Annotated in this window: 52 protein-coding genes and 1 riboswitch (2 of these 53 running past the window's edge); of the genes, 25 read left to right on the top strand and 27 right to left on the bottom strand. The window is 71.8% G+C overall.

Features of this window, described 5'->3' with window-relative positions:
* The 5 genes in view from ACZ5WC_RS11740 to ACZ5WC_RS11720 are tightly spaced (at most 46 nt apart) and all read left to right on the top strand, a layout consistent with a single transcriptional unit that may run on beyond the window.
* A protein-coding gene (locus tag ACZ5WC_RS11740) for a hypothetical protein (protein ID WP_468540634.1) crosses the window boundary here: on the top strand, positions 1–342 show its 3' portion. 1,683 nt of this gene lie to the left of the window's left edge; 342 of the gene's 2,025 nt are visible here — the last part of the coding sequence; the start codon falls outside the window, past its left edge; its stop codon occupies positions 340–342.
* The gene (locus ACZ5WC_RS11735) at positions 335–2,371 is read left to right on the top strand and encodes a TOMM precursor leader peptide-binding protein (RefSeq protein ID WP_468540633.1); all 2,037 of its coding nucleotides are present in this window, start codon (positions 335–337) and stop codon (positions 2,369–2,371) included. Before ACZ5WC_RS11740 ends, ACZ5WC_RS11735 begins: the two co-directional genes overlap by 8 nt.
* Positions 2,372–2,382: 11 nt before the next feature.
* Entirely contained in the window at positions 2,383–4,014 is a 1,632-nt protein-coding gene (locus ACZ5WC_RS11730; protein ID WP_468540632.1) for a SagB family peptide dehydrogenase, read from the top strand.
* Positions 4,011–5,573: a SagB family peptide dehydrogenase gene (locus tag ACZ5WC_RS11725; RefSeq protein WP_468540631.1), complete on the top strand. Its 1,563-nt coding sequence runs from the start codon at positions 4,011–4,013 to the stop codon at positions 5,571–5,573. The genes ACZ5WC_RS11730 and ACZ5WC_RS11725 overlap by 4 nt, the downstream gene beginning before the upstream one ends.
* Before the next feature lie 46 nt (positions 5,574–5,619).
* Positions 5,620–6,795, top strand: coding sequence for an NAD(P)/FAD-dependent oxidoreductase (locus ACZ5WC_RS11720; protein ID WP_468540630.1), 1,176 nt, complete (start codon positions 5,620–5,622; stop codon positions 6,793–6,795).
* A gap of 43 nt (positions 6,796–6,838) precedes the next feature.
* Here the strand turns inward: ACZ5WC_RS11720 and ACZ5WC_RS11715 are convergent, their stop codons facing one another.
* The gene (locus ACZ5WC_RS11715; RefSeq protein ID WP_468540629.1) at positions 6,839–7,531 is read right to left on the bottom strand and encodes a LuxR C-terminal-related transcriptional regulator; all 693 of its coding nucleotides are present in this window, start codon (positions 7,529–7,531) and stop codon (positions 6,839–6,841) included.
* A gap of 298 nt (positions 7,532–7,829) precedes the next feature.
* Between ACZ5WC_RS11715 and ACZ5WC_RS11710 the strand changes: the two genes are divergently transcribed.
* From ACZ5WC_RS11710 to ACZ5WC_RS11665, 10 genes are all read left to right on the top strand, one after another.
* Positions 7,830–9,044, top strand: a complete 1,215-nt coding sequence (locus ACZ5WC_RS11710; RefSeq protein ID WP_468540628.1) for a cytochrome P450 family protein — start codon at positions 7,830–7,832, stop codon at positions 9,042–9,044.
* Positions 9,041–10,093, top strand: coding sequence for a methyltransferase (locus tag ACZ5WC_RS11705; RefSeq protein WP_468540627.1), 1,053 nt, complete (start codon positions 9,041–9,043; stop codon positions 10,091–10,093). The genes ACZ5WC_RS11710 and ACZ5WC_RS11705 overlap by 4 nt, the downstream gene beginning before the upstream one ends.
* Entirely contained in the window at positions 10,090–11,100 is a 1,011-nt protein-coding gene (locus ACZ5WC_RS11700; protein ID WP_468540626.1) for a diiron oxygenase, read from the top strand. Before ACZ5WC_RS11705 ends, ACZ5WC_RS11700 begins: the two co-directional genes overlap by 4 nt.
* Entirely contained in the window at positions 11,097–11,627 is a 531-nt protein-coding gene (gene dcd / locus ACZ5WC_RS11695; RefSeq protein WP_096630374.1) for a dCTP deaminase, read from the top strand. The genes ACZ5WC_RS11700 and dcd overlap by 4 nt, the downstream gene beginning before the upstream one ends.
* Positions 11,624–12,151: a dCTP deaminase gene (locus ACZ5WC_RS11690; protein WP_096630372.1), complete on the top strand. Its 528-nt coding sequence runs from the start codon at positions 11,624–11,626 to the stop codon at positions 12,149–12,151. The genes dcd and ACZ5WC_RS11690 overlap by 4 nt, the downstream gene beginning before the upstream one ends.
* Entirely contained in the window at positions 12,148–13,242 is a 1,095-nt protein-coding gene (locus ACZ5WC_RS11685; RefSeq protein WP_468540625.1) for a glycosyltransferase family 4 protein, read from the top strand. The genes ACZ5WC_RS11690 and ACZ5WC_RS11685 overlap by 4 nt, the downstream gene beginning before the upstream one ends.
* Before the next feature lie 75 nt (positions 13,243–13,317).
* Positions 13,318–13,986 (top strand): HAD family hydrolase, encoded by a 669-nt coding sequence (locus ACZ5WC_RS11680; RefSeq protein ID WP_096630368.1) that lies wholly within the window; start codon positions 13,318–13,320, stop codon positions 13,984–13,986.
* Between the two features lie 2 nt (positions 13,987–13,988).
* Complete coding sequence (locus ACZ5WC_RS11675) at positions 13,989–14,708, top strand: copper homeostasis protein CutC (protein WP_373558808.1); 720 nt, start codon at positions 13,989–13,991, stop codon at positions 14,706–14,708.
* Complete coding sequence (locus ACZ5WC_RS11670) at positions 14,698–15,135, top strand: HIT family protein (protein ID WP_468540624.1); 438 nt, start codon at positions 14,698–14,700, stop codon at positions 15,133–15,135. Before ACZ5WC_RS11675 ends, ACZ5WC_RS11670 begins: the two co-directional genes overlap by 11 nt.
* Before the next feature lie 34 nt (positions 15,136–15,169).
* The gene (locus ACZ5WC_RS11665; protein ID WP_468540623.1) at positions 15,170–15,628 is read left to right on the top strand and encodes a hypothetical protein; all 459 of its coding nucleotides are present in this window, start codon (positions 15,170–15,172) and stop codon (positions 15,626–15,628) included.
* 264 nt (positions 15,629–15,892) lie between these two features.
* Here the strand turns inward: ACZ5WC_RS11665 and ACZ5WC_RS11660 are convergent, their stop codons facing one another.
* Together ACZ5WC_RS11660 and ACZ5WC_RS11655 are read right to left on the bottom strand one after the other, a co-directional pair.
* Positions 15,893–17,221, bottom strand: coding sequence for a class I SAM-dependent RNA methyltransferase (locus ACZ5WC_RS11660; protein ID WP_468540622.1), 1,329 nt, complete (start codon positions 17,219–17,221; stop codon positions 15,893–15,895).
* A gap of 171 nt (positions 17,222–17,392) precedes the next feature.
* The gene (locus tag ACZ5WC_RS11655; RefSeq protein WP_468540621.1) at positions 17,393–19,450 is read right to left on the bottom strand and encodes an APC family permease; all 2,058 of its coding nucleotides are present in this window, start codon (positions 19,448–19,450) and stop codon (positions 17,393–17,395) included.
* Positions 19,451–19,771: 321 nt separating this feature from the next.
* Here ACZ5WC_RS11655 and ACZ5WC_RS11650 point away from each other — a divergent pair, with 321 nt between their 5' ends.
* Both ACZ5WC_RS11650 and ACZ5WC_RS11645 read left to right on the top strand, forming a co-directional pair.
* Positions 19,772–20,440, top strand: a complete 669-nt coding sequence (locus ACZ5WC_RS11650) for a potassium channel family protein (RefSeq protein ID WP_468540620.1) — start codon at positions 19,772–19,774, stop codon at positions 20,438–20,440.
* The gene (locus tag ACZ5WC_RS11645) at positions 20,440–21,117 is read left to right on the top strand and encodes a potassium channel family protein (protein ID WP_468540619.1); all 678 of its coding nucleotides are present in this window, start codon (positions 20,440–20,442) and stop codon (positions 21,115–21,117) included. Before ACZ5WC_RS11650 ends, ACZ5WC_RS11645 begins: the two co-directional genes overlap by 1 nt.
* 98 nt (positions 21,118–21,215) lie before the next feature.
* Here the strand turns inward: ACZ5WC_RS11645 and ACZ5WC_RS11640 are convergent, their stop codons facing one another.
* The 8 genes from ACZ5WC_RS11640 to ACZ5WC_RS11605 form a co-directional block, all read right to left on the bottom strand.
* Entirely contained in the window at positions 21,216–22,007 is a 792-nt protein-coding gene (locus ACZ5WC_RS11640) for a DUF3159 domain-containing protein (RefSeq protein ID WP_468540618.1), read from the bottom strand.
* A 3-nt stretch (positions 22,008–22,010) separates the two neighbouring features.
* Positions 22,011–22,436, bottom strand: a complete 426-nt coding sequence (locus ACZ5WC_RS11635; RefSeq protein ID WP_179500253.1) for an OB-fold nucleic acid binding domain-containing protein — start codon at positions 22,434–22,436, stop codon at positions 22,011–22,013.
* A gap of 97 nt (positions 22,437–22,533) precedes the next feature.
* Positions 22,534–23,229 carry a response regulator gene (locus ACZ5WC_RS11630; RefSeq protein ID WP_468540617.1) on the bottom strand — a complete coding sequence of 232 codons (696 nt, stop codon included), beginning with the start codon at positions 23,227–23,229 and terminating at the stop codon, positions 22,534–22,536.
* Positions 23,230–23,302: 73 nt separating this feature from the next.
* Positions 23,303–25,846, bottom strand: coding sequence for a DUF4118 domain-containing protein (locus ACZ5WC_RS11625; RefSeq protein ID WP_468540616.1), 2,544 nt, complete (start codon positions 25,844–25,846; stop codon positions 23,303–23,305).
* Between the two features lie 75 nt (positions 25,847–25,921).
* Positions 25,922–26,659, bottom strand: a complete 738-nt coding sequence (locus ACZ5WC_RS11620) for an ABC transporter ATP-binding protein (protein ID WP_468540615.1) — start codon at positions 26,657–26,659, stop codon at positions 25,922–25,924.
* Positions 26,660–26,817: 158 nt separating this feature from the next.
* Positions 26,818–27,585, bottom strand: coding sequence for a DUF3710 domain-containing protein (locus tag ACZ5WC_RS11615; protein ID WP_468540614.1), 768 nt, complete (start codon positions 27,583–27,585; stop codon positions 26,818–26,820).
* 1 nt (position 27,586) lies between these two features.
* The gene (gene dut, locus ACZ5WC_RS11610; protein WP_468540613.1) at positions 27,587–28,114 is read right to left on the bottom strand and encodes a dUTP diphosphatase; all 528 of its coding nucleotides are present in this window, start codon (positions 28,112–28,114) and stop codon (positions 27,587–27,589) included.
* Complete coding sequence (locus ACZ5WC_RS11605) at positions 28,114–28,698, bottom strand: PaaI family thioesterase (RefSeq protein ID WP_468540612.1); 585 nt, start codon at positions 28,696–28,698, stop codon at positions 28,114–28,116. The genes dut and ACZ5WC_RS11605 overlap by 1 nt, the downstream gene beginning before the upstream one ends.
* Positions 28,699–28,756: 58 nt before the next feature.
* Here ACZ5WC_RS11605 and ACZ5WC_RS11600 point away from each other — a divergent pair, with 58 nt between their 5' ends.
* Positions 28,757–29,215: a DUF3093 domain-containing protein gene (locus tag ACZ5WC_RS11600; protein ID WP_468540611.1), complete on the top strand. Its 459-nt coding sequence runs from the start codon at positions 28,757–28,759 to the stop codon at positions 29,213–29,215.
* A 19-nt stretch (positions 29,216–29,234) separates the two neighbouring features.
* On the opposite strand, the gene ACZ5WC_RS11595 is transcribed toward ACZ5WC_RS11600, so the two are convergent.
* The 4 genes from ACZ5WC_RS11595 to ACZ5WC_RS11580 all read right to left on the bottom strand — a co-directional run bounded on the left by ACZ5WC_RS11595 (position 29,235) and on the right by ACZ5WC_RS11580 (position 32,807).
* A complete protein-coding gene (locus ACZ5WC_RS11595; protein WP_468540610.1) occupies positions 29,235–30,200 on the bottom strand; it encodes a hypothetical protein in 966 nt (321 codons plus the stop codon).
* Positions 30,201–30,213: 13 nt separating this feature from the next.
* Positions 30,214–30,510: a DUF4193 domain-containing protein gene (locus ACZ5WC_RS11590; protein ID WP_003965732.1), complete on the bottom strand. Its 297-nt coding sequence runs from the start codon at positions 30,508–30,510 to the stop codon at positions 30,214–30,216.
* A gap of 405 nt (positions 30,511–30,915) precedes the next feature.
* Positions 30,916–32,148 carry a sensor histidine kinase gene (locus tag ACZ5WC_RS11585; RefSeq protein ID WP_468540609.1) on the bottom strand — a complete coding sequence of 411 codons (1,233 nt, stop codon included), beginning with the start codon at positions 32,146–32,148 and terminating at the stop codon, positions 30,916–30,918.
* A gap of 5 nt (positions 32,149–32,153) precedes the next feature.
* Positions 32,154–32,807: a response regulator transcription factor gene (locus tag ACZ5WC_RS11580; RefSeq protein WP_003965735.1), complete on the bottom strand. Its 654-nt coding sequence runs from the start codon at positions 32,805–32,807 to the stop codon at positions 32,154–32,156.
* 359 nt (positions 32,808–33,166) lie between these two features.
* Between ACZ5WC_RS11580 and ACZ5WC_RS11575 the strand changes: the two genes are divergently transcribed.
* Entirely contained in the window at positions 33,167–33,340 is a 174-nt protein-coding gene (locus ACZ5WC_RS11575) for a hypothetical protein (protein WP_468540608.1), read from the top strand.
* A gap of 93 nt (positions 33,341–33,433) precedes the next feature.
* On the opposite strand, the gene ACZ5WC_RS11570 is transcribed toward ACZ5WC_RS11575, so the two are convergent.
* Together ACZ5WC_RS11570 and ACZ5WC_RS11565 are read right to left on the bottom strand one after the other, a co-directional pair.
* Positions 33,434–34,234, bottom strand: a complete 801-nt coding sequence (locus ACZ5WC_RS11570) for an inositol monophosphatase family protein (RefSeq protein ID WP_468540607.1) — start codon at positions 34,232–34,234, stop codon at positions 33,434–33,436.
* Between the two features lie 61 nt (positions 34,235–34,295).
* Positions 34,296–35,423 (bottom strand): ferrochelatase, encoded by a 1,128-nt coding sequence (locus ACZ5WC_RS11565; RefSeq protein WP_468540606.1) that lies wholly within the window; start codon positions 35,421–35,423, stop codon positions 34,296–34,298.
* Positions 35,424–35,654: 231 nt separating this feature from the next.
* On the opposite strand from ACZ5WC_RS11565, the gene ACZ5WC_RS11560 reads away from it, so the two are divergent.
* Both ACZ5WC_RS11560 and ACZ5WC_RS11555 read left to right on the top strand, forming a co-directional pair.
* Positions 35,655–36,902, top strand: coding sequence for an MFS transporter (locus ACZ5WC_RS11560; RefSeq protein WP_468540605.1), 1,248 nt, complete (start codon positions 35,655–35,657; stop codon positions 36,900–36,902).
* Positions 36,859–38,181 carry a D-arabinono-1,4-lactone oxidase gene (locus tag ACZ5WC_RS11555; protein WP_468540604.1) on the top strand — a complete coding sequence of 441 codons (1,323 nt, stop codon included), beginning with the start codon at positions 36,859–36,861 and terminating at the stop codon, positions 38,179–38,181. Before ACZ5WC_RS11560 ends, ACZ5WC_RS11555 begins: the two co-directional genes overlap by 44 nt.
* Before the next feature lie 22 nt (positions 38,182–38,203).
* Here ACZ5WC_RS11555 and ACZ5WC_RS11550 read toward each other — a convergent pair whose 3' ends face one another.
* Positions 38,204–39,199: a hypothetical protein gene (locus tag ACZ5WC_RS11550; protein ID WP_468540603.1), complete on the bottom strand. Its 996-nt coding sequence runs from the start codon at positions 39,197–39,199 to the stop codon at positions 38,204–38,206.
* A gap of 495 nt (positions 39,200–39,694) precedes the next feature.
* Here ACZ5WC_RS11550 and sepH point away from each other — a divergent pair, with 495 nt between their 5' ends.
* Positions 39,695–40,753, top strand: coding sequence for a septation protein SepH (sepH, locus tag ACZ5WC_RS11545; protein WP_096630724.1), 1,059 nt, complete (start codon positions 39,695–39,697; stop codon positions 40,751–40,753).
* Between the two features lie 91 nt (positions 40,754–40,844).
* Here the strand turns inward: sepH and ACZ5WC_RS11540 are convergent, their stop codons facing one another.
* Positions 40,845–41,675 carry a sulfurtransferase gene (locus tag ACZ5WC_RS11540; protein WP_468540602.1) on the bottom strand — a complete coding sequence of 277 codons (831 nt, stop codon included), beginning with the start codon at positions 41,673–41,675 and terminating at the stop codon, positions 40,845–40,847.
* Between the two features lie 245 nt (positions 41,676–41,920).
* On the opposite strand from ACZ5WC_RS11540, the gene ACZ5WC_RS11535 reads away from it, so the two are divergent.
* Entirely contained in the window at positions 41,921–42,706 is a 786-nt protein-coding gene (locus ACZ5WC_RS11535; protein WP_468540601.1) for a VOC family protein, read from the top strand.
* Between the two features lie 46 nt (positions 42,707–42,752).
* Here the strand turns inward: ACZ5WC_RS11535 and ACZ5WC_RS11530 are convergent, their stop codons facing one another.
* From ACZ5WC_RS11530 to ACZ5WC_RS11515, 4 genes are read right to left on the bottom strand one after another with little or no spacing between them, the layout of a single operon-like run.
* Positions 42,753–43,406 carry a thymidine kinase gene (locus ACZ5WC_RS11530; RefSeq protein WP_096630719.1) on the bottom strand — a complete coding sequence of 218 codons (654 nt, stop codon included), beginning with the start codon at positions 43,404–43,406 and terminating at the stop codon, positions 42,753–42,755.
* A gap of 46 nt (positions 43,407–43,452) precedes the next feature.
* The gene (locus tag ACZ5WC_RS11525; RefSeq protein WP_468540600.1) at positions 43,453–44,640 is read right to left on the bottom strand and encodes an alkaline phosphatase family protein; all 1,188 of its coding nucleotides are present in this window, start codon (positions 44,638–44,640) and stop codon (positions 43,453–43,455) included.
* Positions 44,640–45,236 (bottom strand): DUF5998 family protein, encoded by a 597-nt coding sequence (locus ACZ5WC_RS11520; protein ID WP_096630716.1) that lies wholly within the window; start codon positions 45,234–45,236, stop codon positions 44,640–44,642. Before ACZ5WC_RS11520 ends, ACZ5WC_RS11525 begins: the two co-directional genes overlap by 1 nt.
* A gap of 60 nt (positions 45,237–45,296) precedes the next feature.
* Positions 45,297–48,344 carry a bifunctional acetate--CoA ligase family protein/GNAT family N-acetyltransferase gene (locus ACZ5WC_RS11515; protein ID WP_468540599.1) on the bottom strand — a complete coding sequence of 1,016 codons (3,048 nt, stop codon included), beginning with the start codon at positions 48,342–48,344 and terminating at the stop codon, positions 45,297–45,299.
* A 173-nt stretch (positions 48,345–48,517) separates the two neighbouring features.
* On the opposite strand from ACZ5WC_RS11515, the gene ACZ5WC_RS11510 reads away from it, so the two are divergent.
* Positions 48,518–48,799: an HPr family phosphocarrier protein gene (locus tag ACZ5WC_RS11510; protein WP_096630713.1), complete on the top strand. Its 282-nt coding sequence runs from the start codon at positions 48,518–48,520 to the stop codon at positions 48,797–48,799.
* 181 nt (positions 48,800–48,980) lie between these two features.
* On the opposite strand, the gene ACZ5WC_RS11505 is transcribed toward ACZ5WC_RS11510, so the two are convergent.
* From ACZ5WC_RS11505 to ACZ5WC_RS11490, 4 genes are all read right to left on the bottom strand, one after another.
* On the bottom strand, positions 48,981–49,688 hold the full coding sequence (locus tag ACZ5WC_RS11505; protein WP_468540598.1) for a GntR family transcriptional regulator: 708 nt from the start codon (positions 49,686–49,688) through the stop codon (positions 48,981–48,983).
* Positions 49,689–49,909: 221 nt separating this feature from the next.
* Entirely contained in the window at positions 49,910–50,710 is an 801-nt protein-coding gene (locus ACZ5WC_RS11500) for a M23 family metallopeptidase (protein ID WP_468540597.1), read from the bottom strand.
* A 12-nt stretch (positions 50,711–50,722) separates the two neighbouring features.
* Positions 50,723–50,889: riboswitch (cyclic di-AMP (ydaO/yuaA leader) on the bottom strand.
* Positions 50,890–51,111: 222 nt separating this feature from the next.
* Positions 51,112–52,482, bottom strand: a complete 1,371-nt coding sequence (locus ACZ5WC_RS11495) for a M16 family metallopeptidase (protein ID WP_468540969.1) — start codon at positions 52,480–52,482, stop codon at positions 51,112–51,114.
* 26 nt (positions 52,483–52,508) lie between these two features.
* Positions 52,509–53,873 carry a M16 family metallopeptidase gene (locus tag ACZ5WC_RS11490; RefSeq protein WP_468540968.1) on the bottom strand — a complete coding sequence of 455 codons (1,365 nt, stop codon included), beginning with the start codon at positions 53,871–53,873 and terminating at the stop codon, positions 52,509–52,511.
* Positions 53,874–54,139: 266 nt separating this feature from the next.
* On the opposite strand from ACZ5WC_RS11490, the gene ACZ5WC_RS11485 reads away from it, so the two are divergent.
* On the top strand, positions 54,140–56,241 hold the 5' portion of the coding sequence (locus tag ACZ5WC_RS11485; RefSeq protein WP_468540596.1) for a DNA gyrase/topoisomerase IV subunit A. It continues 352 nt past the right edge of the window; the window shows 2,102 of its 2,454 coding nt (coding positions 1–2,102); it begins with the start codon at positions 54,140–54,142; the stop codon falls past the right edge of the window.

Genomic DNA, 56,241 nt, shown 5'->3' with positions numbered 1-56,241 from the left:
GGGGTCCACCTGTACGCCTTCCGGCTCGGCGCCGACCAGGCGGGCCTCGTCGAGCACGGCGCGGGGTTCACGGCGGCCGAGGCCGTCGAGGCGGGGCTCGGCCGGCTCCTGCTGGCCTGGCAGGCCCGTAACTCGGGGCAGTCCGAGTACGCGCCCTCCCCCGCCGTGAACCTGCGCACTTCCTCCGTGGCCGACACGCGTGCGGACGAACCGCGCTACCGCGCCTTGGTCGAGGCTCTGCACCTCGCCGGATCCGCGGCGGTCGCGGTACCCCTCGACGACGACCCGGCCGTCCGTGAGGTACTCCCCTACCTGGTCAGGGTGGTGCTCCTCGATGTCTGAGCCGATCTCGAACCCCGTTCCCCCGCGCACGGTCGCCGTCATCGGTGACGGCGGCCTGCTCGACGCGGCCGTCGCCCGGGTCGCGTCACGCGGGTTCCGTGTGCTGCGCCCGGGCGACGCGCCGATCACCGACGAACTCCGCTCGTGCGCGGCCGTCCTGCTCCCGAGCGACAGCGCGAGCACCGCCCGGTACTCCGATGTGCGCGCGGCCGCCGAGGCCGTCGGCATCCCCTGGATCCCGGTCGGCACCGACGCGGACGCCATCCATGTGGGGCCGGTGGCCGCGGGCACCGGGCAGGCCTGTCCGACCTGCGCGGACTGGCGCCGCCGTCTCGCGCGGGACCAGGCGGGGCACCACGAGACCCTCCGCGCCCGCCACGGCTCCGCGTTGGCGGCCCTGCCCTCCCGGCTCCGTACCCGGCCGGCCGCGGCCGTGGCCGCGGAACTCGCGGTCTCCCTGCTGGAATCCGCCCTGTCCGGCGTCCCGCGCCGGGACAGCGACGCCGGTACGGAGGGCGCGGAGGTCCGCCGTCCGGGAGACGTGTTCCTGCGGGTCGAGTTGGGCTCGCTCGCCATCACCTCCCACCGCTACCTGCCCTACTCCCTCTGTGAGGACTGCGGAGGCCTGCCCGACGACGACGCCGGGCCGGCGCGCATCGTCCCGGTCTCCCGCCCCAAGCCCGCGCCCGATGTATTCCGCGTACAGAACGTGGTGGCCCGCGAGCAGGAGCTGTACGACCTGTACGTCGACGGAACCGCCGGTGTGGTCCCCTCGGTGGAGGACGAACGGGGAGGCCCCCTGCCGCGCGCCATGGCCCCGCTGAGCTCGCTGCGCGGCAACAACTCCCAGAATGGCTGGGGCCGTACGACCGACTACCGGTCCTCCCGCATCACCGCCGTCCTGGAGGCCCTGGAGCGCTTCGGCGGCGAGGAGCCCCGCGGCCGTCGTACATCGGTCACGGCCAGCCGCCGCGAGCTGGGCGAGCGCGCCGTCGACCCGCGCGCCTTCGGCCTCTATCCGGACGAGCGCCACGAACTGCCGGACTTCCCCTACACCCGGTACGACGAGGACCTGGTGATGCCCTGGGTGTGGGGGTACTCCTTCGCCCGGGGCGAAGCGGTACTGGTGCCGGAGCGGTACGCCTACTACGCCGCGCACAGCCACGAGGAACCCCGGTTCGTGTACGAGATCTCCAACGGCTGCGCCATGGGCGGCTGTCTGGAGGAGGCCGTCCTGTGCGGTCTGCTGGAAGTCGCCGAACGGGACGCCTTCCTGATGACCTGGTACGGACGGATGCCCATCCCCCGGGTCGACCCCGCCAGCGCGCGGGACCGCTCCATCCCGATGATGATCGAGCACCTGCGTCACCGGACGGGGTACGAGATCCAGCTCTACTCGGCCACGCTGGAGCAGGGCGTCCCGTGCTTCTGGGCGGTGGGGCTCGATACCCTCGGCGACCCGGGCAGGCCCCGGATCCTGTGCGCGGGCGGCTCCGCGCTCCAGCCCGAGAAGGCCGTGGTCAACGTCCTGCACGAGATGGGGCACCTGCTGGAACACGCGAAGCTCTACGACTCCGCGGAACGGGACCGCGCCGCCCGCATGGTGGCGGACCCGTCGCTGGTCAAGGTGATGGGCGACCACTCGGTGCTCTACAGCCACCGGGACGCGTTCGACCGGTTCGACTTCCTGTTGTCGGAGCGCAAGGCGCGGCCGTTCGCCGACTTCGAGGAACAGTGGCGGTGGCCCGTCCACACCGATCTGCGGTCCGACCTGGACGAGATGGTGCGCCGCTACCTGGACCGCGGCCTGGACGTCCTCGTCGTCGACCAGACGACACCGGAACACCGGGCAGGCGGATTCGCCTGCGTGAAGGTGATGGTGCCCGGCACCCTGCCGATGACCTTCGGACACCGGAACAGGCGTGTCGACGGGCTGCCGCGGCTCTTGAACGTTCCGTACGAACTGGGTTACCGCGACCGGGTCCTGACTCCCGGGGACATCAATCCCCATCCCCACCCCTTCCCCTGAGGACTGCACGGATGACGGCCATCGAACGGCGGGACGGGCACACCGCGTCGCCAGGTGCCCGGTACTGGCACCGGTCCCTGCACGACTACGCCGCTATGACGGCGGGAGCTCCGCGGGGCCGCGAGGGCGGTCCCGCGGAGCCCGCGCGGTTCACCCGGTTCGGCGCGCTGCCGCGGTACCCGCTGCCCGCGCCCGTAGGGGAACTCGCCCCGCTCCCTGTGACCGCCCCGGACGCCACCTTCCACTCGGCGCTGCTCCACTACTCCTGCGGTGTGCTGCGGACCGAGTTCGGTCCGACGGCCCGCTGGCCCTATCACCGGGCAACGCCCTCCGCCCGGTGCTTCGCCCCCGTCGAGACGTACCTCTGGACCCCCGGGCACGAGGGGCTCCAGGCGGGTGTCTACGCCTACGATCCGGCGCATCACACGCTCGTGCTGGTGCGTGCCGGGGACCACCGGGCCTTCCTGAGTGCGGCGTTGGGCGCGGACCTCGACGACGCGGTGGGGGCGCTGCTGCTCTCCACGGTCTTCTGGCGGACGGCCTTCCGCTACGGCGACTACGCCTACCGGCTGTGCGCGCAGGAGACGGGACTGGTCGCGGGGAACGTGATGATGGTCGCGGACGCCCTCGGCATGCAGGCGCACCTGCACCACCAGTTCCTCGACGGCCCCCTGGAGCGGCTCGTCGGAGCCCCGGGCCCGCAGGAGAGCGTGGCCGCCGTCCTCCCCTTGTACTCCCGGCGGGACTCGGGGCACAGACCGGTCCTGCGGAGCGAGGCCACGTACACCGGGGAGGCCCTGGCCGCTCTCCTCGGGGCCGCGCACGGCCGGCCCGCGCCGCCGACGACCGGAATCGATGCGCTGGCGGAACTGACCGGGATGGACGCGGCTGCCCGGCTCACGGAAACGGCGTCCTTCTCCCGGCTGCCCGCCGGTCCGGCTCCCGCACGGCGGACGGGCGACGCGGGGGCCCGGACCCCCGATCTGGCACACTGCCTGCGGCTTCGCACCTCGGGCAGTCCCGCCTTCAACCCGGCCCGTCAGCCCGTCCCCTTGGACGGGATCCGCCGCGTGCTCGGTCCGCTGTTCGACCCCTGGCCGTCCGATGCGGTGCCTGACGGCGCGGCGCCGCCCGTCACCGCCCATCTCTGGGCGGTCAACGTCAGCGGGCTCGCCGACGGAGTGCACCGGGTGGCACCGGACGGACTCCACCGGCTCGGGTCCGCCGCCCCCCTCCGCGCCCGGGACATCGGCATGGAGGCGGCCAACATCAACTACCGGGCCGTCGCGGCCGTGGTGTTCCTCTCGGCCCCGCGCGCGGTCGCCCAGGAGGTCTTCGGTGACCGGGCGTTCCGCGTCCTGCACCACGAGGCCGGAGCCGTCGCGCAGCGGCTTTGCGTACGGAGCGCCGCCGAGGGGCTCGCCGCCAGGATCCACAACGGCTACGCGGCGCGGACGTTGTCCGGGGTACTGGAGCTGCCTCCGGGGCACGAGCCACTGTTCCAGATCGCGCTCGGCGTGCCTGGGCCCGACGAACGCTATCTGATGCCGGTCACCCGGCTCTCGACGACCGCTCAGCGGCCCGGACACCCCGGCGGGCCCACCGCTGCCGCACCGACACGGAACGAGGTACACACCGCATGACCGCATACGCTCCGTCCGTCGGCGCGACAGCACTGGGATTCCTGCGCTCCGGCCATCAGCCGCCGGACGCCCTGCCCGCGGCGGACCCTGCCCGCCTCCCGCCGGTCCACAAGCGCTACCCGTCGGCCCCCTCGGTGCCCCTCCCGTCCGGCGGCGAGCCGTCGGTGGACGCCTCGCTCCCCCGCCTGTCCTGGCTGCTGCGGCAGACCGCCGGGCTCACCAGGATGCGCTGGATGAGCGGTCTCATGCCGCTCGGTCTGAGCGGCTCCGGTGAGCCGCGGGACCGGCGGGTGCTCCTCTCCCCCGGCCGGATAGGGGCGGCCTCCGGCTCGCGCTACCCCGTGGAGGTCTACGTCGCGCACGGCGCGTCGGACGGTCTCCCGGCCGGGCTCGCCCACTACGACCCCGTGCACCACGTACTGGAACGCCTGCGGGACGGTGACGGCCGGGCCCGGCTGCTCGGCCTGCTGAGCACGCCGCCGGAGCGGGAGCCCGAGTTGGTACTGCTCCTGACGAGCGTGCTGTGGCGCAACGCGGCCAAGTACGGCGTGTTCGGCTACCGGCTGCAGAGCCTGGACGTCGGGGTCGTGGCTGCCCAGGCAGTGGCCGCCGCGGAGGCGACAGGGCTGACGGCCACCATCCACCTGCACTACGACGACACGGCCCTGGACGAGGTCCTCGGCTTGTCCCCCTTCGCCGAGAGCGTCTTCGCGGTGGTCACCCTGCACCGGGCGGAGGACCGGCCCGCGCCCCCCGCGGAGCGGAACGCCCCGTGGTACGGCCCCGTGCCCGAGGCCGTACCCGGACCGGCTTCGATCTCCGCAGTCCCCGAGATGGCGGAGGCGGCCGCCCTGCACTCCGCGATCCGCGCCGCGGCGCCCGGTTCCCGGGGGTGGCTCCCGGCGTGGTCACCTGATGCCGGTGCGCTCCCGCACGCACTGCCGACGGCGGACCTGAACCTTGCCGACGGCTTCGCCGGACGGCGTACCGTCTACGGCTACCGGCCCGCTCCGGTGCCGGAGCACACGCTCGCGGCTCTGCTCGCCGCGGCCGCCGCGCCTCTCCCCACGGACACGCCGGACAGGGCGGACGCACCTGCCCTGCGGCTCGCCGGGGTGGTGCAGCGCGTCCACGCGGTGGCGACGGGCGCCCATGTGTACGACCCCGTCGGGCACGCGCTGATCCCCACCCGGCCCGCGGAGGCCGTGCGGGCGATGATCGGCGCGGCCAAGAGCCCCATGCTGGCCGACGAGTGCCGCACCGCCACCGCGACCCTGGCGCCCTGCGGTGATCTGCGGGCGGGCATCGAGCGGTTCGGCGACCGCTGGTACCGGACGCAGAACATCGCTGCAGGAGCCCTCGCCCAGCGCGTCGCACTGGCCGCGGCCGCGGTCGGGCTGGAAAGCCACGTGCACTGCGACTTCGACCCGGACCGCGCCGCCTCGGCCCTCGGCCTCGGCCCTGGTCCCGGAGCGCTCCAGCCGCTGGTGGTGGTGACCGTGGGGCCCCCGTCCCCGCAGCACTCGGACCCGCAGCTGCCGCTTCGGAGCCAGGCATGAGAACCCCACCCGCACCCCTGCCCGGCAGACGGAAGGACACCAACTGATGGCTCTCTACGATGTCGTGGTCGTAGGCGCCCGGAGCGCGGGAGCCTCCACCGCGATGCTCTTCGCACGCGCCGGCTACCGGGTCCTCCTCCTGGACCGGATGCGCTTCCCCAGCGACACGCTCTCCACGCAGCACGTCCACCGGCCCGGGCTGCGGCTGCTCAACCGGTGGGGCCTGCTGGGGCGGCTGGCGGACACCGGCTGCCCGCCGGTGCGCCGGATCTCCTACACCCTGGGAGACCTCCGGCTGGAGGGGGCCGTACCGGTGGAGGAAGGCATCGACGCGGTCTATGCGCCGCGCCGGTTCGTCCTTGACAGCCTCCTGATCGACGGCGCGGTCGAGTCCGGCGTGGAGTTCCGCGAGGGGTGCACCGTGACCGGCGTGCTGTCCGACGCCGGCAGGGTGTCCGGTGTGGAGTGGCGTACGGCCGCGGGGTCCACGGGCCGGGCGCACGCCCGGCTGGTGGTCGGCGCGGACGGGATGCGCTCGACCATGGCCCAGCACGTCGGCGCCCGTACGGTGCGGGAGAACGCTCCGCGCACCTGCGTCTACTACGGCTACTGGGAAGGCCTGCCCGCGGAGTTCGATGTGTACGAGCGGACCGGCCGACTGATCGGCGTCGTCGGCACCCATGACGAACTCACCTTGGTGGCCGCCTACTTCCCGCAGGAGGAGTTCCCCCGAATACGGAAGGACCCGCAAGGGGCCTACCTGGAGGCGCTCCGCACAACCGCCCCGGAACTGGCCGAGCGCGCCGCGTCGGCGCGCCGGGTGGAGCACCTGCGGGGCACGGGGAGCCAGCTCAACTTCTTCCGCGAGACCACCGGACCGGGCTGGGCCCTGGTCGGCGATGCCGCGTGCCACAAGGATTCGATCACCGGAACCGGTATCAGTGACGCCTTCGAGCAGGCATCACTGCTCGCCGGATCCGTAGGCGGGTCGCTGCACGACGAGCACGCGACGGCCGCCGCGCTGGAGCGGTACGCGGCCGGCCACCAGCGCCTCCTGGAACCGCGCTACGAGACGGCGCTCCAGAGCGCACGACTCGAAGTGAGCGCGGAGCGACTGGAGTTCACCCGCTGGATCTCCGGCGACCAGGCGTCCACCGAAGCGTTCCTGTCGGTGGCGGTGAGCCACATCGATCCCTCTCTGCTGGTCCCCACCACGGGGTGAGGGGTCCCCGACGGCCGCAGCCGACCGGGAACCCCCTCACCGGTCACGCCGCGGAGGCCCTCACCAGCCCCGTCTCGTAGGCGAGGATCACCGCTTGGGTCCGGTCGCGCAGCCCGAGCTTCTGGCACAGGTGATAGAGGTGCGATTTGACCGTGGCCTCGCTGAGCGACAGCATCTTGGCGATCACCAGGTTGGAGTGACCGTTGGCGACGAGCGCGAGGACATCACGCTCACGACCGGTGAGCAGCGAGAGCTGCGAGGCGGTCGCGGGGGCCATCTCCGGCGCCCGGTTGAGCAGCAGCCGGATCAGCTGGACCGCGGGCGGCGACTTCAGCACCATCGCCCCGTCAGCGATGTCACGGATGGCCGCGGGGAGCGACTGCGGGTCACAGTTCCCGGGCAGCAGCCCCCGGACCCCGCCCCGTAGCGCCGCGAGCATTTCGTCGTCCTCGGTGGCGGAGCTGAGCATGAGGACCCCGGGCGCGGCAGCCCAGCCCACCCTCCTCAGAATCATTGCAATCGCGATGCCATCCATGGCATCCGGATCATGGCTGACCAACGCGACATGAGGTCGCAGTTCCCGTACGGCCGCCTCCACCTCACGCGTGTGCAGCGCCTCACCGACCACTGCCATGTCGGGCTCGCGTTCCAGAACGCTGGCCAGGCCCACGCGCATCAGATGGTTCGGGTCACACAGAAGGACCCGGATACAGTCAGCCCCAACATCATTCGCCACAGTGCGACTTACCCCCGTAAATGCATGAACTCCTGCCGAGATCGCCTAAGAATTGGCGATTCGACTGGTCTGGACCACTGAAGAGACTACCGACATGTCGGTATGAGGGCCAGCAGGTTGCACTCCGGTTTGCGTCACACGCGAGCCCAAAGGGTGAGACGGGCTCCGGACTCAACCCGCAGGCGGGGGAACAAGACTGGCCGACGGGCGGACGACATCGTTCCACGCCGGTGTCAGGGTGGTCCCCGTCAGTCAGTTCAGGGGGGTACAGGTGCAAATACCGGCGGAAGCAGCTCCGTTGCTCGACTTCAGCCCCTACCGGCTGCTCACGGAACCGGAGGCCGTCCACCGCAGTATGCGTGCGGAGCCGCCGGTGCGCTACGTACGCGAGGAGAGCGGGTTCTCGTACTGGCTGATCTCCCGCTACGCCGAGGCCCGTGAGGCACTCGGCGCGCCGGGGCTCTCGAACGACCCGCGCCGCCTGGGGCACGCGGTCGACGCCCACAACGCCTACTCCCCCATGGCGAACAACGACCCGCCGGACCACACCCGGCTGCGCAGGCTCGTCTCCCACGGGTTCACCCGGCGCCGGGTGGCCGCTCTGGAGCCCGAGGTCGACCGCATCGTCGACGAACTGCTCGGCGACGTCGGACCGTCCGGCCGCACCGACGTGATCGCGGACCTCGCGTTCCCCTTGCCCGTCCTGGTCATCTGCGCGCTGCTCGGGGTACCGGGCCGGGACCGCGCGGCCCTGCGCACCTGGGCGGAGCACACCCTCTCGACGGCGGTGGGCCCGCGGACCCGGGAGGAACGTTCCCGCAGGCTGCGCACGTACTTCACCCGGCTGATCGCGGCCAAGCGCGACACCGTGCGGACCGCCGTGCCGCCCGACGAACAGCCGGACCTGCTCAGCGCCCTCATCGCGGCACAGGAACAGGACAACAGCCTCACGGACGACGAACTCGTCGGTCTGGCCGTTCTGTTGCTGGTCGCCGGGCACGAGACGACGACCAACCTGATCGGCAACGGGCTGCTGACCCTGCTGCTCCACCCGGAGCAGCTGCGGCTCCTCCAGGAGGAGCCGCAGCTGCTGCCCACCGCGGTGGAGGAACTACTCAGATACGAAGGCTCCGCCGGGCAATCCTCCTTGCGCGTGGCGGTCGAGGACACCCTCATCGGGGGAACCCTGATTCCCCGGGGGTCCGTCGTCAACATCGGCCTGTCCCTCGCCAACCGGGACCCCGGCGTCTTCCCGGACTCCGGCACCCTCGACGTCCGGCGGGAGCCCAATCCCCACCTGGCGTTCGGGCACGGCGTCCACTTCTGCCTCGGCGCGCCCCTGGCCCGCATGCTGGCGACCGCGGCCCTCGGCGCCCTGCTGGAGCGGTTCCGCGGCCTCGCACTGACCGTGTCGCCCGACGAGCTGCGCTGGCGACAGATCAGCATCCTGTGCGGCCTCACCGCACTTCCCCTCTCCTTTGATCCCGTTTTTCGTGAAACGAGTCGTACGTGACGATCCCCGATCCGATGGCGGCGGCCCATCTCTACCGCCTCACCTTCGGTTTCATTCCCGCCCAGATGATCCATGCCGCTGCCAGGTTCCGCCTCCCCGATCTGCTGGCCGAGCGGAGCCTGACCACCGAGGAGTTGGCGGACCTGACCGGTACCCACGCCCCCTCGCTGCGCCGGCTGCTGCGCGGCCTCGCCTCGATCGGCCTGGTCGAGGAGGCCGAGGGGGGTGCCTTCGGGCTGACCCCGGCCGGTGTACCTCTTCGGTCCGACGTGCCCGGCTCCGTCCGCCCCATGCTGATGCCGTACTTCGACGAGGGCATCTGGGCTTCGTGGGGACGGTTCCTGGAGTCCGTGCGCACAGGCCGGCCCCCGGTCGAGTCGGTCACCGGAGGTTCGGTGTTCGCCCACTTCGCGGCCGACCCGGAGCTGGCCGCCGAGTTCAACGCCGCCATGGCGGTGAGCGGCGGCGCAGAGGCCTGGAGCCTGGCCAAGTCACTCGACTTCACCGGCGTGCGGACCGTCGTGGACATCGGTGGCGGATCGGGCGCGCTCCTGGCAGTGCTCCTGGGACACCATCCCGAACTGCGCGGCATCCTGGTCGACACCCCCGCGGGAGTGTCCGACGCCCCGGCCGCCTTCGCCGAGGCGGGTGTGGCGGACCGCTGCGAGATCACCGCCGGGGACTTCTTCACGTCGGTGCCCGGGGGCGGCGACCTCTACGTGATCAAGAGTGTCCTGCACGACTGGGACGACGAGGAGTGCGTCCGCATCCTGCGGAACTGCCGCCGGGCCATGGACGACACGGCCCGCGTCCTGATCGTCGAGGTCATCGCGCCCGCCGTCGTGGACCCCACGACCGATCCGTTCCTCACGGCGAGCGACCTCAACCTGCTGGTCCTCACCCGCGGCCGCGAACGGACGCAGGAGGAGTTCGCCCACCTCCTGGAGGAGGCCGGTCTCCGGTTGACGGGCGTCGGCGATCCGGTGGGCTTCAACGGGTACCGGACGATCGAAGCACGCCCGGCGGCCACGGAAGGCGGTGCGGCGTGAAGACGACCGAGGGATCCCGGGCAGCGAGCCCCGTCGAGGACTCCCACCAGAACGTGGGACCCGGCACGCTCCGCCGGCTCGCCGCGGCCTGGCCCAGGCGGGCCACGGTGCGCACCGACATGGACAAGGTCACCGGCACCGAGGCGTACGACCCCGAGCTGCTCGACTACCCGGTCTCCCTGATGCCGTTCGGTGAACACCCCGACTTCCAGGGCACGTCCGAGGAGAAGCGCCGTACGGTGAACACCCTCGGCTGGATCGCGTACAACGAACGCGTCGTCGCGGCCGAGGAGTACGTGGTCAACCCGACCTTCGAGAAGCTCGGCCACGCGGTGTTCCCCGGCGTGGACCGGTTCGAGGTCAAGGAGATCGTGCGGCAGTCCCACATCGACGAGGTGTGGCACACGTACATGCACATGCTGGGCATGCAGCGCACCCGGGAGGCCCGGCAGGTCACGGCGGAACCCGCGGCCACGCACCCGGTGACGAACCGTCTGCTGTACGAGGCGCAGGCCGAGGCGGGCGAGCGTTGGCAGACGGACCTCCTCTACCTGCTGTGGACCACGGTCGGCGAGGTCAGCGTCAACGCCTTCCTCGACCTCATGGCGCGGGACACCACCGTCCAGCCGATGCACTCTCTGATCGCACGGCTGCACGCGCGGGACGAGTCGGCGCACGGCCCGGTCTTGATCGAGATCATGAGGGACGTCTACACCCACCTGAGCAGGAAACAGCAGGACTTCTTCATCGCGTCCCTGCCCTCGGGCATCACCGCGTTCTGCGCGGAGGACTTCGACTGGTGGCTGAAGGTGCTGGAGTTCGCGGGAGTGCCCAAGGCCAGGGACATCATCGAGGACTCCAGGAGCGCCGGCGGCGGCCCGCACGGCAACCTGCTCGTCAACGACTTCTCCGGTGTGCGGCGCCTGTGCCGCGAGCTCGGCATAGAAGACCGGGTGGCCTTCGACTTCGCGGCCGACGACGCCGCTCGGCTGGGGAGTGCCGCATGATCCTCACCGGTCCCGAGATCACCGACGCGGCGGCGGACGGACGCATCGTCATTTCGCCCTTCCGACCGGACCAGGTCAACCCCAACAGCTACAACATCTGTCTCGGAGACAGGCTGTTGACGTACACCGACGAGGTCATCGACCCCTACCGCCCCAACCCGACCCAGGAGATCACCATCGGGGAGGAGGGCTATGTCCTGCAGCCGGGCCGCCTCTACCTCGGCCACACCGTGGAGCGCGTCGGCTCCGACCTCTACGTACCGCTGTTGTTCGGGCGCTCCTCGGTCGGCCGGCTCGGGCTGTTCGTCGAGATCACCGCGCCGATCGGCGACATCGGTTTCCACGGCCAGTGGACGCTGATGCTCTCTCCGGTCATGCCCCTGCGGGTCTACCCCGGGATGAAGATCGGCCAGATCATGTTCTTCGTATCGCTCGGCCAGGTCGACCTCTACGAGGGCAAGTACCAGTCCTCGGCGGGCCCGCAGGAATCCCGCTACTGGAGAGACGTGGCGGTACCGGCGACATGATCCTCACCCGTGAAGCCATCACCACCGCCGTGGAGCGGGGCGACATCGTCATCGAGCCCTTCGCCCCGGAGCGCGTCTCCCCGAACGCCTACGACTGGCACCTGGGCGACCGGATCCGCGTATGCGAGGGCGACGAGCTGGACGCGGCAGCCGCCACCCGGGTCACCGAACACGTGATCCCCGCGGAGGGCATGGTCCTCCGGCCGGGGCGGCTCTACCTCGGAGTCACCCACGAGCGCACGCACTCGGAGCGCTACGCCCAGATGATCAACGGAGACCGCAGCCTGGGCGCGCTGGGGATCTGGGTGCACGTCTCGGCTCCGCTGGGACACGTCGGCCACGCCATCCGCTGGACCCTGGAGATCCGCGTCGCACAGCCCGTCAAGGTCTACCCGCTGATGCCCTTCGGGAAGATCGTCTTCTTGTCCACGGCCGGAGCGACTGCCAGCTACCAGCACCTGGGGCACAAGTACACGCGGACGAGCGGGATCGACATCTCACGGCTGTACGAAGAGCTTCGGTGAGCGCGGCGAAGGTACTGACCGGGCTCGATCTGCCCTGGGGCAGCCCCGGCGGTAGCGTCGAGCTGCTCAAGGACCTCTACCTGGGGCCGCGGGCCCCCCTGGCCGCCGACACGTTCATGCTGGGTACGGACGCGGCGCCCGCCCCCTCCGGCGAGGGGCTGCCCGCGCTGCTCGACGTACCGGGCAAGCAGCTGAGCGGCGAGGGGTTCTGGTCCTACGTCGACGGGCTCACCCGCGCGATCACGACGCGCTTCCCGCCCGGGGACCAGGACGTGCTCCACCTCCAGCATCTCGCCTTCGGCGCCACTCCGGCGCTGCTGCGCGGCTATCCGAAGCACCCGGGGATCGCCCTCGTACACGGCACGGACCTCCTCTTCGCCGAGGAGTTCCCGACGCAGCACGACGTGCTCCACGAGGCCGCAGCCGCCGCCCGGGCTGTCGTGGTGCCGTCGGCGGCGATGGCCGACCGGCTGCGCCTGCTGACCCCTGTCGAGAGCGACCGTATCGTCCACATCCCCTGGGGCGTCCCCGACCACTTGCTGACCCGCCCGCCCGTGCGGACCCCCTCCCCCGACGGCAACCTCCGCGTCCTGTACGCCGGTCGACTGACCGCGGAGAAGGGCGCCGCCGAACTGGTCGCCGCCGTGTCCGGGACGGTCGGCGTTCAGCTGAGCATGGCGGCACCGGCCGACGAGTTCCGACGGCTGTCCGAGGTCATGGACCTCTCCACGATCCGCTACCTGGGCTGGCTGAGCCGCCCGGACCTGTGGGCGGCCTTCGCGGAGCACGACCTCCTGGTGATTCCGTCGGCCAGGCTGGAGGCCTTCGGCCTCGTGGCCATCGAGGCGCAGGCCTGCGGTCTTCCGGTGGCCTACCAGCCAGTGCCGGGACTGACCGACGTACTGGGCGATTCCGCCCTGCCGCTGGACCTCTTCGCCCACGCCGGGCGGACGCGCGAGACCCTGGTCCGGCTGGCCGCGGACCGCGGCGCCCTGGAACACCTGCGCGCCGCGGGCCACCGGAACGCGGCGCGGTTCCCACTGTCCAGAACCGCGGACGAACTGACCGCGCTCACCTGCCAGGTGCGCTGAACCCCGCGCCCGCCTCCTCGGATTCCTGAAGCCGCGCCCGCACTCCCGCCGACGCCGACACAGAAGGACCCCCACATGTACGCAGCCGCACTCTTCGACCTGGACGGCACACTGATCGACACCGAGCCGCGGAGCCGGGAGGCCTGGTCGCGGCTGTTCCGCGGCCACGCCGTCCCGTACGACGACGCCACCATCAGGGGCTTCGCCGGGCGCCCCGCGAGGGAGGCGCTGGGCGACCACGTCCACCGCTTCTCCGGCCGCACGGTCGACGAGCTCTTCGCCGAGGCGATCCACTACACGACGCTCGCCGACATGCCCGCCGTCGATACCGTCCCGGGTGCCCTGGAGCTGGTCTCCCGGCTCCGCGCGTCGGGCGTACCGGTGGGACTGGTCACGTCGGGCACGAGGGAATACGCCCGTCACGAGCTCGGCGCCCTGGGAGCGCTGCACCTCTTCGACGTCATGGTCACGGCCGACGACGTGACCAGGGGGAAGCCCGATCCACAGGGCTACCTCGCCGGCTGCGCCGCCCTGGGTGTCGAGCCCTCGGCCACGGTGGTGTTCGAGGACGCGCCAGCCGGAGTGGCCGCGGCCAAGGCTGCGGGCGCCCGTTGCATCGCGATCTCCGCCGGGCAGCCGCCCGAGGCGCTCGCCGCGGCGGATCTGATCGTTCCCGACCTCACCGACATCGTGTGGCCCCCGCGGTTCCGGCCGGTGGCCGCCGTCGCGGGTTCGGAGGGCTGAGGATCATGACGGAACCCATCCTGGAAGTGGTCGTCACCTCCGCGCAGGAGGCCATGGACGCCGTGGCGGGCGGCGCCAACCGCCTGGAACTGGCCACGGACATGGCCTCCGACGGCCTGACCCCCTCATTGCCCGACTTCCTCCGCGTGCGCGAGGCCGTCACCGTCCCCCTGCGGATCATGCTGCGGGACAGCAACGGATTCCAGCCGACCGACCTGGACCGGCTCGGCGAAGCGGCCTCGGCACTCCGGGCGGCGGGAGCCGATGCCTTCGTACTCGGCTTCCTCACCCCGGAGGGAACTCTGGACCTGCCCTCGGTCACCGCCCTCCTCGCGTCGGTGCCGGGCTGTCGCTGGACGTTCCACCGCGCCCTGGACCACGCGAGCGACCGTGACGCCCTGCGCCGCGCCCTCCACGGACTGCCGGGCCTGGACACCGTACTGACGGCGGGCTCCGTCCCCGGCGTCGAGCGCGGACTGGACGTCCTGACCGCGGAAGCCGGCCGGCAGGGCGAGCGCGGCTATGAGGTGAACGTCATGGCCGGTGGCGGCCTGATGACACGCCACGTACCGATCCTGCGCGCCCACGGCCTCGACACCTTCCACGTCGGCACGTCCGTGCGCCACGGCGGCTGGGACACGCCGATCGACCGGGCCGCCGTGCGACGGTGGCGGCAGCTCATCGAGACCGACCCGGGACAGCCTGACCGCGATGACCTCTGAGACAACCTGCGAGTTCTGTGCCATCGTCACCGGCCGGCTCCACGCCGAGATCCTGTTCGAGGACGAGTCGACCGTCGCCTTCCTCGACAACACCGCGGTGATGGAAGGGCACACCCTCGTCATCCCCAAGGTCCACGCCACCGACATCTGGGCCATTGCCGAGGACGACGCGGCGGCTGTGATGCGCACCGCGCACCGCATGGCCGCGCTCCTCGACGGCGTGTTCACCCCGGACGGCATGACACTGTTCCAGGCCAACCGTCCGGCGGGCTGGCAGGACGTCTTCCACCTCCACGTCCACCTCGTGCCCCGGTGCGAGTCCGACCACCTGCACCGGCCCTGGCACGCGGAACGCGCCCACCCCGCCGCTCTGGCGCGGACCCGCCAACGCGTTCTGAGGCAGACCGGCGACGACGCGCCCCTATGACGCGGCCCACCCCCAGTGAGGAAGAATCGTGACCATGGAACACCCCCACCTGCCGACCACCGAGGCCGCCGTCACCGCGATACGCAAGATTGCGGACGACTACCGCCTGACGATGACCGTCACCGACGACATCGGCGCCGACCAGACGTCACGCCGCACCTCGGCGGGCGTCTTCGCGACCCTCGACCCCGACGGCTCATTGCCGCACGAGGCATTCGTCGAACTGGCCGGCTCCCCCGCCGTGAGCGTCCGGGTCTTTCCCGAGGACGATGCGAAAATCACCGTGGATCACGTCGAGTTCCACGACGTGCCCCGGGACTCCGTCCCGGCGTTCCTCCGCTCCGTGTACGGCGGACTCGCCCACACGAAGGGCCGGTTCTTCCCCCCGGGCCAGTGGCTCATCGTCCCCCTCCCCGGCGACGAGACCTACAAGGAACTGATCGCGGACACCACTCTCACTCCCTGGCTCGCACGCAGCGCGCGTAGCTCATGACAACCCGCTAGTAGCCACCCCGTGGACGACCCCGCTCCGCACGTTGGGCCGTTGCAGGCCCGACACCCACTCCGCGCTGACCTTCGCCCAGCGCACAATCCAAGCCGCTTCCCGAAGCAGGTCCCACCTGGTTCGGGAAGCGGCTTCCCTCGCTGAGATCCCATCAGGATCCACTTGGGACGAGCGTCACGAGCGTCATTTCAGCGTCGAGATATCGCGTGTAACGCCCACAGTGCACATCATGCGCATCGACAAACCTGCAGGTCAGGCGCCCTTAGCCACCGGCTCCAGGATCGCCACGCACTCCACATGATGCGTCATCGGAAACAGATCGAACGCCCGCAGCGTCCGCACCCGGTATCCGCCCTCCGCGAAGTACGCCAGGTCGCGTGCCAGCGCCGCCGGGTCGCACGCGACGTAGGCGATACGACGCGCGCCCAGGCCCGAGAGGTGCTTGACGACCTGCTTGCCCGCGCCCGCGCGCGGCGGGTCCAGGACGATCAGGTCGCATTCGGTGATGCCGGTACGGGGCAGGATCTGGTCGACCTTGCCGTGCTCGATGCGGACGCGGTCGAGGTCCTTGAGGTTGTGGCGGGCGTCCTCGACCGCTCGCTTGCCGGACTCGATGCCGAGGACCGCGCCCTTTTCGCCGATGCGCTGGCCGATGGCGCCGGCGAAGAGGCCTACCCCGCAGTAGAGGTCGAGGGCCGTGTCGTTCTTGCGGGGCAGAAGGCCCTGCATGACGGCGCGGACGAGGGTGTTGGCGGCCTGGGGGTGGACCTGCCAGAAGCCCCCGGAGCCGACGCGGTAGGTGCGGTCGTCGGCGCGTTCGCGGACGAAGGCGCGGCCGTGGACGCGGTGGACGCCGCCGTCCTTCTCGTCCACGCGGAGCACCGAGACCGGCTTGTCGAGTTCGACCAGGGGGAGGCGGCCGCCGGGCTTCGGGGTGAGGATGACCTGGCGGTCGTTGGAGCCGGTGGCGGTGATGGCCTCCACCGCGGCCATCTGAGGCCACTCGCGCTTCTCGACGCCCAGTTCCGAGACCCCGGGGGCCGCGATCAGGCAGTGGTCGACCGGCTGCACGTCGTGCGAGCGGTGCTTGCGCAGGCCCGCGTTGCCGTCGGCGTCGACGGCGTACTGGACGCGGGTGCGCCAGGCGGGGACCTCGCCCGCCGGAAGCTTGTCGCCCTCGGCCGGCATGACCGTGCCGTCCCAGCCCGCCTCCTCGGGGGTCAGGCCCGCCAAGCGCTGGAGCTGCTCGGCGATGACCTCGCCCTTGAGGCGGCGCTGCGCGCCCGGCTTGGCGTGCTGCCAGTCGCAGCCGCCGCACATGCCGGGGCCCGCGTACGGGCAGGGGGCCTCGACGCGGTCCTTGGACGGTTCGAGGATCCGTACGGCGTCGGCGCGCAGGAAGCGGGAGTCGGTGTCGCCCTCGGTCACCTTCGCGATGATCTTCTCGCCGGGAAGCGTATGACGGACGAAGAGGACCTGGTTGCCGGCGGTACGGGCGATGCAGTGGCCGCCGTGCGCGACGGGCCCGACCTCGACCTCGTACTCCTCCCCGACCAGTGACGACGTGGGTGCGTTCTGCATGAGGGGAGGCTCCAGGGGCGGGGTGGCGGCGAAGGGGGGTGGTGGCGGGCGGGCAGTCGCGCCTTGTGCGCAGGACAACAGCCCACCAGTCTACGTGGGCGCGGGCGGGGCGCCGACCACGAGCGAGGCCCACGTCGTGGGAACACCCGTCGTGCGACCGGCCGCCGCCGCTCACTTCTTGGGGTCCGGCTCCTTGCTCCTGCTGTTCCTGCGTTCCACCGGGCCCCGGCGCACCGCCCCCGGAGCGTTCCATTCCGCGCGCTTCCTCGCCCGCCTCTTCGCGACCTCGGAGGACTGGAGCTGGTAGGGGACGGACGTGACCATGACGCCCGGGGTGAACAGCAGGCGGCCCTTCAGACGCAGGGCGCTCTGGTTGTGGAGCAGGTGCTCGTACCAGTGGCCGACGACGTACTCGGGGATGTAGACGCTGACCACGTCGCGCGGGCTCTCGCGGCGCAGGCTCTTGACGTAGTCGATGACCGGGCGGGTCACCTCGCGGTAGGGCGAGTCGAGGATCTTGAGCGGTACGTTGATGCCGCGCCGCTCCCAATCCTCGCGGAGCGCCTTCGTCTCGTCCGGGTCGACGCTGATGGAGAGGGCCTCCAGACGGTCGGCGCGGATCAGTTTCGCGTAGGCGAGGGCGCGCAGCGTGGGGCGGTGGAGCTTGGAGACCAGCACGATCGCGTGGACGCGGGAGGGGCGCAGGCCCTCGTCCGCGGGGGCCTCGTCGGCGGCGATCTCGTCGGCGACCCGGTCGTAGTGCTTCCGGATGGCGGTCATCGTGCCGTAGAAGATCACCATGCCGAGCAGGGCGACCCAGGCGCCGTGGGTGAACTTGGTGGCGAGGACGACGACCAGGACCAGCCCGGTGAAGGTGGCGCCGAAGGCGTTGATGGCCCGGGAGCGGATCATGTGGCGGCGCCGGGCGGGGTCCTCCTCGGTGCTCAGATGGCGGTTCCAGTGCCGGACCATGCCGGTCTGGCTGAGGGTGAAGGAGACGAAGACCCCGACGATGTAGAGCTGGATCAGGTGCGTGGAGTCGGCGTCGTAGATCCAGACGAGCAGGATCGCGGCCCCGGCCAGCAGGACGATGCCGTTGGAGAAGGCGAGGCGGTCGCCGCGGGTGTGCAGCTGGCGCGGCAGGTAGCGGTCCTGGGCGAGGATCGAGCCGAGCAGCGGGAAACCGTTGTACGCGGTGTTCGCGGCCAGGAAGAGCACGAGTGCGGTCGCCGCGGCGAGGGCCATGAAGAGGAACGAGCCATGGCCGAAGACCGCCTCGGCGACCTGGGAGATCACCGGGTCCTGGGTGAAGTTCTCACCGACCGGGGAGCCGTCGCGGATCAGGTCCACGGCCGGGTTCTCGGCCATCTTGACGTCGGTGGCCATGGCGAGCCCGATGATCCCGCAGAACATGGTGACGGCGAGCAGGCCCATCGCGGCCAGCGTGGTCGCGGCGTTCCTGCTCTTGGGCTTGCGGAACGCGGGGACCCCGTTGCTGATCGCCTCGACGCCGGTGAGGGCGGCGCAGCCGGAGGAGAACGCGCGCAGGAGGAGGAAGACCAGGGCGAAGCCCGCGAGCCCTTCGTGTTCGGGCTTGATCTCGAAATCGGAGGTGGGGGCGTGCATCGTGTCGCCGAGGACCAGCCCCCGGAACGCGCCCCACAGGATCATCCCGAAGACACCGGCCACGAAGAGGTAGGTGGGGATGGCGAACAGCTTCCCCGATTCCTTCACACCGCGCAGATTCATCAGGGTGAGCAGGACGATGGCGCCTATGGCACAGAACGTCTTGTGCTCGATGACGAACGGAATGGCGGAGCCCAGGTTCTCCACACCCGAGGAGATCGACACGGCGACGGTGAGGACGTAGTCGACGAGCAGGGCGCTGGCGACGGTCAGTCCGGCCTTGGGCCCGAGGTTGGTGTTGGCGACCTCGTAGTCGCCACCGCCGCTCGGGTAGGCGCGGACGTTCTGCCGGTAGGAGGCGACGACCGTGAACATGAGGACGACGACGGCGAGCGCGATCCAGGGGCTGAAGTGGTACGCCGACACTCCCGCGACGGACAGCACGAGGAGGACTTCTCCGGGTGCGTACGCCACCGAGGACAACGGGTCGGATGCGAAGACGGGAAGCGCGATGCGCTTCGGGAGGAGCGTTTCTCCCAGCTTGTCGCTGCGCAGCGCCCGGCCGATCAGGATCCGTTTGGGCAGGTCGGTCAGTTTGGACACGCTGAGGATCGTAAGCGGAGCCCGGGCCCGGGACGAACGCCCTTTTCACGTGGCCCCGCAATCTCCTGCGGTCGGCGGAGAATGCCGCGCCTTCTTTAACGAAATCCTTGCGCCCGCTCGGACCATTTTGCTTTTCCTTTGCCGGAGTGTCCCGAGGACGGGGCCACTCGGATGAGGCGGGGGCGTCCCTGGCGCATAAGCTCATCCCCGGGCCGCGCCGCGGGTGCGGGCCCGTTGTTTGCCCGGCAAGCTGAGAGAGAAGTGTGAGCAGCGTGTTTTCGCAGGTCAGCCGGATGACCAGGACGGCGGGGTAGGCGCACAGTGCACATCGTCATCATGGGCTGCGGGCGCGTCGGAGCCGCTCTCGCGCAGACCCTCGAACAGCAGGGGCACACGGTCGCGGTGATCGACCAGGACCCTACGGCCTTCCGCCGTCTCGGGTCCGGATTCGGCGGGCGACGGGTCACCGGAGTCGGCTTCGACCAGGACACCCTCCGCGAGGCGGGCATCGAGGAGGCCGGGGCTTTCGCCGCGGTCAGCAGTGGCGACAACTCCAACATCATCGCGGCCCGGGTGGCGCGCGAGACGTTCTCCATCGAGAACGTCGCGGCGCGGATCTACGACCCGAAGCGCGCCGAGGTCTACCAGCGTCTCGGCATTCCCACGGTGGCGACGGTGCGCTGGACGGCGGACCAGATGCTGCGCCGGCTGCTGCCCTCGGGCGCGGAGCCGCTGTGGCGCGATCCGAGCGGGGGTGTGCAGCTCGCCGAGGTGCACACGACGCCGTCCTGGATCGGCCACAAGATCAGCACGCTCCAGGAGGAGACGGGGGTCCGCGTGGCCTTCCTCACCCGGCTGGGTGAGGCCATTCTGCCGACCTCGCAGACGGTTCTCCAGGAGGGCGATCTGGTGCACGTGATGATGCGTACGGACGAGATCGCCAAGGTCGAAGAGGCCTTCGCCCAGGGTCCCGAGGAGGAAGGTCACTGATGCGTGTGTCGATTGCCGGGGCGGGCGCGGTGGGCCGTTCCATCGCCACCGAGCTGCTGGAGAACGGGCACGAGGTGCTGCTGATCGACAAGGCGCCGAGCGCCATCTCGGTGGAGCGGGTCCCGATGGCCGAGTGGCTGCTCGCGGACGCCTGTGAGATCACGTCGCTGGACGAGGCGGCACTGCAACGGTGCAACGTGGTGATCGCCGCGACCGGGGACGACAAGGTGAACCTGGTCGTCTCCCTGCTCGCCAAGACCGAGTACGGCGTACCGCGTGTGGTGGCCCGGGTGAACCATCCGAAGAACGAGTGGCTGTTCAACGAGTCCTGGGGCGTGGACGTCGCCGTCTCGACGCCGCGTCTGATGTCGGCCCTGGTCGAGGAGGCGGTGAGCGTCGGCGATCTGGTCCGGCTGCTGCGCTTCAGCCACGGCGACGCCAACCTGGTCGAGCTGACGCTGCCGCCGGAATCGGCCCTGGCCGGTACCCGCGTGGGGGAGGTCGCGTGGCCCGAGGACACCTCGCTGGTGACCATCATCCGCGGGTCGCGGGTGCTGACGCCGAGCCCGGAGGAGTCCCTGGAGGCCGGTGACGAGCTGCTGTTCGTGGCCGCCCAGGCGCGTGAGGAGCAGTTGGAGGACCTGTTGTCGGTCCGCCGCGGCCCCTCGGACGACTGACCCGGAGAGTCACCTGTACGTGAAGGGGCCCGGAACCGCTTGGGTTCCGGGCCCCTTCACGTACGTCCGTTTCGTCCGTACGTCCGTCCGTTACGAGGTCACGCCTCCGGGTTGCGCAGCGCGGCCGCGGCCTGTGCCGCGCGCTCCTTCTCGGCCTGCTCCTCGGCCTCCATCTCGGCGAAGACGTCGATGGGCGGCGGCGCCTTCGCGAGGAAGACCCAGGTCAGATACACCGCAAGCAGGAACGGCGGGATCTTCAGGGCGACCAGCACCCAGCCGAACTGGGTGGTGTCGGCCCACCAGTAGAGCGGGAAGAGGATCGCGCACTTGGCCAGCAGGATGAATCCCCAGGCGTAGCTGGCCTTGGTGTACGCCTTCTTCCGGCCCGGGTTGCGGGTCCGCCAGGAGAGGTTCTCCTTGAAGACCGGGCCGAGGATCAGCCCGATCAGTGGTACGCCCGCGGCTGCGGTGCCGAGATAGGCGATGGCCAGGCCCAGCGTGTAGAGCATGCCCGGCAGGTAGAAGTCCTTGGCGTTGCCCGTCATCATCGCGAAGACCACACCGAAGGCCACCCCGAAGACGCCGCTGAAGGCGTGCTTGACGGTGTCCCTGCGGATCAGCCGGACGGCGACCAGGGCCAGGGACACGGCCAGGGCCGCGATGGCCGAGATGTGCAGGTCCTTGTTGATGGTGAAGATCGTGACGAAGAGCAGCCCGGGGAGGACTGTCTCCACCATGCCGCGTACGCCGCCGAAGGCCTCGAAGAGGGCGGCCTCGGTGACCGCCTTCGACTCGGCGTCCTGCTGAGCGGCGTGCTTGCCCCCTGCGTCCTGCTGTGCGGTGCGGTGGGACTGGTCCGTTTCGGACGTCGGCTTGTCCAGAGACGTCACCGGCTACTCCTTGCCGAGCGGTCGGAGTTCGTATGTGGGGTTGAACAGCACCCGGCGGCCGTGGCTCATGGCGACCCGCCCCGATGCGATGATCCTGCGGCCGGGCTCTATGCCGACTATGGAGCGCCGGCCGAGCCAGACCACGTCCAGCGGCTCGGTGCCGTCGAAGAGCTCCGCCTCCAGGGCGGGCACTCCGGCCCGGGGGCGGAGGGTGACGGTCCGCAACGTACCAGCCACCTTCACGATCTGCCGGTCGGAGCACTCGGAGATCCGGGTGCATCCGGTGACCTGCGCGTCCTGCCGCAGCTCCTGGGACTCCAGGTCCTCCTGGGAGCTGGAGAGCCGGTCGAGCATGCGGCGGAAGCGCCCGGAAGGCCTCGCCGCCTTCCCGGCCTTCCCGGCTTTCTCGGATCGGGGAACAGCACTCATACCCGAAGGGTACCGGTCCCGGCCACCGCAGCCGGGGGTCCGGGTGACCACTCGAATGGATGGCGCCGGGGTGACCGGCGCGGCGTCCCGCCGGGTCTCAGCCGCGTTCGAAGCGGTAGCCCATCCCCGGCTCGGTGACGAAGTGCCGGGGGTGCGAGGGGTCCGCCTCCAGCTTGCGGCGGAGCTGGGCCATGTAGACCCGCAGGTAGTTGGTCTCGGTGCCGTAGGAAGGCCCCCAGACCTCCTGGAGGAGCTGCTTCTGGCCGACCAGACGGCCGCCGTTGCGGACGAGCACCTCCAGCAGGTGCCATTCGGTGGGGGTGAGCCGTACGTCGCGGCCCGCCCGGTGCACCTTCTTCGCGGCCAGGTCGACGGTGAATTCGGCCGTCTCGACGATCGCGATGTCTTCGGCGCCGCCCTCCTGGCCGACCGGCTCCGCACGGCGTACGGAGGCGCGCAGCCGGGCCAGCAGCTCGTCCATGCCGAAGGGCTTGGTGACGTAGTCGTCGGCGCCCGCGTCCAGGGCCTCCACCTTCTCGTCGGAGGTGTGGCGCGCCGAGAGGACGAGGATCGGGACCCGGGTCCAGCCGCGCAGCCCCTTGATCACCTCGACCCCGTCCATGTCGGGCAGCCCGAGGTCCAGGACGACGACGTCGGGGTGGCGGGCGGCGGCCAGCTGGAGGGCGGTCGCCCCGTCGGGAGCGGCGTCGACCTCGTACTGGCGAGCCTTCAGGTTGATCACGAGGGCGCGGACGATCTGCGGCTCGTCGTCGACCACAAGCACCCTGGTCATCGCGGACCTGCCTTTCTGTACGGGGAGGGGGAAGCAAACGTGTGCGAGCGGGCGGCGTACGCCCTGGGGTGTGTCACGAGGTGACCTGCGCGGGGAGGTCGGCGTCGACGCGGGCGCCGCCCGGCGCCGCGGCGAGGGTCAGCACCATGGTCAGCCCGCCGCCCGGGGTGTCCTCGGCGTCCAGCGTGCCGCCCATCGCCTCCGCGAAGCCCCGGGAGACGGCGAGGCCGAGGCCCACCCCGGCGCCGCGCGGGGCGTCCCCGTACCGCTGGAAGGGTTCAAAGATGCTCTCCTTGGCCTCTTCGGGGACGCCCCGGCCGCGGTCCACGACCCGTAGCTCCACCCGGCCGCCGAGCGCGCTGGCGGCGACGTGGACGGGCTCCTGGCCGGAGTGGTACTTGACAGCGTTCTCCACGATGTTGGCGACGACCCGCTCCAGGAGCCCCGGGTCGACGGCGACCATGGGCAGCGTCTCGGGGATGTCGAGGTCGACGCTGCCCTCGGGAACCCCGCCGAGGGCCATGGGGACCACCTCGTCGAGGTCGATCCCGCGGATCAGCGGGGTCACGGTGCCGGTCCGGAGGCGGGACATGTCCAGCAGGTTGCCGACCAGGTGGCCGAGCCGGTCGGCGCCGTCCTCGATGCCTTCGAGGAGCTCCGCCCGGTCCTGCTCGGACCAGGCGACGTCGTCGGAGCGCAGGGAGGTGACGGCCGCCTTGATGCCGGCCAGCGGGGTGCGCAGGTCGTGGCTGACGGCGGCGAGCAGGGCGGTCCTGATCCGGTTGCCCTCGGCGAGCCTGCGGGCCTGTTCGGCCTCCCCCACCAGGCGCTGGCGGTCCAGGACGACGGCCGCCTGGGCGGCGAACGCGCCGAGCACCCGGCGGTCCTCGGCGGGCAGCACCCGGCCGGACAGCGCGAGGGCCATGTTGTCGCCGACCGGCATGTCCACGTCCGCGTCCTCGGGGCGGGCCACCGGGGCCGGTCCGACCGATCCGGCGCAGGTCCACGGCTCCACGTCGCTGCCGCGCTCCAGCAGGGCGACGGACTCCATGGCGAAGGTCTCGCGGACCCGCTCCAGCAGTGCGTCCAGGGCGGTCTCGCCGCGCAGCACGCTGCCCGCGAGGAAGGAGAGGATCTCCGACTCGGCGCGCAGCCGGGCGGCCTGGTGGGTGCGCCGGGCCGCGAGGTCGACGACGGAGGAGACCGCCACCGCCACCGCGAAGAAGATCACGATGGCGACGAGGTTCTCCGGGTCCTGGACGGTCAGCGTGTGGGTGGGCGGGGTGAACCAGTAGTTCAGCAGCAGGGAGCCGACGGCCGCCGAGGCGAGCGCGGGCCGCACTCCGCCGAGCAGGGCGGCGACCACTGTCAGGAAGAGGAAGAGCAGGACGTCGTTGGCGAGGCCGGGCGCGTCCTCCATGCCGCGCAGCACCACCGCGAGCAGGACGGGGCCGACGACGCCGACGAGCCAGCCCCAGACGAGCCGGGCGCGGCCGAGCCGGGCGCCGCGGGCCATGGGCAGACCGCGGCCCTTGGCGACCTCCTCGTGGGTGACAATGTGGACGTCGAGGTCGGGGCGGGACTCGCGGGCGACGGTCGCGCCGACCCCGGGTCCGTAGATGTACTGCCAGGTCTTGCGGCGGCTGGAGCCCAGCACGATCTGGGTGGCGTTGACGCCGCGCGCGAACTCCAGCAGGGCTGCCGGTATGTCGTCGCCGATGACGTGGTGGAAGGTGCCGCCGAGGTCCTCGACCAGGGTGCGCTGGACGGCCAGCTCCTTCGGCGACACGGAGGTCAGGCCGTCGCTGCGGGCGATGTAGACGGCGAGGATCTCGCTGCCGGAGCCCTTGGCCGCGATCCGGGAGGCGCGGCGGATGAGGGTGCGGCCCTCGGGTCCGCCGGTGAGGCCGACGACGATGCGTTCGCGGGCCTGCCAGGTGGTGCGGATGTCGTGCTCGCCCCGGTACTGCTGGAGGTACTCGTCGACCCGGTCGGCGGTCCACAGGAGCGCCAGCTCGCGCAGGGCGGTGAGGTTGCCGGGGCGGAAGTAGTTGGAGAGGGCGGCGTCCATCTTGTCGGGCTGGTAGATGTTGCCGTGCGCCATCCGGCGGCGCAGCGCCTGGGGCGACATGTCGACCAGCTCGATCTGATCGGCCCGGCGCACCACCTCGTCGGGGACGGTCTCGCGCTGCCGGACCCCGGTGATCGACTCCACGACGTCGCCCAGCGACTCCAGATGCTGGATGTTGACCGTGGATATGACGTCGATCCCGGCCCTGAGCAGCTCCTCGACGTCCTGCCACCGCTTGGCGTTGCGCGAGCCGGGCACATTGGTGTGCGCCAGCTCGTCGACCAGGGCCACGGCCGGGGCACGCTCAAGGACCGCGTCGACGTCCATCTCGGTGCGGAGCTCCGAGCCGTGGACGATCTCGCTGCGCGGGGCCTGTTCCAGACCGTCCAGCAGCGCCTCGGTGCGCGGCCTGCCGTGGTGCTCCACGAAGGCCACCACGCAGTCGGTACCGCGTTCGACCCTGCGGTGGGCCTCGCTGAGCATCGCGTACGTCTTGCCGACGCCCGGTGCCGCGCCCAGGTAGATCCGGAGTGTGCCGCGTCCCATGGCCCCATCGTCTTCTTCCGCCCGGCGGAGTCTGACGACGGCCGGTGGCAGCCAATGCGGCTGCCACCCTAGACGCTACTCCGCCTGTTCGACGACGTGGCCGTCGCTCAGCTCCAGGACCCGGTCGGCCAGGCCCAGCAGCTGTGGGTCGTGGGTGGCGACGAGGGCGGTGACGTTCTCGCTGCGCACGACCGCGCGGAGCAGTTCCATCACGGCGAGCCCGGTCTCGGCGTCCAGCTGCCCGGTGGGCTCGTCGGCGATCAGGAGGGCGGGGCGGTTGGCGAGGGCGCGGGCGATGGCGACGCGCTGCTGCTGGCCCCCGGAGAGCTCGCCGGGGCGCTGCTCGGCGTGGTCGGCGAGGCCGACGAGGGAGAGCAGCAGCGCGACCCGCTCGTCGCGCTCGGCCGGGTCGGCCCGGCGCAGCCGCAGGGGTACGCCGACGTTCTCGGCGGCGGTCAGGATCGGGATCAGACCGAAGGACTGGAAGATGAAGCCGACCCGGTCGCGGCGCAGCTCCAGCAGGCCCTTCTCGCCCAGCCCGGCCAGCTCGGTGCCGTCCACCGTGATCCGGCCGCCGTCCGGGGTGTCCAGACCGCCGACCAGGTTGAGCAGCGTGGTCTTGCCTGAGCCGGAGCGGCCCTTGAGCGCGACCAGCTCGCCGCGGGGGATCTCGAAGGAGACCCCGCGCAGGGCGTGCACGGCCGCGGCTCCGCTGCCGTACGAGCGGTGCAGGTCCTCGACCCGGACCATGGCCGTACGGGCGGGGCCCTCGGCCAGGGCCGTGCCGGACTGCCCGCTGGTGCTCTCGGTCATACCGCTCCCCCGTGTACGTACGTGGCCCGCTTCGTCGCCCGCCAAGTATGTGCGTGGCGCACACGGCCGGGCAATGGCCGGCGGTGGGTGCGTACGAAGGCCGGTGGGCCACGCCCGGGAAGGGGCGCGGCCCACCGGCCTTCGCTGTGCGGGTGCCGCTAGCGGACCTCGGTGATCTCGGGGCCGCGCTGGAGCTGGCCCATGCCGCCGGAGAACTTCGAGCCCTCCTGCTCCTCCTGCTGGATACCCTCGGGCACCATCTGGGCGTCGTTGGGGAGCTTGAGGACGATCGGGTCGCGGGGGGCCATCGGCCCGTCTCCGCGGACGACCACGGTGTCCCGGAAGACCGTCTCCAGCAGTCCGGCGGCCTCCGGCTGCACGGCGCCCTGGCCGGAGATCACACCGCGCAGGAACCAGCGGGGACCGTCGACGCCGACGAAGCGCACCAGCTGCACGCCGCCCGTGCCGTCGGGGAGCTGCACCGGGACCTGGGCGCGCAGCTCCCAGCCCAGCGGGCCGTCGACCTCGTCGATGACGCCGCCCTGCTGGGTGATGCCCGAGGCGATCTCCTCGCGGACCTCGCCCCAGATGCCCTCCTTCTTGGGGGCGGCGAAGGCCTGCAACTGGATGGCGCTGTCGCGCAGCACCACGGTGGCGGCGACGATCGCGTCCCCGGCCACCTCGACGCGCAGCTCCATGCCCTCGACCCCGGGGACGAAGATGCCGCCCAGGTCGACCCGGCCCTCGCCGGGCTGGGAGACCTCGGAGCTGTCCCAGGGCCCGTCCGGCCGGGGGGCCGGCGGGAGGTTCATCCGGCGGGGGGCGTCCCCGTCGGTACCGTCGAGCTCGTCGGCGACCTGCTCGGTCTCGCGCACCTCGTCCGCCGCGTCCTCGGCGGAACCACTCTTCTTGCGACGTCCGAACACGTCACTGTCCTTCCCGGTCGGATACGACCGAAGCGTAGCTGTTCCCACCGTGGGTGATCCCGCCCTCGGCGCCGTCCACCGACACGTGGCCGCCGGTGGACCCGAAGCCCCCTTCGGCCCGCGCCGAGCCGGGAAGTTCCGCCACCTCGTGGAAGCGCACCTTCTCGACCTGCTGGACAACCAATTGGGCAATCCGGTCGAACCGTTCGAATCGCACGCTCTCGCGCGGATCGAGGTTGACCACGATCACCTTGATCTCCCCACGGTACCCGGCATCCACCGTCCCTGGGGCATTCACGAGGGCCACTCCGCAGCGGGCTGCGAGGCCCGAGCGCGGGTGCACGAACGCGGCGTACCCGTCGGGAAGGGCGATCGAGACGCCGGTGGGCAGCACCGCGCGCTCGCCGGGCGCGAGCTCGGCGGCCTCGGTGGTCACCAGGTCGGCCCCGGCGTCCCCCGGGTGTCCGTACGCCGGAATCGGCACCTCCGGGTCGAGCAGGCGGATCAGTACGTCGACGGGGTTACGCATCAGGGGTTCACCTCGAAGGCGCGGGCGCGCCTGACCTGGTCGGGGTCGGACATGGCGGCCTGGATCTCGGCGGGACGGCCGTTCGCGATGAAGTGGTCGACCTTCACCTCGATGAAGAGGGCGTCGGCGCGGACCGCTACGGGGCCTTCGGGGCCGCCGATCCGGCCGGTGGCGGTGGAGTAGATCTTGCGGCCGTGCACGGCGGTGATCCGGGCGTCCAGATGCAGCACGGTGTCCACGGGGACGGGCCGCACGAAGTCGGTCTCCAGCCGTCCGGTCACCGCGATGGTGCGCAGCAGCCAGTTCAGCGAGCCGAGCGTCTCGTCCAGCGCGGTGGCGAGCACGCCGCCGTGGGCGAGGCCGGGGGCGCCCTGGTGGGCGGGCTTGACGGTGAACTCGGCGGTGACGCTCACGCCCTCACCGGCCCGCGCCATCAGCTGCAATCCGTGCGGCTGTCCCCCGCCGCAGCCGAAACAGTGTTCGTAGTGCGCCCCGAGGGGCTCGCCGGGGGCGGGCGCGTCCGGGTGCCGGACCGGCGCCGCGGCGTCGGCCGGGGGTGTCAGAGCTGCTGATGTTCCACTCACAGGCGCAGACCTTACCCGCGCGGCGGAGTGCCGGGGACGCCGTGCCAAGCTTGGTTCCATGCAGCCTTCCGCACCGCCCTTCGACGAACGTCTCACCGCTCCCCGGTCCTGGTGGTTCATCGCCTTCGGGGTCGGACTCGCCTGCGCGCTGATGCTCCTGCCGCTCGGCACCCTGCCGCTGCTCGCCGGACTGGTCGGCGGCACCGCGGCGGCGGCGGTCGTGGTGAGCAGCTACGGCTCCGCCCGGATCCGGGTCGTCGCCGGTGCGCTGGTGGCGGGGGACGCGCGGATTCCGCTGTCGGCGCTCGGGGAGCCCGAGGTGCTGGACGCGGAGGAGGCGCGGGCCTGGCGTACGCACCGGGCGGACGCGCGCGCCTTCATGCTGCTGCGCAGCTATGTGGAGACGGCGGTGCGGGTGGAGGTCACGGATCCCGAGGACCCGACTCCGTACGTCTATCTCTCCACCCGGGACCCGCAGGGCCTGGCGGCGGCGCTGAGCGCCGTACCGGCGGCCTGAGCACGCACCGGGGCCCACCTCAGAAGCCCTCGGCCTCCTTGGGCAGCACAGCGGGCAGCGCGGGCTGTTCCAGCGGGGGCAGTGCGTCGAGCCGGTCCCAGGGGATCTGCTGCCTGCGCAGGTCACCCCTGACCCGGTCGGCGAGCTTGCGGGTGTCGCGGCGGTTCATCGTGGCGCCGACTGCGGCGCCGATCATGAACGGGATCAGGTTGGGCAGATTGCGCGCCATGCGCTTCATGATCTGCTGGCGCAGTTCGCGCTTCATCTGGCCGCCGAGGGCGGCGTTGAGTGTGGTGGGACGGGTGACGTCGATGCCGCGCTCCTCCGTCCACGAGGTCAGATAGGCGGTGCTGCGCTGGACGAGGTGGCCCGGCGGGCGGCGGCCGTAGACCTCGTGGAGCTCGGCGACGAGCTTCATCTCGATCGCGGCGACGCCGGTGACCTCGGCCGCCAGCTCGGCGAGCATGGCGGGCGGTACGGGCATCATGGCGGCCGCTCCGATGCCTGCGCCGACGGTCGCGGTGGCCCGGCTCGCGCCCGCCACGAGCTTGTCGGCGAGCTCCTCGGGCCCCAGCCCGGGGAACTGCTTCCGCAGGGTGGCGAGGTCGCGCACCGGGACGCGGGGAGCCGTCTCGATGATCCGGTCGGCCAGCAGGCCGGCCATGGCCTTCGCGCTCTCCCCGCCCTTGCGTACACCCCGTTTCACTGCGTACAGGCGGCCTGCCCCGGTCACGGGCCCCGCCTGGTCCTGCTGATCCGCTTCTCCGGTCCTGACCACCGGGGCCGGGGCCCCGGCCACTTCGAGCGAGGCCGACCGGCCCCGCCCGTCGTCGGAGATACCGGAGGCATCAGACAGGGCGGCGGACCGCTCGGCAGACGCGTGAACGCCTTCTGCCGGGCCTGTGCCGCCTGTACCGCCCTGATGGGCCTCCGGGCCGTGCCGGCGCCAGGGGCGCCGCTTCCGGAACGGTGTGTCGCCTGCCACGGCCGACCCGGCCTCAGTCGCAGTCGCGGCAGATGGGCTGACCGTTCTTCTCGCGGGCCAGCTGGCTGCGGTGGTGCACCAGGAAGCAGCTCATGCAGGTGAACTCGTCGGCCTGCTTGGGCAGCACCCGGACGGCCAGCTCCTCGTTGGAGAGGTCCGCACCGGGCAGTTCGAGGCCCTCGGCCGCGTCGAACTCGTCGACGTCGACGGCGGAGGCCGTCTTGTCGCTCCGACGAGCCTTGAGCTCTTCGAGGCTGTCCTGGTCCACGTCGTCGTCGGTCTTGCGTGGGGTGTCGTAATCCGTTGCCATGTCGCTCTCCCCCTCTTGGGTGTCTGCGGGTGTCTCAGCGCACGTAACGCGTGAGAGGCCGGACTTGTGCCCGACCTGAGGCGGAGATTTTGCCTCACATCAAGGTCTGTTACTCAATCGACACCCAACCGGACACCTCGGGGAGGCTCTGCTTGGGTGGCGATGGGGACCGTACACGGTCCCGTCTGTGCAGTTCACGGGCGCCACCCCGTTTACTTCCCGTGATATCGACCGCCAAAAACCCGGACGTTTACCGGCTTTTCGCAGGATTCGCCATCACGGAGAGTAGATGATCCAAAAATCGGCCCTGTGATCGATCACACATGGCCCACCCGGGAGCGGGTCCTGAAAATTCCGCCCAAAGCGAACATGGAGATTCGGTGCAGAGTCACTTCATGCAGCTTCTCAGACCGGCAGGGTGACGCGCATCACGAGACCGCCGCCCTCGCGGGGCTCCGCGATGATACGGCCTCCATGGGCCCGCGCGACGGATCGCGCGATCGACAGGCCGAGCCCGACCCCCTTGTCGCTGCCCGTGCGCTCCGTACGCAGCCGGGTGAAGGGCTCGAAGAGGTTGTCGATCTCGTACGCCGGGACCATCGGGCCGGTGTTGGAGACGACGAGCACGGCCTGCCCCGGCTGGAGCTCGGTGGTGACCTCCACCCAGCCGTCCTCGGGCACGTTGTAGCGCACGGCGTTCTGTACGAGGTTCAGCGCGATCCGCTCCAGCAGGACCCCGTTGCCCTGGACGACGGCCCCGGCCCGCTCGCCGCGGATCTCCACGTTCTTCGCCACCGCCTCCGACCGCGCCTGGTCGATGGCGCGCTCGGCGACCTCGGCGAGGTCGACCGGCTTGCGCTCGACGATCTGGTTGTCGCTGCGCGCCAGCAGCAGCAGCCCCTCGACCAGCTGCTCGCTGCGCTCGTTGGTGGCCAGGAGGGTCTTGCCGAGCTGGTGCAGCTCCGGCGGGGCCTCCGGGTCGGAGAGGTGGACCTCCAGCAGCGTGCGGTTGATCGCCAGCGGGGTGCGCAGCTCGTGCGAGGCGTTGCCGACGAACCGCTGCTGTGCGGTGAAGGCCCGCTCCAGCCGGTCCAGCATGTCGTCGAAGGTGTCGGCCAGCTCCTTGAGCTCGTCGTCCGGGCCGTCCAGCTCGATCCGCCGGGTGAGGTCGGTCCCGGCCACCCGGCGCGCGGTCCGGGTGATCCGGCCGAGCGGGGACAGGACGCGGCCCGCCATGGCGTAACCGAAGGCGAAGGCGATGACGCTGAGACCGACCAGGGCGAGGAGCGAGCGGTTGAGCAGGGTGTCCAGCGCCGCCTTGCGCTGGTGGTTGACGCAGGTGTTCACCGCGGCGTTGAAGGCGTCAGGGCTGGCGTTCGGGGGCAGGTCGCAGATCTCGCTGGTCACCTTGCCGCTCACGATCTCGAACGGCAGATCCGTGCCGACGCTCAGCGCCTGCGCGGCCAGCATGTAGATGATCGACAGCAGCACGATGCCCGCGATCAGGAACATCCCGCCGTAGAGCAGGGTGAGCCGTATCCGGATGGTCGGGCGCAGCCAGGGGTACGGGGGCTCCTGCTGCTTGGGCTCCCAGGTGGGCTTCGGAGGCGCCGCGGGGGGCTCGGGGGTGGTGGCCACGGTCCTCAGATCCGGTATCCGGAACCCGGCACGGTGACGATCACGGGCGGTTCGCCGAGCTTGCGGCGGAGCGTCATGACCGTGACCCGCACCACGTTGGTGAAGGGGTCGGTGTTCTCGTCCCAGGCCTTCTCCAGCAGCTGCTCGGCCGAGACGACCGCGCCCTCGCTGCGCATCAGGACCTCCAGCACCGCGAACTCCTTCGGGGCGAGCTGGATCTCCACCTCGTCGCGGAAGACCTCGCGGCGGTTCGGGTCGAGCTTGATGCCCGCCCGCTCCAGGACGGGCGGCAGCGCGACCGTCGTACGGCGGCCCAGCGCGCGCACCCGGGCGGTCAGCTCGCTGAAGGCGAAGGGCTTGGGGAGGTAGTCGTCGGCGCCCAGCTCCAGGCCCTCGACCCGGTCGCTGACGTCGCCGGACGCGGTGAGCATGAGCACCCGGGTGGGCATGCCGAGCTCGACGATCCTGCGGCAGACGTCGTCCCCGTGCACCACCGGGAGGTCCCGGTCCAGCACGACGACGTCGTAGTCGTTGACCCCGATGCGCTCCAGGGCCGCGGCACCGTCGTAGACGACGTCGACGGCCATGGCCTCCCGGCGCAGTCCGGTGGCCACCGCATCGGCGAGCAGCTGCTCGTCCTCGACGACGAGTACGCGCACGGCGCAGTCCTTCCTTAGGTCCTTCTACGGATTCACTACGGGTTCACACAGCGAACGGCCCCCGGGGGAGGCCGACTGTGTGCTTCCATCCTGCCCGCAACGCGTATAAACCGGCGGTAAGACGGCGCTGGGCCGACAGGCCCCGGCGGAATGCGGCGGATTTACCGGCCAGTTGAGGTTTCTGTGTGCTCGCGCGTGGGGAAGAGGGGTTCACACCCGCGATCACGCCCGTCCCGTGGCATGCCACGGCCCGCTCCTTTCCGGGGGGCAGCGGCGAGATCACCCGCTCCTCCGGCTCTCCCGCCGGAGGGATCCCGGGCACACCCCCGTGCCACCGACCCACGATGAGGGGGCGCATCATGGACGCTTTCACCGCAGGTCTGCTGCAACGCATCAAGACGACCGAGTACGACCTCACGCGGGCTCGCGAGGACGGCGACGACTTCCTGGCGGATGTCGAGCAGGGCGAGCTGGACGATCTGCACCGCCTGGCCGCCGAGCACGGCGTGGAAATCGGCGCCACAAGCGTCTGAGTCGTACGGCGGAGGGCCCCGGATGCTGTCCAGGCATCCGGGGCCCTCCGCTGTGCCGTCCGGCCCTCACGGCCCTCACCAGGGCTTCGGGGGTCAGTCGTGCCAGGCGCCCAGCTCGTCCAGCGCGGCCTGGAGCGGCTCGAAGACCCCCGGGGTCGCGGCCACAGTCAGGTCGCCGTCGGCGGGCAGTCCGGGGCGGCCGCCGGTCAGCGCACCCGCCTCCCGGGCGATGAGGTCGCCAGCGGCCAGGTCCCAGGGGTGCAGTCCGCGCTCGTAATAGCCGTCCAGGCGGCCCGCCGCCACGTCGCAGAGGTCGACGGCCGCCGATCCGCTGCGCCGGATGTCCCGGAGCCTGGGGATCAGCCGCTGGGCGACGTCCGCCTGGTGGGCGCGGACGTGGGCGACGTAGTTGAAGCCGGTCGAGACGAGGGCCTGGTCCAGCGGAGGGGCGGGGCGGCAGCGCAGGGCTTCGCCGTTCGCGTACGCACCGCCGCCGAGGACCGCCTGGTACGTCTCCCGGCGCATCGGGGCCTCGACGACGCCCACGACGCGCTCGCCGTCGCGCTCGGCGGCGATGGAGACGGCCCAGGTGGGCAGGCCGTACAGGTAGTTCACGGTGCCGTCCAGGGGGTCGATGACCCAGCGGATGCCGGTGCTGCCCGGGGAGCCGGCGCCCTCCTCGCCGAGGAAGCCGTCGTCGGGGCGGAGGTCGGAGAGGTAGCCGACGATCAGCTTCTCGGCGGCGATGTCCATCTCGGTGACCACGTCGATGGGGCTGGACTTGGTGGCGGCCACCCCCAGGTCGGCGGGGCGGCCGTCGCGCAGCAGGGCCCCGGCGCGGCGGGCGGCCTCCAGGGCGAGGTCGAGCAGTTCGGACAGGGCGGGGTCGGTCACGGTGCTCCCAAGAGGTCGGTGCGTACGGGCAGGCGGTCGTACGGGCAGGCAGTCGTACGGGCTACGCGTACGGGCTGTCCGCGCCCGCCGCGGCCGGTTTCGGGGCCCTGGCGGGACAGCAGCCGACCGGACAGAGGTCGTGGGAGGGCCCGAGGGAGCCCAGGGCGCAGGGCCGCACCGGCAGCCCCCGCTCGGCCCCGGCGCGCTCCAGGAGCAGGTCCCGTACGGCGGCGGCGAAGCGCGGGTCGTCGCCCACCGTCGCGGACCGGCGGACCGGCAGGCCGAGCTCGGCGGCCTTGGCGGTGGCCTCGGTGTCGAGGTCGTACAGGACCTCCATGTGGTCGGAGACGAAGCCGATGGGCGCCATCACGACGGCCGGGACGTCCTCGGCGTCCAGGGCCTCCAGGTGGTCGCAGATGTCGGGCTCCAGCCACGGGATGTGCGGGGCGCCGCTGCGGGACTGGTAGACGAGCTGCCAGGGATGCTCGACGCCGGTCGCCTCGCGCACCGCCTCGACGATCAGCCGGGCCACGTCCAGGTGCTCGGCGACATACGCCCCGCCCTCCCCGTGCGCCTCGACGGGGCCGGAGGCGTCGGCTGCGGAGGTCGGGATGGAGTGGGTGGTGAACGCGATGTGGGCGCCCGCGCGCAGGTCCTCGGGGAGGTCGGCGAGCGAGGCGAGGACGCCGTCCACCATGGGGGTCACGAAGCCGGAGTGGTTGAAGTAGTGCCGCAGCTTGTCGACCCGGGGCACCGGCAGCCCCTCGGCCGCCAGGACGGCCAGCGACTCGGCGAGGTTCTCGCGGTACTGGCGGCAGCCGGAGTACGAGGCGTAGGCGCTGGTGGCGAGGACCGCGATCCGGCGGTGCCCGGCGGTGGCCATCTCGCGCAGGACGTCGGTCAGATACGGCGCCCAGTTGCGGTTGCCCCAGTAGACGGGCAGGTCGAGGCCGTGCTCGGCGAAGTCCTTGCGCAGCGCGTCGAGCAGCGCGCGGTTCTGTGCGTTGATCGGGCTGACCCCGCCGAACAGGAAGTAGTGCTGACCGACCTCCTTGAGGCGTTCCTCGGGGATGCCCCGGCCCCGGGTCACGTTCGCCAGGAACGGAACCACGTCGTCCGGGCCCTCGGGACCGCCGAAGGAGAGCAGCAGCAGGGCGTCGTAAGGAGCGGGATCGCGCAGATCGGACATGCCGTCGATCCTGCCACCCGACACTGACAGGGCGGCAACCGACATCCGACGCCCCGTCGGGAAGACGGGAAACCGACGTCCGACACCCCGTCGGGAAGGGCGGGAACCCGGAGCTCACGTGGCCTGTTCCGCTCCCCCGCGGCCGCCCCGAAATCCGGTGTCCGGCACCTCCGCCCGACCGTAAGCTGTATCGGCCAGCTATACGCCTGACAGGCATGACCGGAGTACCCCTTGCCCAGCCCCTACCGCGCCATCTTCTCCGCCCCCGGTTCCAAGGGGTTCTCCGCGGCAGGCTTCTTCGGCCGGATGCCGCTGTCCATGATGGGCATCGGCGTCGTGACGATGGTCTCCCAGCTCACCGGCCGCTACGGGCTGGCCGGGGCGCTCTCCGCGACTCTGGCGATGGCGGCCGCGGTCTGCGGCCCCCAGGTCTCCCGGCTGGTGGACCGCTACGGGCAGCGGCGGGTGCTGCGCCCGGTCACGCTGGTCGCGGTGGCGGCGGTCGCGGGACTGCTGATCTGCGCCCAGCGGGGGATGCCGGACTGGACGCTGTTCGTCTTCGCGGCGGGCGCGGGCTGTGTGCCGAGCGTGGGGTCGATGGTCCGGGCCCGCTGGGCGGAGATATACCGGGGTGCCGGACGCGATCTGCACACCGCGTACTCGTGGGAGTCGATCGTCGACGAGGTGTGCTTCATCTTCGGCCCGATCATCTCGATCGGTCTGTCCACCGCCTGGTTCCCGGAGGCGGGTCCGCTGATCGCCGCCGCGTTCCTGCTGGTCGGCGTCTTCTGGCTGACCTCGCAGCGCGCGACCGAACCGGTGCCGCACCCGAAGACCCAGCACACCGGCGGCTCGGCGCTGCGCTCGCCGGGGCTCCAGGTCCTGGTGGCCGCCTTCGTGGCGACGGGCGCGATCTTCGGGGCCGTGGACGTGGTGACCGTGGCCTTCGCCGAGGAACGCGGCCACAAGGCCGCCGCCTCCCTGGTGCTGGCCGTCTACGCGCTCGGCTCCTGCCTCGCGGGAGCCGTGTTCGGGCTGCTGCATCTCGCGGGGAAGCCCGCGAGAAGGTGGCTGGTGGGTGTCTGCGCGATGGCCGTGAGTATGATCCCCCTCCAACTGGCCGGGAACCTTCCGTTGCTGGCCGTGGCGCTCTTTGTCGCGGGCCTCGCCGTCGCACCGACGATGGTCACCACCATGGCCCTCGTCGAAGCGCACGTACCGCGCACCAAGCTGACCGAGGGCATGACCTGGACCAGTACAGGGCTCGCGGTCGGAGTGGCGCTCGGCTCCTCGGCCGCCGGCTGGGTGGTCGACGCCGCCGGGGCGAAGGCGGGGTACGCGGTGCCCGCCGTGGCGGGAGCTCTCGCGGCGGCGGTGGCGTTCCTGGGGTATCGCCGGCTGGCCGGGCCGGCTGCGACGGGAGGGCGCGGGGAAGATGACCGACACCTACGCACGGACGACGACGAGCACGTGGCGTAACTGGGCGGGCAACGTCACCGCCCGGCCGGCCCGCACCGAGTCCCCCGCGTCCGTGGACGAACTCGCGGACGTGCTGCGCCGGGCGAGCGCGGAGGGCCTGAGGGTGAAGCCGGTGGGCACCGGCCACTCCTTCACGGCGACGGCCGCCACCGACGGGGTGCTGATACGCCCCGATCTGCTCACCGGGATCCGGGACATCGACCGTACGGCGATGACCGTCACGGTGGAGGCGGGCACTCCGCTCAAGCGGCTCAACGCCGCGCTCGCCCGCGAGGGCCTGTCGCTCACGAACATGGGCGACATCATGGAGCAGACGATCGCCGGGGCGGCCTCCACCGGGACGCACGGCACGGGCCGCGACTCGGCGTCGGTATCCGCGCAGATCCGCGCCCTGGAGCTGGTCACCGCCGACGGTACGGTGCTGTGCTGCTCGCCCGAGGAGAACGCGGAGGTGTTCGCCGCGGCCCGGATCGGGCTCGGCGCCCTCGGGGTGATCACCGCCGTCACCCTCGCCGTGGAGCCGATCTTCCTGCTGACGGCCCGTGAGGAGCCGATGACCTTCGACCGGGTCACCGCGGACTTCGATTCCCTGGTCACCGAGAACGAGCACTTCGAGTTCTACTGGTTCCCGCACACCGGCAACTGCAACACCAAGCGCAACAACCGCAGCGCGGGCCCTGCCGCCCCGCCCGGGAAGGTGAGCGGCTGGATCGACGACGAGCTGCTGTCCAACGGGGTCTTCCAGGTCGCCTGTTCGCTGGGCCGCGCGGTCCCGGCCACGATCCCCTCGATCGCCAGGCTCTCCAGCCGGGCGCTGTCGGCGCGTACGTACACCGACATCCCCTACAAGGTGTTCACGAGCCCGCGCCGGGTGCGGTTCGTGGAGATGGAGTACGCCGTTCCGCGTGAGCAGGCGGTGGCTGCGCTGCGAGAACTCAAAGCCATGGTCGAGCGGTCACCGCTGAAGATCAGCTTCCCGGTCGAGGTGCGCACCGCGCCCGCCGACGACATGACGCTGTCGACGGCCTCGGGCCGGGACACCGCGTACATCGCCGTCCACCTCTACAGGGGCACGCCCCACCGCTCGTACTTCACCGCGGTCGAGCGCATCATGACCGCGCACGCCGGCCGCCCGCACTGGGGAAAGATCCACACCCGGGACGCCGCCTATCTGGCGGAGGTCTACCCCCGCTTCGGCGAGTTCACCGCGCTGCGCGACCGGCTGGACCCGGACCGGCTGTTCGGCAACGACTATCTGCGGCGCGTGCTCGGCGACTGAACCTTGCCCGCGTCCCGGTACGTCACTCGGCGTCGGGCGGGGCCTGCTCCCCCAGGCCGGGGGCGCCGCCCGTACCGGTCGGCGGGGGCGCGCCGGTCTCGCCGCCGGGGTCCGAGGGGGTCGGCGTCGGGGAGGGCACGGTCTCGTCGCCGGTAGAGCGCGAGGGCGTCGGTGTGGGGGTGGGCTCGGCGCTCGGGTCCTCGCCGCCCGTGCCCGTCCCGGGGTCGGGGCTCTCGCTGCTGCCGTCGCCCTGGTCCGGGGCGGGGGTGGAACCGGTGCCGTCGTCGCCGGGGGTCTCCCGCCGCTCTCCCCGCTCCCCGTCCTGACCGGTGTCGCCCGAGGGCGTGGGACCGGCCGGTCCGGGGTCCCGGTCGCCGCCGCCCCGTACGACGGAGCTGAGCGTGGTGCCCTGGCCGCCGCTGAGCTCGCTGCCCGAGATCATCTCGTAGGCGGTGATCCCGCCCATCGAGACGCCGAAGACGACGGCGGCCGCGAGCGCGGGACGCCTCCAGCCGCGCAGCCGGGTGCCGTGCGTGACGCCGTCGCTGAACGCGTCGTCGGCGCCTGCCGGGCCGACCGCCGCTCGCGGCAGCAGCTGGGTCCGGTCGGGGTCGGGCCTCAGCACCTGCGTGCTCGCGGGCTCCGGGCCGACGGCCGGCAGCACCGTGGTGGCGTCCTCGGCAGGCTCCGGACCGGTCAGACGCTCGGTGTTCCCGCGCCCCGAGGGCGTCGTCTCCTTGGTGTGCACCGTCACTTGGCGGCCCTCCGGGTGGGTCACCTGGACCGTCACCTCGCGGATCTGCTCGCCGGTACGTCGGAAGAAGTGCTGGAAGACCGAACCGCCGCAGGTGGCGACGACGCTCATCACGCCCGCTCCGGCGATCGTGCCGTACACGCCCAGCTGCGAGGCCAGCACGGCTGCCGCGACGGCCGCCACGGCACTGCCGGCGACCTGCGGCAGACTCAGATCTATGCGCCTTTCCTTTGGTTCTGTGTCGTTTTCCGGCTTCTGAACCATTACCAGCCCCTGCTTGACATCTCTCCCACCATGCACAAAGAAGGGACAAATGAGCGAAGTGGATAGTTCCGTTTCCGGTGATTGTGTGAAGCACGACACGCATCAGGGGCGTTTCACGAAGAACTGGGTAACCCAACTCCCGTACCTTGCGAGAACTTCGACGGCGCGCCGGTCCACCCCGGTGGCCCGAATGGAGTACTGTGACGAGCCCTGGGGCGGACTCCCACGTGGGAATCCGTGGCTACGGAAGGGGGCCGACGGCGGCACTCGATCCGGCGGCGCCAAGGCATCGCGCGGGTGCTTGCTGCACAGAGCGGCCAAATCGGCCACTTTGGGTCGCAATGGGCAACCGTGTCATGGTGGCGTTCCAGGACGAGCGCCCGACACGCCGGGCAACTTGGCAAGGTTGTGGCAGGCTGCACCCGGGCAGGTCACACTCGACTAGCGGAAGCAGCGACGCACGTGACGTCGGCAGGCACCACCCGGGAGGTCCCCATGCCCGAACTGCGTGTCGTGGCCGTCTCCAACGACGGCACACGACTGGTGCTCAAGGCTGCGGACAGCACGGAGTACACGCTTCCGATCGATGAGCGGCTGCGCGCCGCCGTGCGCAACGACCGCGCCCGGCTCGGCCAGATCGAGATCGAGGTGGAGAGCCACCTCCGGCCCCGCGACATCCAGGCCCGTATACGGGCCGGTGCCTCGGCGGAGGAGGTCGCTCAGTTCGCGGGCATCCCCGTCGACCGTGTACGCCGCTTCGAGGGCCCTGTACTCGCGGAGCGCGCCTTCATGGCCGAGCGGGCCCGGAAGACTCCTGTGCGCCGTCCCGGCGAGAACACCGGCCCCCAGCTCGGCGAGGCGGTGCAGGAGCGTCTCCTGCTGCGCGGCGCCGACAAGGAAACCGTCCAGTGGGACTCCTGGCGCCGCGACGACGGCACCTGGGAGGTCCTGCTCGTCTACCGCGTCGCGGGCGAACCGCACTCGGCGAGCTGGACGTACGACCCGCCCCGGCGGCTGGTCCAGGCCGTGGACGACGAGGCGCGCTCGCTGATCGGCGAGACCGATGACATGGCCGCGCCCGAGCCCAGCTTCCCGTTCGTGCCGCGGATCGCCCGGCTGCCGCGCGACCGCCCGCTGGACCGGGCCCTCGACCGGCAGATCGAGCGGCCCGCCCCGGCCGCCGAGCCCGAGGAGTACGTGAGCAGCGCATCGGCCGGTGAGCGCGACTCGCTGACCAGCCTGCTGGAGGCGGTGCCGAGCTTCCGCGGCGACATGGTGGTGCCCGAGCGGCCCACACAGCCCGAGCCGCCCGCCCTGGAACCCGCGGTGGAGGAGGCCGAGGCGGACGAGCCGCCCGCGGCCGCCGCGTCGGCCGGAGCGGGATCGGCGTACGCGGATGTGCTGATGCCCCGGGCCGTGGCCGGTCACCGCGACCGGCTCACCGGGACGACGGACCGTCAGGCCGAGGCGGACGGGGTCCGGCCGGGCCGCCGGGCCGCCGTGCCGAGCTGGGACGAGATCGTCTTCGGTACCCGCCGCAAGAAGCAGGACTGACCGGGAGATGACGACCGGCGGGAGCGGGGGCCGTACGCAGCTGCGTACGGCCCCCGCTCCGTCGCCGTCCCCCCGCTCGGCAGATTCGCCCTTACTGGGGGTCGGGGCCCGTAGCGACCGGCCGGGACGGGTCCGAGGACCACTCGGACCAGGAGCCCGGGTACAGGACGCCGCGGAAGCCCGCGATCTCCAGGGCCAGCACCTGATGGGCGCCGGAGACCCCGGAGCCGCAGTAGACGCCCACGCCCTCGGTGCCGCCCTCCGCGCCCAGCGCCTCGAACCGGGCGGCGAGCCGCTCGGTCGGCAGGTAGCGCCCGTCCTCGGCCACGTTCTCCGTGGTCGGCGCGGAGACGGCCCCGGGGATATGGCCGCCGACGCGGTCGATCGGCTCGACATCGCCCCGGTAGCGCTCCGCCGCCCGGGCGTCGAGCAGCAGACCCGACCGGGCGAAGGCCGCCGCGCTTTCCGCGTCCAGCGTCGGCAGGGCGCCCGGCTTCGGCCGGAAGTCACCCTCGGGAGGGTGCGGGATCTCGGTGGTGAGGTCCCCCGTCCAGGCGGCGAGGCCGCCGTCCAGCACCCGTACGTCCCCGTGTCCCGTCCAGCGCAGCAGCCACCAGGCACGGGCCGCGGCCCAGCCCAGCCCCCCGTCGTACACCACGACGGGGGTGTCCTGGCCGACCCCCGCACGACGCATCGCGGCTCCGAAGGCCTCCGGGTCCGGGAGGGGGTGGCGGCCGCCGCTGCCCGCCGGCCCCGCCAGCTCCGTATCGAGGTCGACGAAGACCGCGCCGGGCAGATGACCGGCCTCGTAGTCGGGGCGGCCGGGCGGGCCGCCGAGCTGCCAGCGCACGTCCAGGAGCACCGGCGGCCGCGGACCCGCCGACTCGCTCGCGTATTCGGATGCGGTGATGATGGGCTTCATGGGTGCCATCCTCGCGCAGCGGCCCCGGCCCCCGTAACAGCGGCGGGACGGACGTCCGGCGGAACGGCGGCCTTCCTCCGTGGAGAAGGCGGAGAACCCGGAGGACGCGGCGCGGCCGGAGCGCCTCGGACGCCGGGTGGTGCGAGCATCTGCACGGGGCATGCGGGCCCCGTCCTGACCCGGGACGGCATGCCTGCCCCCATCCCCCGTACGACCACCACAACGGTCCGAGGAGAGAGACGACGATGACCGAGGCTGCCGCTCGGCGCACGCCCGGAACACCTTGCTGGGTGAGTCTGATCGTGCACGGCCTGACCACGACCCAGGAGTTCTACGGAGCCCTGTTCGACTGGGAGTTCCGGCCGGGCCCCGACCAACTGGGCCCGTACGTCCGCGGGCTGCTGGACGGGAAGGAGGTGGCGGGGATCGGTCAGCTGCCGCCCGACCGGCACCTCCCGATCGCCTGGACCACCTATCTGGCGACGGACGACGCGGACATGACCGCCGAGACGATCCGCTCGTGCGGCGGTACGGTCGCGGTCGGCCCGCTGGACGCGGACGAGGCGGGACGGATGGCGATCGCCTCCGACCCGAGCGGGGCCGTGTTCGGCATCTGGCAGGCCGCGGACCACATCGGCACCATGACGGCGGGCGTCCCGGGTACACCGGTCTGGAACGAGCTGGTGACCCAGGAGACCTCGATGGTCGCGAAGTTCTACCAGACGGTCTTCGGCTACGAGACGCAAGCGGTGGTCTCCGCCGACTTCGACTACCAGACCCTGCACCTGGACGGCACCCCGGTGGCCTCACTGCACGGCGTCGGCCACGCCCTGCCGCGCGACCGCGGTCCGCACTGGATGACGTACTTCGAGGTGGCCGACACCGATGAGGCGGTGGTCCGGGTGGTGGAGCTGGGCGGACGCGTTGTGCAGCCGCCGCGCGAGGCGTCGAGCGGGAGGCTGGCGACGGTCGCCGATCCGGAAGGGGCCGTGTTCACGGTCATCCGGTCCTCGCTGGAGTCCCCCTCCTGAGGGCCGTCCCGTCATCCCGCGCCCACCAGGGGTTGCGAGGCAGCCCTCAGCCGTCCGACGCGACCGGCAGCACATCCGGGGAGAGAGCGCCCGCACGGGCCGTCTCCGCGGTCATCCGGCGGCGGTGGTGGCGTCGGCACAACACCTCGTAACCGACCTCGCCCGCCTGCCGGTTGACGTCGCCGACGACGACCTGGGCGCCCTCGACGACCATCGCGCCGTCCACCGTACGGGCGTTGTGCGTGGCGCGGGCGCCGCACCAGCAGAGGGCCTCCACCTGAAGGGCCTCTATCCGGTCGGCCAGTTCGATCAGGCGCTGGGAGCCCGGGAAGAGCTTGGTGCGGAAGTCCGTGGTGATGCCGAAGGCGAAGACGTCGAGCCCGAGGTCGTCCACGACGCGGGCGAGCTGGTCGATCTGGACCGGGGCGAGGAACTGCGCCTCGTCCACGATCACGTAGTCGACCCGGCCGCCGCGGCTGACCCGGTCGACGATGTGCGCGTACACGTCCATGCCCTCGTCCGCCTCGACGGCGTCCGTCACCAGGCCGAGCCGGGAGGAGAGCTTGCCCTCTCCCGCGCGGTCGTCCCGGGTGAAGATCACGCCCTGGAGCCCGCGCGCCGAGCGGTTGTGACCGATCTGCAGGGCCAGCGTGCTCTTTCCGCAGTCCATGGTTCCGGAGAAGAACACCAGCTCGGGCATGAGAGGTCGAGCACCTTTCGGAGGGGGGTGGGCACGGCGGGAGGGGTCAGGAGCGTACTTCGAGGAGGGGGACGAGCTGTTCCACGGGGGTCAGGGAGCCGTGCACGCCCGTCATCGCCGACTCGTGCGGCTCGTTGACCGAGGCGGTGATGATCACGTCGTCGTGGGCGGCGGCGACCACGTCGCCGATCCGTCCGTAGACCCGCTCGTCGATCGTCGGCCCGAACCAGCCCGCCGCGATCGCCTCGTCCCGGCCGGCCACCCAGAACTGCTCGCCGAGCACCTCGCGCCAGACGGCCAGCACGTCGGCCTGCGCGCCGGGGACGGCGTAGACGTGGCGGGCCCGGCCCTCGCCGCCGAGGAGGGCGACGCCCGCGCGCAGCTCCCAGTCCTCGTCGAAGTCGATCCGGGACTGCTCGTCGAAGGGGATGTCGATCATGCCGTGGTCGGCGGTGATGTAGAGCGCGGAGCGCGGCGGGAGCTGCTCGGCGAGGCGCTGGGCGAGCCCGTCGACGTACATCAGCTGGCCGCGCCAGGCGTCGGAGTCGACGCCGAAGCGGTGGCCCTTGCCGTCGACCTCGCTGTAGTACGTGTAGACGAGCGAGCGGTCACCGGCGGCGAGGCGCTGGGCGGTGACGTCCATCCGGTCCTCGCCGGAGAGCCGGCCGAGGAACGAGCCGCCGCTGAGCGCGACCTTGGTGAGGGGTGTCTGCTCGAAGTCCGGGGCGGAGACCTGTGCGGTGTGCACGCCCGCCGCGTCCGCGAGCTGGAAGACGGTGGGATACGGCTGCCAGACCTTCGGCGCGGTCCACGGCTTCCAGCGGAGCTGGTTCATCAGCTCGCCGGTCTGCGGGTTGCGCGCGGTGTAGCCGGGCAGGCCGTGCTCGCCGGGCGGCAGGCCCGTACCCACCGAGGCGAGAGAGGTCGCGGTGGTGGAGGGGAAACCCGCGGTGAGCGGGCGGCCGGTGCCGCCGCGCGAGGTGGGGAGGAGCGAGTGCAGGAAGGGGGCCTCGTCGGGGTGGGCGGTGATCTGCTCCCAGCCGAGACCGTCGATCAGGAAGACGCAGTTCCGGTCGGCCGGGGTCAACTCGGGCATCGCGGCGGCAAAGCCCGGCACCCCCTGTCCGGCGACGAGCGTCGGCAGCAGATCGGCGAGCGAGCCGCTGCCGTACTCGGGGACGGGCGCGGTGTCCAGGGCAAGCGGGACGGGGTCCTGCCAGGCGGGCTGGGCCATCAGCGGCCGGTCGCCGCGGTCGCGGCCGTGGCCTCGGAGAGCGACTGGGCGAAGGCGAGGGTCTGACGGACCGCGTCGGGGCCGTCACCGGCCTCGCTGACCCGCAGGCTCAGGTCGTCGGCGGTGGAGCTGCCCGTATAGCCGTGGTCGGCCTCGCAGTTGGGGTCGCCGCAGGCGGCGGGCTCCAGGTCGATCCGGGAGACCGCGCCCCAGCCGATGGTGAGGACGACCTCGCGGGGCAGGGTGCCCGGGACGTACTTCTCCGGGTCGGCCACCACCCGGCTGACCACGACGGAGGAGATCCGGTCGAGCTTGACCGACTCGGTGGAGGTGGTGGCGTGCGCCGTGGGCGAGCCGCTGTCGGCGGCCTGCTCGTCGGTGTGGCTGACGATGAACCGGTGCTCGGTCAGGACCAGCACCGTCACATGACGGCGCACCTCGTTGGAGTCGAAGGTGGTCTCCTGGTGCACCAGGTACGAAGCGACCGGCTCTCCGCCGACGGCGGCCTCCACCGCCTCGGCCACGAGGGCCGGGTAGTAGCCGCTGCGCTCGATCGCCGCGCGCAGCCCCTGGGTCGTCGTACCGGTCTTTGCCATGAGCACCATCCTACGGCGGGCCGGTGACTGCCGGGGACGCCCCGGCAGACACCGGGGCCCTCAGTAGTTCGGGAGGCGGCGGGGGCCGAGGTCACCGCGCGGCGGCGGTGGGGCCAGCCGGACGCTCGCGCCGAGCACGGCGATGCCCTGAGGGGCCACGACCACGGGTTCCAGCGCCACGGAGACCACCTCGGGGTGGTCGTCGACCAGCCGGGACAGCCGCAGCAGCAGCTCCTCCAGCGCCGCCGTGTCCACCGGGGCGGAGCCGCGCCAGCCGAACAGCACCGGGGCCGCCTTGATCGACCGGATCAGCTCGGCGGCGTCGCGGTCGGTGACCGGGACCAGCCGGTGCGCGGTGTCGCCGAGCAGTTCGGAGGGTGCGCCCGCCAGGCCGAAGGAGAGCACGGCCCCGGCGGCCGCGTCGATGGAGGCCCGCACGACGGTGTCCACACCGCGCGGGACCATCGCCTGGACGACGGGGAGCAGTTCGGCGGGCTTGCCGAGGAGGTCGGTGAGGTCTCCGTACGCCCGGCGCAGCGCCTCCTCGTCGGCGAGGTCCAGACGGACCCCGCCGAGGTCGGCGCGGTGGCGGAGGTGGGGTGCGGTGGTCTTCAGCGCCACCGGGTAGCCGAGCACGGCGGCCGCGGCGACGGCTGCCTCTGGGCCCGGGGCGGGGAGCGTGGGACGTACGGGGATGCCGTAGCGGCCGAGCAGCTCGCGGGCCTCGTCGTGGGTGAGCGGGCGTCCGCGCGGGTCGGGGGCGGTGGCGAGCTGCGCCTCGATCAGGGCGGCGGCCCCGGCCTCGTCGATGGTGTCGTCGAGGAATTCGGGGACCTTGCCCGGCACGGCCGCCTGCCGTCGCCACTGGGCGTACTTCACGGCCTCGGCGAGGGCGCGTACGGCGCGTTCGGCGGCGGGGTAGGCGGGGATGCGGCCGACGCGGGCGGGCTGCGGCTGCTCGGCGCCGGTACGCGCCCCGGCCGCCGCGTCCGGCTGCGACACGGGCCCGGCGGGTCGGTCGGCCCGGACGGCCGAGGGCGCCGTGGCCGGTGTTCGGGGGGCGGTGGGGGTGGGCGGGGCAGCGGGCGTTCCCGGCGTGGTGGGCGTTCCCGGGGCGGTGGGCGTTCCCGGGGCGGTGGCCGTTCCCGGGGCGGTGGCCGTTCCCGGCCCGGTGGCCGTTCCCGGGGCGGTGGTCCGGGCTGCGGCAAGGGGCGGCGACCCGGGGCGGGGCGCGGCCGTGCTGCTCGCGGCGGCCAGGGCCTCGGCGAGGCCGCCGATCTCGACGTGGACGACGGCCACCGGCTTGGCCGGGCCCCCGGCCGCGGCTCCGCGCAGGGCGGCGGCCAGCACCTCGCCGTCGCCGGATTCGGCCTCGCCGTTCTCCCCCACCCACGGGATGGCGGTGACGATCACGGCGTCGCACGTCCCGTCGGCCAGCGCCTCGGCCAGCGCGTCCCGGAAGTCCTGCGGGGAGGCTGCCGTGGTGAGGTCGCGCGGCGGGCGCGGGCGGAGCCCCTCGGCGAGGCAGGCGTCGTACGTGAGGAGGCCGAGGGACTCGGAGTTGCCGAGGATCGCGACCCGGGGGCCCGCCGGGAGCGGCTGGTCGGCCAGGAGGAGCCCGGCATCGACCATCTCGGTCACGGTGTCGACGCGGATCACGCCCGCCTGCCGCATCAGGGCGGAGACCGTGGTGTCGGGGATGCGGCTGACGGGGACGGCGTGGCCGGGCGGGCTGGTGCCGCTGTGCCGGGCGCCCTTCACCACGACGACGGGCTTCACGGCGCCGGTGCGGCGGGCGAGGCGGGTGAACTTGCGGGGGTTGCCGAGCGATTCGAGGTAGAGCAGGGCCACGTCGGTGTCCGGGTCCTCGAAGGAGTACTGGAGGAAGTCGTTGCCGGAGACATCGGCCCGGTTGCCCGCCGAGATGAACGAGGACAGCCCGGCGCCGCGCCGGTGGAGGCCGGAGAGCAGGGCGATGCCGATCGCCCCGGACTGGGTGAACAGGCCGATCCGGCCGCGGGCCGGCGACTCGGGGGCGAGGGAGGCGTTGAGCCGGACGGTCTCGGCGGTGTTGATGATGCCGAAGGCGTTCGGGCCGATGATCCGCATGCCGTACGAGCGGGCCTGGCGGACCAGTTCGCGCTGGAGCTCGCGGCCCTCGGAGCCGCGTTCGGCGTAGCCGGCGGAGAGGACGACGAGGCCCTGGACGCCGTGCTCCCCGCAGTCGGCGACGGCCTCGGGGACCCGGTGGGCGGGGACGGCGATGACCGCGAGGTCGACCTGCTCGTCGATCTCGCCGAGCGAGCGGTGGGCGGGGACCCCGTCGAGGGTGGCCAGGCCCTCGTCGAAGGCCCGGTTCACCGCGTACGTACGGCCGGTGAAGCCGGAGGCGAGGAGGTTGCGCAGGACGGTGCGGCCCACCCCGCCGGTGGTGCGTCCGGTACCGATGACCGCGACGGACCCGGGGTCGAGCAGGCGCTGGACCGAGCGGGCCTCGGCGCGCTGTTCGCGGCCGCGCTGGACGGCGAGGGACTTCTCGGTGGGTTCGAGGTCGAGGGTGAGGTGGACGGAGCCGTCCTCGAAGCTGCGGCGCTGGGTGTATCCGGCGTCCCGGAACACCTTGATCATTTTGTTGTTGGCGGGGAGCACCTCGGCGGCGAAACGCCGGATGCCGCGTTCGCGGGCGACCGCGGCGATGTGTTCGAGCAGGGCGGAGGCGACGCCACGGCCCTGGTGGGCGTCCTGGACGAGGAAGGCGACCTCGGCCTCGTCGGCGGGGGCGGAGGCGGGGCGGCCCCGGTCGTCGATGCGGTCGTAGCGGACCGTGCCGATGAACTCGCCGCCGATCGTGACGGCCAGTCCCACCCGGTCGACGTAGTCGTGATGGGTGAAGCGGTGCACATCCCGGTCGGATAGCCGGGGATACGGGGCGAAGAACCGGTAGTACTTCGACTCGTCGGACACCTGCTCGTAGAAGCTGACAAGTCGCTCGGCGTCGTCCGTGGTGATCGGCCTGATGCGCGCGGTGCCACCGTCGCGGAGCACCACGTCCGCTTCCCAGTGGTCGGGGTACGCGTGATGCGGACTCTGCTCCGGCGTGGGCTGCATGGACAAAGCCTACGGCGGGCATCCCGGTCGCGGAGGGATCGGTACCGGGGCAGTCTGATGAGGCCCGGCCGAGGGCGGCCGGGGCGCGGGGCCCGGACGGGAGGCCGGGCACAGCACTGCGCACCGCATGAGAGACTGGTCTAGACAACCGTTGATATGTGAAGGGCAGAACCATGGCTGAGCGCCGCGTAAACGTCGGTTGGGCCGAGGGCCTGCACGCCCGCCCCGCTTCCATCTTCGTCCGTGCCGCCACGGCGTCCGGCGTGCCGGTGACGATCGCCAAGGCCGACAGCAGCCCGGTGAACGCCGCCTCCATGCTCGCCGTGCTCGGCCTGGGCGCACAGGGCGGCGAGGAGATCGTCCTCGCGTCCGACGCGGATGACGCCGAGGCCGCTCTGGACCGGCTGGCGAAGCTGGTCGCCGAGGGGCTGGAAGAGCTTCCCGAGACCGTCTGACCCGTCCCGCCCGCCCCACGGGCGATCCGCCCGCCCCCACCGGACGGAAATACGTGAGAGCCGCGACCCCTTGCCGGGGCTGCGGCTCTTTCGCTTTCCCGGAGATATCCGTGCACCGGGAATTCGGGCAGCACGAATACCACCCTCCGCAATTACTCCCCCTTTGTATACGGCGCGATTGTTAATGACGGGCACTCGCGATGTTTACGCCAGGTTGCGAAGTGCTCACCCGGGGCCCGGCGGCCGCGCGGTGGCCGGGCCGGTCCGGGCGGCGGAGCCGGTGGGCCGCCACCGCGCGTTCCGCGTGCTGGGCGGTGAGCGCCCTGGCCCGCTCGGCGTCGCCCCGTGCCACGGCGTCCACGATGGCGCCGTGCTCGGCCCAGGAGTCGGCCGGGCGGACCGGCTGTTCGACCGCGTACATCCAGGCGATCTTGTGCCGGAGCTGGGTGAGCAGCGCGATCAGGCCAGGGCTCCCGGAGGCCTGGGCGAGGGTCTCGTGGAACCAGCCGCCCAGCGAGCGCAGATCCTCGCCCTCGCCCCGGCGGGCCCGCTCCTGACCGAGCCTCACCAGCCCGCGGAGCACCTTGAGGTGGGCGTCCGTACGGCGCTGGGCGGCGCGCGCGGCACCCAGCGGCTCCAGGAGCATCCGCACCTCCAGCAGGTCGGCCGCCTCCTGCTCGGTGGGCTCGGCGACACAGGCGCCGGCGTGCCTGCGGGTGACGACGAAGCCCTCGGACTCCAGGGTGCGCAGCGCCTCACGGACCGGGACGCGGGAGACCCCGTACCGCCGGGCCAGCAGCTCCTCGGTGAGGCGGCTGCCGCGCTCGTAGACACCGGAGACGATGTCGTCACGGATTGCCGTGCATACCGAATGCGCGGGAATGCGCATGTCCGAACCTCCGCCTTAATCCCCGCGAAACGCGGCCGCCCGACGTCTGTTCCGTGACTCTATTGCAATCCGCCGGAATTTCCGACGGCAGGCCGGAATCCATGGATATCAACTGGCCGGAGAAGGCCTGTCGCACACCCCGGTACGAGGGATTCCGCCGGAATTGCCGAAGGCCCCGGCGGGGAGCCGGGGCCTTCGGGAAGCGGGGTGCGCGGGTGGGGTCAGACGTTCAGACCGTGGGAGCGCAGGTAGCCGACGGGGTCCATGTCGGAGCCGTAGTCGGGGGTGGTCCGGGCCTCGAAGTGCAGGTGCGGGCCGGTGGAGTTGCCGGTGGAGCCGGACAGGCCGATCTGCTGGCCGGAGGCGACGCTCTGGCCGACGGAGACGCCGATCGAGGAGAGGTGGCCGTACTGGGTGTACGTGCCGTCAGCCATCCGGAGCACGATGTTGTTGCCGTACGCGCCGCCCCAGCCGGCCTCGACGACCGTGCCGGCGCCGACCGCGACGACGGAGCTGCCGGAGGGGGCCATGAAGTCCACGCCGGAGTGGCTGCCGGAGGACCAGAGCGAACCGCCCGCCTTGTAGCCGGTGGTGACGTGGGATCCGGCGACCGGGAGGTGGAAGGCGTTCAGGCGGGCGCGCTCGGCGGCGCGGGCGGCGCGGGCCTTCTCCTCGCGGATCTCCTTGGCACGGGCCTCGGCCTTGCGCTCGGCCTCCGCCTTCGCCTTGGCCTTGGCTTCGGCGGCGGCCTTGGCCTTCGCCTTCGCGATCGCTTCGGCCTGCTGCTGCTGCGCCTTCGCCTGGGCGTCGATCTGCTCGGCGAGGGTGGCGTCGAGGGCGATGGCCTGGGTGAGGCCGGTGTCGACGACCTTGGGCGCCTCGGCGTCCGCGGCGAGGGCCGGAGAGGCCAGCGAGCCGAGGACTCCGGTGGTGGTCAGAGCCGCGATTCCGGCGGCCTGGGCGCTCCGGCGCGTGAGGCGGCTCGGGGCACGGTGCTTCCCGGTGGCACGGGTGAACGCCATGAAGGGGCTGATCCTTTCCTTCCCTCTCGCCTACCGGGTTAGCTGACGGGTTCGGAGCAGGAAGGTCTCCTACGGATCGCCGCGCCGGGTGTGGCGCGGATCTCCGATTCACCCCAGGGACTGCGTGGGTCCCCGGCTCCCCAGGCTCGCGCCTGACGGGGACTCGGCGATCGCTGCCCGGCGCCGCGGATGCGGCATACGGGTGACGGACAGCGGAGCCGACGCTAAGCGGGCCGCCTTCCCATCACCAAACGGACAAGGGGATTTGTCGCACATCCCACAGGGCAGACAGGCAACCTCTCCACCAAATCCGACCAACTGCCTCAATAGGGCAAAAAGGGAGGACCCCGACGAACTGCTGTTCGTCGGGGTCCCGTTTGCCCCGTTGCGGTGCGCTTGCGTCAGCCGGTGACGACGGAGACCTCTCCGATGCCGAGCGCCTTTACGGGCTCCTCGATCTGAGCGGCATCCCCCACCAGGACCGTGACCAGCCGGTCCACCGGGAAGGCGTTGACGACGGCGGCGGTCGCCTCCACCGTGCCCGTCTCGGCGAGCCGGGCGTAGAGGCGGGCCTGGTAGTCGTCGGGGAGGTGCTGCTCGACCTGGTCGGCCAGGGTGCTCGCGACGGAGGCAGCGGTCTCGAACTTCAGCGGGGCGACGCCCACCAGGTTCTGCACGGCCGTCTCGCGCTCGGCGTCGGTCAGCCCCTCGGCGGCCAGCGTCCGCAGGACCTTCCAGAGGTCCTCCAGCGCCGGTCCGGTGGACTCGGTGTCCACCGAGCCGCTGATCGCGAGCATGGCCGCGCCGCCCGAGTCGGGGCCGCTGGAGCGCAGCACCTGGGCGAAGGCGCGCACGCCGTAGGTGTAGCCCTTCTCCTCGCGCAGGACCCGGTCCAGCCGGGAGGTGAGGGTCCCGCCCAGGCAGTACGTGCCGAGCACCTGTGCGGGCCACACGCTCTCGTGCCGGTCGGCGCCGATCCGGCCGATCAGCAGCTGGGTCTGGACCGCGCCGGGGCGGTCCACGATGACCACACGGCCGGTGTCGTCCGCGGTGATCGGCGGGACCGGGCGGGCCTGGCCCGCGTTGCCCGACCAGTCGCCGAGGGTGTCGGCCAGCAGCGCGTCCAGGTCGATGCCGGTGAGGTCACCGACGATCACGGCGGTCGCGGTCGACGGGCGGACGTGGGCGTCGAAGAACGCGCGCACCGCGGCCGCGTCGATCTGGCGCACCGTCTCCTCGGTGCCCAGACGCGGACGGGACATCCGGGCGGTGGCCGGGAAGAGCTCCTTGGAGAGCTGCTTGGCGGCGCGCCGGGACGGGTTGGCCTGCTCGTGCGGGATCTCGTCGAGGCGGTTGCCGACGAGGCGCTCGATCTCGCTCTCGGCGAAGGCCGGGGCCCGCAGCGCCTCGGCGACCAGACCGAGGGCCTTGGCCAGCCGGGAGGCCGGGACCTCCAGGGAGACCCGGACACCGGGGTGGTCGGCGTGCGCGTCCAGGGTGGCGCCGCAGCGCTCCAGCTCGGCGGCGAACTCCTCGGCGCTGTGCTTGTCGGTGCCCTCGGACAGCGCCCGCGACATGATCGTGGCCACGCCGTCCAGGCCCTCGGGCTCGGCCTCCAGCGGCGCGTCCAGGAAGATCTCCACGGCGACGACCTGCTGGCCGGGGCGGTGGCAGCGCAGCACGGTCAGCCCGTTGGGCAGGGCGCCTCGCTCGGGTGCGGGAAAGGCCCACGGCCGGGCGGTGCCCGGGGTCGGCTGCGGGTGGTACTCCATGGCTACTCCAGTCACGGCGGCGTCGCTCACTTGTCCGCCCCCTCGGGTGCTTCGGTGCCTGCCGTGTCCTCGACGGCCCCCTCGTCCTCGGCCGGCTCGACGGGCTCGTAGACCAGCACCGCCCGGTTGTCGGGGCGCAGGGCCGCCCGCGCCGCCTCGCGCACCTCCTCCGCGGTGATGTCCAGGACTCGTCCCACGGCGCTCAGGGCGAGCTGCGGGTCGCCGAACAGGACCGCGTAGCGGCACAGTTCGTCGGCGCGGCCCGCGACCGTCCCCAGGCGGTCCAGCCACTCGCGCTCCAACTGGGCCTGCGCGCGCTCCATCTCCTCCGGGGTGGGCCCCTCGGCGGCGAACCGGGCCAGCTCCTCGTCGACCGCGGCCTCGATCTGCTCCACCTCGACCCCGCCGGAGGTCTTCACATCCAGCCAGCCCAGCGAGGGCGCACCGGCGAGCCGCAGCAGCCCGAAGCCTGCCGCCACCGCCGTACGGTCGCGGCGGACCAGGCGGTTGTGCAGGCGGGAGGACTCGCCGCCGCCGAGCACGGTCAGCGCCAGGTCGGCCGCGTCACAGGCGCGGGTGCCGTCGTGCGGGAGGCGGTAGGCGGCCATCAGGGCACGCGCCGGGACCTCCTCGTGGACGACTTCGCGCAGCTGCTCGCCGATGATCTCGGGCAGGGTGCCGTCGCGCGGCGGCTGCTTGCCGTCGTGGGACGGGATGGAGCCGAAGTACTTCTCGACCCAGGCGAGGGTCTGCTCGGGGTCGATGTCCCCGACGATGGAGAGCACCGCGTTGTTGGGCGCGTAGTACGTACGGAAGAACGCGCGGGCGTCCTCCAGGGTGGCCGCGTCCAGGTCGGCCATGGAGCCGATCGGGGTGTGGTGGTACGGGTGGCCCTCGGGGTAGGCGAGGGCGGTGAGCTTCTCGAACGCGGTGCCGTAGGGCACGTTGTCGTAACGCTGGCGCCGTTCGTTCTTGACGACGTCGCGCTGGTTCTCCATGGACTCCTCGTCGAGCGCGGCGAGGAGGGAGCCCATACGGTCGGCTTCCAGCCAGAGGGCCAGCTCCACCTGGTGGGTGGGCATGGTCTCGAAGTAGTTGGTCCGCTCGAAGCTGGTCGTCCCGTTGAGCGAGCCGCCGGCCCCCTGGACGAGCTCGAAGTGGCCGTTCCCCTTGACCTGGCCCGAGCCCTGGAACATCAGGTGCTCGAAGAGGTGAGCCAGACCGGTGCGTCCCTTGACCTCGTGGCGCGAACCGACGTCGTACCAGAGGCAGACCGCGGCGACCGGGGTCAGATGGTCCTCGGAGAGCACCACACGCAGGCCGTTGGCCAGGCGGTGCTCGGTCGCTGTCAAGCCGCCGGAGCCGGCCTGTGCGGTGGCCGTGTGACCCATGGGCATGTACGTCCCTTCGATCGCGATACTGGACTTCCTGACCGGTACTTCCTGCCAGACCTGCCACTCTAAGCAAGCGCACCGGCACCTGGCGAAGTTCCCGTTCCGCGGAAGTTTCCGTCGATGGTGCCTCAGGCCGCGCCGCCTCGGACCGCTTCGGACGGGTCGAGGTCCGCGTTGTCGGTGCGGCGGTCCACAATGGTCCGCATCAGTACCCCAGGTTGTCCGATCAGAATCCGTGTATCCGAGAAGGAGTCGCAGCCGCGATGGCCCGCCGTAGCATGAAGACCCCGCCGCCGGACGACTTCGAGGAGAAGATCCTCGACATCGACGTCGTCGACGAAATGCAGGGCTCCTTCCTTGAGTACGCGTACTCGGTGATCTACTCCAGGGCCCTGCCCGACGCCCGCGACGGCATGAAGCCGGTGCACCGGCGCATCGTCTCCCAGATGAACGAGATGGGGCTGCGCCCCGACCGCGGCTATGTGAAGTGCGCCCGCGTCGTCGGCGAGGTCATGGGCAAGCTGCACCCCCACGGCGACGCGTCGATCTACGACGCCCTGGTGCGGATGGCGCAGCCCTTCTCGATGCGGCTGCCCCTGGTCGACGGCCACGGCAACTTCGGCTCCCTCGGCAACGACGACCCGCCGGCCGCCATGCGGTACACCGAGTGCCGGATGGCCGACGCCACGTCGTTGATGACCGAGGCGATCGACGAGAACACCGTCGATTTCCAGTCGAACTACGACGGTCAGGAGCGCGAGCCGGTCGTCCTCCCGGCGGCCTACCCCAACCTCCTGGTCAACGGGGTGTCCGGGATCGCCGTGGGCATGGCGACCAACATGCCCCCGCACAACCTGGGCGAGGTCATCGCCGCCGCCCGGCACCTGATCAAGCACCCGGGCGCCGACGTCGAGACGCTGATGCGTTTCGTCCCCGGCCCCGACCTGCCCACCGGCGGCCGGATCGTCGGCCTGTCCGGCATCAAGGACGCGTACACCGCGGGCCGCGGCACGTTCAAGATCCGTGCCACCGTCTCCGTGGAGAACGTGACGGCCCGCCGCAAGGGTCTCGTCGTCACCGAACTGCCCTTCACCGTCGGCCCGGAGAAGGTGATCGCCAAGATCAAGGACCTCGTCTCGGCGAAGAAGCTCCAGGGCATCGCGGACGTGAAGGACCTCACCGACCGGGCGCACGGACTGCGCCTGGTCATCGAGGTGAAGAACGGCTTCGTGCCGGAAGCGGTGCTGGAGCAGCTCTACAAGCTGACGCCGATGGAGGAGTCCTTCGGCATCAACAACGTGGCGCTGGTCGACGGCCAGCCCCTCACCCTCGGGCTCAAGGAGCTGCTGGAGGTCTATCTCGACCACCGCTTCGAGGTCGTGCGCCGCCGCAGCGAGTTCCGCCGCACCAAGCGCCGCGACCGGCTGCACTTGGTCGAGGGGCTCATCGTCGCGCTGCTCGACATCGACGAGGTCATCCGGATCATCCGGGACAGCGACAACTCGGCGCAGGCGAAGGAGCGCCTGATGGCGCACTTCTCGCTGAGCGAGATCCAGACGCAGTACATCCTGGACACCCCGCTGCGCCGGCTCACCCGCTTCGACCGGATCGAGCTGGAGAGCGAGCGGGACAAGCTCAACAGCGAGATCGAGGCGCTGACCGCGATCCTGGAGTCGGACGCGGAGCTGCGCAAGCTGGTCTCCTCGGAGCTGGCCGCCGTGGCGAAGAAGTTCGGCACGGACCGGCGCACGGTGCTGCTGGAGTCGGCCGGTTCGCAGATCGCCTCCGTGCCGCTGGAGGTGGCGGACGACCCGTGCCGGGTGCTGCTCTCCTCGACGGGCCTGCTGGCCCGCACGGCGAACGCGGAGCCGGTGGAGATCTCCGAGGACGCCCGGCGGACCAGGCACGACGTGATCGTGTCGGCGGTGGCGGCGACGGCGCGCGGCGACGTCGGGGCGGTGACCTCCACCGGGCGGCTGCTGCGGCTCTCGGTGATCGACCTGCCGCAGCTGCCGGACACCCACGCGGAGCCGAATCTCTCGGGCGGCGCGCAGATCTCCGAGTTCCTCACGCTGGAGGCGGACGAGGAGCTGATCTGCCTCACCACCCTCGACGAGGCCTCGCCGGGCTTGGCGATCGGCACGCTCCAGGGTGTGGTGAAGCGCGTCGTGCCGGACTATCCGGCCAACAAGGACGAGCTGGAGGTCATCACCCTCAAGGACGGTGACCGCATCGTGGGCGCGACCGAGCTGCGTACGGGCGAGGAGGACCTGGTCTTCATCACCTCCGACGCCCAGCTCCTGCGCTACCCGGCGGGCTCCGTGCGGCCGCAGGGCCGGGCCGCCGGAGGCATGGCGGGCGTCAA

The sequence above is a fragment of the Streptomyces sp. NPDC033165 genome, from assembly GCF_055577965.1.
The sequence above is the reverse complement of the archived record's forward strand: the minus strand, read 5'-3'. Positions and strand labels throughout refer to the sequence as shown.

What these genes read in the sequence shown, in the direction of transcription:
- ACZ5WC_RS11550 (WP_468540603.1), bottom strand. Translation starts at nt 39,199, where the DNA reads ATGGTTCAGAAGCCGGAAAACGACACAGAACCAAAGGAAAGGCGCATA.
- ACZ5WC_RS11600 (WP_468540611.1), top strand. Translation starts at nt 28,757, where the DNA reads ATGCAGCCTTCCGCACCGCCCTTCGACGAACGTCTCACCGCTCCCCGG.
- ACZ5WC_RS11505 (WP_468540598.1), bottom strand. Translation starts at nt 49,688, where the DNA reads ATGCGCATTCCCGCGCATTCGGTATGCACGGCAATCCGTGACGACATC.
- ACZ5WC_RS11660 (WP_468540622.1), bottom strand. Translation starts at nt 17,221, where the DNA reads ATGCAGAACGCACCCACGTCGTCACTGGTCGGGGAGGAGTACGAGGTC.
- ACZ5WC_RS11510 (WP_096630713.1), top strand. Translation starts at nt 48,518, where the DNA reads ATGGCTGAGCGCCGCGTAAACGTCGGTTGGGCCGAGGGCCTGCACGCC.
- ACZ5WC_RS11525 (WP_468540600.1), bottom strand. Translation starts at nt 44,640, where the DNA reads ATGGCCCAGCCCGCCTGGCAGGACCCCGTCCCGCTTGCCCTGGACACC.
- ACZ5WC_RS11690 (WP_096630372.1), top strand. Translation starts at nt 11,624, where the DNA reads ATGATCCTCACCCGTGAAGCCATCACCACCGCCGTGGAGCGGGGCGAC.
- ACZ5WC_RS11630 (WP_468540617.1), bottom strand. Translation starts at nt 23,229, where the DNA reads ATGACCAGGGTGCTTGTGGTCGACGACGAGCCGCAGATCGTCCGCGCC.
- ACZ5WC_RS11495 (WP_468540969.1), bottom strand. Translation starts at nt 52,482, where the DNA reads ATGGAGTACCACCCGCAGCCGACCCCGGGCACCGCCCGGCCGTGGGCC.
- ACZ5WC_RS11670 (WP_468540624.1), top strand. Translation starts at nt 14,698, where the DNA reads ATGACCTCTGAGACAACCTGCGAGTTCTGTGCCATCGTCACCGGCCGG.
- ACZ5WC_RS11565 (WP_468540606.1), bottom strand. Translation starts at nt 35,423, where the DNA reads ATGTCCGATCTGCGCGATCCCGCTCCTTACGACGCCCTGCTGCTGCTC.
- ACZ5WC_RS11500 (WP_468540597.1), bottom strand. Translation starts at nt 50,710, where the DNA reads ATGGCGTTCACCCGTGCCACCGGGAAGCACCGTGCCCCGAGCCGCCTC.
- ACZ5WC_RS11575 (WP_468540608.1), top strand. Translation starts at nt 33,167, where the DNA reads ATGGACGCTTTCACCGCAGGTCTGCTGCAACGCATCAAGACGACCGAG.
- ACZ5WC_RS11530 (WP_096630719.1), bottom strand. Translation starts at nt 43,406, where the DNA reads ATGCCCGAGCTGGTGTTCTTCTCCGGAACCATGGACTGCGGAAAGAGC.
- ACZ5WC_RS11725 (WP_468540631.1), top strand. Translation starts at nt 4,011, where the DNA reads ATGACCGCATACGCTCCGTCCGTCGGCGCGACAGCACTGGGATTCCTG.
- ACZ5WC_RS11730 (WP_468540632.1), top strand. Translation starts at nt 2,383, where the DNA reads ATGACGGCCATCGAACGGCGGGACGGGCACACCGCGTCGCCAGGTGCC.
- ACZ5WC_RS11490 (WP_468540968.1), bottom strand. Translation starts at nt 53,873, where the DNA reads ATGGGTCACACGGCCACCGCACAGGCCGGCTCCGGCGGCTTGACAGCG.
- ACZ5WC_RS11590 (WP_003965732.1), bottom strand. Translation starts at nt 30,510, where the DNA reads ATGGCAACGGATTACGACACCCCACGCAAGACCGACGACGACGTGGAC.
- ACZ5WC_RS11680 (WP_096630368.1), top strand. Translation starts at nt 13,318, where the DNA reads ATGTACGCAGCCGCACTCTTCGACCTGGACGGCACACTGATCGACACC.
- ACZ5WC_RS11635 (WP_179500253.1), bottom strand. Translation starts at nt 22,436, where the DNA reads ATGAGTGCTGTTCCCCGATCCGAGAAAGCCGGGAAGGCCGGGAAGGCG.
- ACZ5WC_RS11735 (WP_468540633.1), top strand. Translation starts at nt 335, where the DNA reads ATGTCTGAGCCGATCTCGAACCCCGTTCCCCCGCGCACGGTCGCCGTC.
- ACZ5WC_RS11535 (WP_468540601.1), top strand. Translation starts at nt 41,921, where the DNA reads ATGACCGAGGCTGCCGCTCGGCGCACGCCCGGAACACCTTGCTGGGTG.
- ACZ5WC_RS11645 (WP_468540619.1), top strand. Translation starts at nt 20,440, where the DNA reads ATGCGTGTGTCGATTGCCGGGGCGGGCGCGGTGGGCCGTTCCATCGCC.
- ACZ5WC_RS11540 (WP_468540602.1), bottom strand. Translation starts at nt 41,675, where the DNA reads ATGAAGCCCATCATCACCGCATCCGAATACGCGAGCGAGTCGGCGGGT.
- ACZ5WC_RS11515 (WP_468540599.1), bottom strand. Translation starts at nt 48,344, where the DNA reads ATGCAGCCCACGCCGGAGCAGAGTCCGCATCACGCGTACCCCGACCAC.
- dut (WP_468540613.1), bottom strand. Translation starts at nt 28,114, where the DNA reads ATGCGTAACCCCGTCGACGTACTGATCCGCCTGCTCGACCCGGAGGTG.
- ACZ5WC_RS11555 (WP_468540604.1), top strand. Translation starts at nt 36,859, where the DNA reads ATGACCGACACCTACGCACGGACGACGACGAGCACGTGGCGTAACTGG.
- ACZ5WC_RS11625 (WP_468540616.1), bottom strand. Translation starts at nt 25,846, where the DNA reads ATGGGACGCGGCACACTCCGGATCTACCTGGGCGCGGCACCGGGCGTC.
- ACZ5WC_RS11520 (WP_096630716.1), bottom strand. Translation starts at nt 45,236, where the DNA reads ATGGCAAAGACCGGTACGACGACCCAGGGGCTGCGCGCGGCGATCGAG.
- ACZ5WC_RS11620 (WP_468540615.1), bottom strand. Translation starts at nt 26,659, where the DNA reads ATGACCGAGAGCACCAGCGGGCAGTCCGGCACGGCCCTGGCCGAGGGC.
- ACZ5WC_RS11720 (WP_468540630.1), top strand. Translation starts at nt 5,620, where the DNA reads ATGGCTCTCTACGATGTCGTGGTCGTAGGCGCCCGGAGCGCGGGAGCC.
- dcd (WP_096630374.1), top strand. Translation starts at nt 11,097, where the DNA reads ATGATCCTCACCGGTCCCGAGATCACCGACGCGGCGGCGGACGGACGC.
- ACZ5WC_RS11665 (WP_468540623.1), top strand. Translation starts at nt 15,170, where the DNA reads ATGGAACACCCCCACCTGCCGACCACCGAGGCCGCCGTCACCGCGATA.
- sepH (WP_096630724.1), top strand. Translation starts at nt 39,695, where the DNA reads ATGCCCGAACTGCGTGTCGTGGCCGTCTCCAACGACGGCACACGACTG.